Source organism: Actinoplanes sp. NPDC024001 (assembly GCF_040638955.1).
Taxonomy (GTDB): domain Bacteria; phylum Actinomycetota; class Actinomycetes; order Mycobacteriales; family Micromonosporaceae; genus Actinoplanes.
Window position 1 is genome coordinate 1 of record NZ_JBEZZB010000065.1, and the last position, 52,107, is coordinate 52,107.

The window sequence follows — 52,107 nt, forward strand, 5'->3', positions numbered from 1 at the left end:
GCCGTGTTCGCTCGCCGCCGGCCGCCTGCCGGCGACTGCCGGTGCGTCGGCGGGGGTGGGCGCACGGTGCTCGCTCGTCGCCGGGCGCTTGCCGGCGGTTGCCGGTGGGTCGGCGGGGGTGGGCGGGCCATGTTTGCCTGCTGCCGCGTGCCCGCCGGCGGCGGAGGTCGGGCGCCGGCTCACAGCGTGCGCAGGGAACCGCCGTCGACCGCCACCGCGGTTCCGGTCATGTAGCCCGCGGCCGGCGACAGCAGGAAGGCCGCCACCCGCCCGAACTCCGGCGGCTCACCGATGCGGCGCAGCGGGATCGCGGCGGCCGCCTCCGCCGCCGCGGTCGCCGGGTCGCCGGTGGCGGCGAACAGCTCGCGGTTGCGGTCGGTCATGAAACGGCCCGGGAGCACGCTCAGCACCCGCACGCCGCGCGGCGCGAACTCGTCCGCCATGTCCTTCGCGGCCATCGCCAGGCCCGGGCGCAGGCCGTTCGAGAGACCCAGGCCGGCCAGCGGCGTCTTCGCCGACGTGGAGAGGACCAGCGCGATCGCGCCGCCCTCGGGCAGCGCCGCCGCGACCGTGCGAACGGCCCGCATCGACCCCACGAAGATCGTGTCGAAGGCGTCGCGCCACTGGTCGTCGCTCATGCTCGCGGCCGTGCCCGGCGTGGGGCCGCCGACCGAGATCAGAGCCCCGTCCAGCCGGCCGAAATGTTCCTGCGCGGTGTCGACCAGCTCGCGCGGGGTCGCCGGATCGCTCAGGTCGGCCGTCACGCCGACCGCGTGGGCGGCGCCGCCGAGCTCCTCGACCGCCTCGCTGACATGGTCGGCGGAGCGGGAGGAGATCACCACGCGGGCGCCGTCCGCGACGAGCGCCTGTGCGGTGGCGAAACCGAGACCACGTGAGGCCCCGGTGAGGATGTAGACGCGATCAGCCAGCCCGAGATCCATGCACCGATCCTGCCACCTCCCGGCGCAGAGCGTCCGCGGTGGCCGGGTCGGCGGGCAGGAAAGCCTCGATCGCCAGTTCGGAGAGGGTCACGTCGCGCGGGGTGCCGAGCACCGAGGTGATGCTGAAGAAGCTGAGATCCTCGAAACGCAACGGCACCACGAGCCCGTCTGGTTCGGTGGACATCAGCCCGCCGGGATAACCGGCCAGCTCCGCCCGCAGTTCGCGCAGCACCGGGTCGCCGGTGGCGGCGGCCTGCCGGTCGAGGCGGTGCAGGATGTGTGTCCGCCACTCGGCCAGGTTCGCGATGCGTGGCGCCATGCCGTCCGGGTGCAGGGCGAGGCGCAGCACGTTCACCGGCGGTTCCAGCAGGTGGGGTGCGCAGCCGGCGGTGAACCGGGCCACCGCGCCGTTCGCGTCGACCATGGTCCAGTGCTGGTCGACCAGCACCGCCGGGCAGGGCTCGTGGCCGGTCAGCACGGTGCGCAGCGCGGCCAGGACCGTCGACAGCGGGGTGGCGTCCAGGTCGGACTCGGGATAGGCCGGCGCGTAGCCGCCGGCGAGCAGCAACTGGTTGCGGGCCCGCAGCGGGACGTCGAGCTCCTCGGCGAGGCGCAGGATCATCTCGCTGGTCGGCCGGGACCGGCCGGTCTCCACGAAGGACAGGTGCCGGGTGGAGACGCCGGCCCGCGCCGACAGGTCCAGCTGGCTCATCCGCCGGTCGTCGCGCCAGGTCCGCAGCAGTTGCCCCACGTCGCTCATGCCCGGACTGTAGGCAGCACGCCCGCCCCACCGCCATGACCCGCGAGGTAATCGACGCCGTTACCGGCGCCCGGCACGGTGGAGGCCATGAGCGACTTCGACAGCATGATCCAGCGGTACCTGACCATCTGGAACGAGACCGACGAGCAGGCCCGCCGAGCCGGGATCGGTGAGCTCTTCGCCGAGGAGGTGCGCTACTGCGACCCGATCGCCGCGGTCGAGGGCCGGGACGCGCTGCACGCGCTGATCGGCGAGGTGCACCAGCGGTTCCCCGGGCTGGTGTTCAGCGCCGGTGAGCTGCTGGACGCCCACCACGACCAGGCGCGGTTCACCTGGCACCTGGGCCGGCCCGGCGAGGACCCGATGGTGATCGGCTTCGACGTGGCCGAGCGCGACGCGGACGGCCGCATCAAGCTGGTCCTGGGCTTCCTCGACAAGGTCTAGCCGAGGGTGTGCCCGCCGTTGACGGTGATCCGTTCCCCGGTGACGAACCGGGCGTCGTCCGAGGCCAGGAAGGCGACCACGTCGGCGACCTCGGCGGGTGTGCCCATCCGGCCGAGCGGCACGTCCCGCCGGTAGGCGTCGACATGCTCGGCGGCGACCGCGGCGTGCCGCTCGACCGGGATCCAGCCGGGCGCCACCAGGTTCACCGTCACGCCGAGCGGGCCGAGTTCGCGGGCCCAGGTGCGGGTCAGCGACATCTGGGCGGCTTTCGCCGCCGCGTACGCCGACATGCCCGGCTCGGCCCGCTCCGGCATGTCGGATCCGATCTGGACGATGCGGCCGCCGCCGAGGCGGCGCATCGCCGGCATGACCGCGTGCATCAGCAGGGTCGGGCTCTTCACGAAGAACCGCAGCTGATCCAGGTGATCCGACCAGCTCACCTCGAGCGCGGGCTTGGACGGCTGCGGTCCGGTGGCGTTCGGCACGAGCACGCGGACCGGGCCCAGCCGGTCCTCGACGTGGGCGACGAGCGCGGCCACGGCGGTCTCGTCGGTGACGTCCGCGCGGAACGCCTCGGCGACGCCGCCTCCGGCGACGATCGCGGCGACCACCCGCTCGGCGTCCGCGCGATCGGGCAGGTAGTTGACGGCGACGGCCCAGCCGTCCCCGGCCAGGCGGCGCGCGATCTCAGCACCCAGCCCGCGCGATGCGCCGGTCACCAGAGCCACACCCATGACGTACGAGTCTCGCGCACGCCCGCCCCGCGGGTGGGGCATGGGTCCCCAATTGGCCCACCCCATCGTGTGATGGATGGGAAACCACGCGGTGGGTCAGTGGTGGCGGACGGCTTCTTCCACTACGTCCAGGACGCGGGTCAGCTCGCCGGGCGGGCGGCCGGTGGCCAGGTGGAGGACCAGGCCGTCGTAGGCCAGCTCCAGGAACTGCGTCAGCACCTCGACCGGGACGTCTTTGCGCAGGACGCCGGCGTCGTGCTGGCGCTGCAGGCGCTCGCGGGTGGCGTCGGCGATCGCGGCCGAGCGCTGCGCCCAGCGCTTGGCGAAGGCGGGATCGGTGCGCAGCCGGTGTGACACCTCCAGCTGGGTGCCGAGCCAGCCCGCCGTGTCACCCTCGCTGTTGCCGGCCCGTGCCAGCAGGTCGCGCATCACCTGGACGAGGCCGTTGCGGGTGACCGTCTCGACCATCGTGGCGGCGTCGTCCTCGGCCACGGCGAGGAACAGCGACTCCTTGTCGCGAAAATGGTGGAAAATCGCTCCACGGGACATGCCCGTCGCCTCCTCGAGGCGGCGGACCGTGGCGCCCTCGTAGCCGAACCGCGCGAAGCAGGCACGAGCGGCGCTGAGGATCTCGTGGCGGCGCGCGTCTAGCTGGTCCTGACTAACCCTGGGCACGCGCTGATCGTGTCACGAGGGCCGGTGCCGTTGCAATCCGTACGTACGGCTTTTTAAGGTGGGCCGTCCCCTGAACGGATGATGCGAATTTCGTCATCGTGTCCGCGTTTTGTTAACACTCCTGGACTGTTCGGTTCCGTCGCCGCTCACGTAAAGTGCCCGGGTGCCTCTCGTCTTCCTCGCCTTGGACGACACCCTGCTTGACCGCAGCGGTGCGTTCCGGCTGTGGGCGAAAGGTTTCCTCGACGAGATCGCCGCGCCGCAGGACGATCTCGAGTGGCTGGTCTCGGTGGACGCCGACGGCCTCACCTCCCGCTGGGACCTCGCGGACCTGATCCGCGAGCGCTACCAGCTGCGGGTTCCCTCGATCGACATGGTGGACGAGCTGAACGAGGGGCCGCTCGCCTTCGAGCGCCTGGACCCGATGGTAGGCTGCGCGCTGGAGATCGCCGGCGACGCGGGCCTGGTGCCGGTGGTGGTCACCAACGGGCCGGCCGAGCAGCAGGAGGCGCGGATCCGGCGGACCGGGCTGGATCGCTATGTCGCCGACTGGGTGATCTCGGAACAGTGCGGTGTGAGCAAGCCCAATCCGCGGATCTTCGCGCTCGCCGCGCAGCGGGTGCGGATGCGGCTGGCCGGCGCCTGGGTGGTCGGCGACAGCCCGGAGGCGGACATCGGCGGCGCGGCCGCGATGGGGCTGCCCAGCGTGTGGCTGCACCGTGGGCGGGAGTGGGTGGACAACCGGTTCGCGCCGACCCGCGTGGTGGGCAACGTGATCCAGGGCATCTCGGCGATCATGGCGACCCGCTGAGCGGGTCTCGAGGACCCGCCGAATTAAATCGGTTGCACGGATCCGGGTGATCCGCGAGAGTCGACCGCGCACGTAGGACCCGACGAGAGAGAAGGGGGTGGACCTCATGGCCGTCTTTGTGATGCCTGCTGTCCAGCCTTCCCTGTTTGCTTCTTTCTCTGAGGAGACCCTCCAGTGCGCGAGCACGATTCTTACCGCTCCACCACCATGCGCCGCGGCCGTCGCAAGTTCGATGACGACGACGCTGACTTTCTGAAGATCAGCCGGCTCGAGCCGGCTCTGCAGGAGGACCCGGATCTGCCCGACGAGGGCGACCGCTGGTCCACCTGGGACGGTGCGCTGCACGGTCCCGATCCCCGTCCCGAGTGGGTGCGCACCGAGCACGGTGCCGTCGACACCGAGCTGGGGATGCTCAAGACCGGCAAGGAAGCCGACGTCTTCCTCGTCCGCCGGGAGTTGCCGGCCACCGGCCAGGTCAGCATGCTGGCCGCGAAGCGGTACCGCGACGGCGAGCACCGCCTGTTCCACCGCGACGCCGGATATCTCGAAGGCCGCCGGGTGCGACGGTCCCGCGAGATGCGGGCGATGACCAACCGCACCTCGTTCGGCAAGGAGCTGATCGCCGGGCAGTGGGCGGCCGCCGAGTTCGGCGCGCTGGGCCGGCTGTGGGAGATCGGCCAGGAGAGCGGGCTGGTGCGCGTTCCCTACCCGGTGCAGCTGATCGGCACCGAGCTGATGATGGAGTTCATCGGCGACTGGGAGACCGGCGAGGCCGCGCCCCGGCTCGCGCAGGTGCGCGCCGACGCCGACGGTCTCGCCGACCTGTGGCAGCAGATGACCGACGCGCTGTCGGTGCTGGCGCGGGCGCAGGTGGCGCACGGTGACCTGTCGCCGTACAACACGATGGTGCACGACGGGCGGCTGGTCATGATCGACCTGCCGCAGATCATCGACGTGATCGCCAATCCGCGCGGGGGCGAGTTCATCGCGCGGGACGTGAACAACGTGGCGAACTGGTTCCGCTCGCGCGGGCTGCCGGTCGACGCGGAAGGCCTCATCGAGCGCCTGCACTTCGAGGCGGGGCTGCGCTGATCACCCGGCCCCGGCCCGGCCCGCGGCCGCCGCGTCCACGGCGGCCGCGACCGGGTCACTGCAGGTAGCTCTCCACCTCGCTGACGCCGTGGGCCTGCTCGGCGTCCGGGTCGTGCCCGGCCGAGCGGGCCGCGCGACGCCGGCGCAGCAGGTCCCAGCACTGGTCCAGCGACTCCTCGAGCTCCTTGAGCCGGGAGTGCTCCTCGTCCGAGGAGATCTTGCCCTGGCTCAGCTGCTGGCGCAGCTTGTGCTCTTCCTCGACCAAGCCGCTGATCCGGCTCAGCACAGTCTTGTCATCCATTCCCGAAGCCTATTCATCAAGGCGGGGTCGGTGGGCTCACGGCGCGGTGTGTCCACCGCGACACCTTTGCGGATGATGCGAGGATCGCTCGGTGACGCTTGAGGAGCAGCGGGAGCTCATTCTCTCCGGACGGATGTACAACGACCTCACCGGCGAGCTGGTGCAGGCCCGGCAGCAGACCGTGCTGCTGACCACGGAGTACAACGACAGCTTCGGGCAGGCGCCGGCGACCCGCGAGGCGATCCTGCGGCGTCTGCTGGGGTCGGTGGGGGAGGGCTGCTACTTCGAGCCGACGTTCCGGTGCGAGTTCGGCTTCAACATCCGCATCGGGAACCACTTCTACGCCAACTTCGACTGCGTGATGCTCGACGGCGGCGGCATCACCATCGGTGACCACGTGCTGTTCGGCCCGCGGGTGGGGATCTACACCTCCAACCACGCGATCGACGCGGCCGAGCGGGCGGCCGGCGCGTGTTACGCCAAGCCGGTCACCATCGGTGATCGCGTGTGGGTCGGCGGGGACGTGACCATCAATCAGGGCGTGAGCATCGGCGACGACACGATCATCGGGTCCGGGAGCGTGGTGACCCGCTCGGTGCCGGCCGGGGTGATCGCGGCGGGCAATCCGGCCCGGGTGCTGCGCGAGATCACCGACGCCGACAAGACGGGATGGCGGCCCTGATGCACGTCGACCTGGTGACCGTGATCGTCGAGGAGTACGACCCGGCGATCGCGTTCTTCACGAAAGTGCTCGGCTTCGAGCTGACCGAGGACTCGCCGTCGCTGACCAACGACGGGCGGCCGAAACGCTGGGTGGTGGTCCGGCCGCCGGGCGGCGGGACCGGGCTGCTGCTGGCCCGCGCGGACGGTCCGCGGCAGGAGCGGGCGGTCGGCGATCAGATGGCCGGGCGGGTCGGCTTCTTCCTGCGGGTGGACGACTTCGACGCGACCTACCGGCGGATGGTGGAGCACGAGGTGCGCTTCGTGCGGGAGCCGCGCACCGAGGCCTACGGCCGGATCGCCGTCTTCGTCGACATCGCCGGCAACAAGTGGGATCTGCTCGGCCCACCGTGACCCCCGTTTCCCGGGCGCGCGACAGGGGAAATCGAGAAGCGCGAATGGGGGCCGGATGAAGACCATCGGGGGCGCGGCTTTCTGCCTCGCCATGCTGCTGTTTCTGTTCGGTGTGCCGGTGACCGTCTACGCCGAGCCCGGGTTCCGGCTGTGGGGGCCGGCTGCGATCGTGCTCTCTCTGCTGCTGGTCGCGCTGAGCTGGCGGGTGCATCTGCGGCACGACGGCACCCAGGGCAGGATGAGCGCGCGGCGGCATCTGCTGTACACCTACGCGCTCTTCCTGAGCGTCACCAGCGTGCTCATCGGGATCGGGTGGCTCGCCGTGCCCGGATTCTGGCAGCCGGTGGGGCTGCTGTGGATAGCCGCCGGGTTGCTGCTCGGCCGGCTGTACTGGCGCCGGGTGGTGCCGGTGCTTCCCGACGACCCGCGGTGAAGCTGGAGTGATGCTCAAGCCCGGCGGTCGCGCTGGGGCGTCTCGTCCTGCCCGCTCGCGGGGATGTCACGGGCGCTTTCGTCGCCCGTACCACTGGCGGAAAGCGGAACGCCCCGCCTGCCGTGACCGGCAGGCGGGGCGCAACGGTGAGGATCAGCTGCGGAGCATCTTCCGGAGGACGTACTGGAGGATGCCGCCGTTGCGGTAGTAGTCGGCCTCGCCGGGCGTGTCGATGCGGACGACCGCGTCGAACTCGACGCCGGTGTCCGTGGTGACCTTGACCGTGCGCGGCGTGCGGCCCTCGTTGAGCTCGGTGACGCCGGCGAAGGAGAAGGTCTCGGTGCCGGTGAGGCCGAGCGACTCGGCGTTCTGGCCCTGCGGGAACTGCAGCGGCAGGACGCCCATGCCGATCAGGTTGGAGCGGTGGATGCGCTCGTAGCTCTCGGCGATGACGGCGCGGACGCCGAGGAGCATGGTGCCCTTGGCGGCCCAGTCCCGCGACGAGCCGGAGCCGTACTCCTTACCGGCCAGGATGACCAGCGGGATGCCGGCCTCCTGGTAGGCGACCGAGGCGTCGAAGATGGTGGTCTGCTCGCCGGTCAGGTGGTTGACCGTGAAGCCGCCCTCGACGTCGTTGAGCAGCTGGTTGCGCAGCCGGATGTTGGCGAAGGTGCCCCGGATCATGACCTCGTGGTTGCCGCGGCGCGAGCCGTAGCTGTTGAACTCGGCGCGCGGAACGCCGTGCTCGGCGAGGTACTTGCCGGCGGGGGAGTCCGGCTTGATCGAGCTGGCCGGGGAGATGTGGTCGGTGGTGACCGAGTCGCCCAGCTTGGCCAGCACGCGGGCACCGCTGATGTCGGTGACCGGCGCCGGCTCGGCGGCCATGCCCTCGAAGTACGGAGGCTTCCGCACGTAGGTGGAGTCGTCGGCCCAGGCGAACGTGTCACCGGTCGGCGTGGGCAGCGACTGCCACTGCTCGTCGCCGGCGAAGACGTCCTGGTACGCCGTGCTGAAGCCCTCGGCGCCGATCGCCTGCGCGATGGTGTCGTCGATCTCCTTGGCGGACGGCCAGATGTCGTTCAGGTAGACCGGCTTGCCGTCCGAACCCGTGCCGAGCGGCTCGGTGGTGATGTCGATGTCCATCGAGCCGGCCAGGGCGTAGGCCACCACCAGCGGCGGGGACGCCAGGTAGTTCATCTTGACGTCCGGGTTGATCCGGCCCTCGAAGTTCCGGTTGCCGGAGAGGACGCTGACCGCGGTCAGGTCGTTCTCGTTGATGGCGGCCGAGACCTCCTCGGGCAGCGGGCCCGAGTTGCCGATGCAGGTGGTGCAGCCGTAACCGACCAGGTTGAACCCGATCTTGTCCAGGTACGGCGTGAGGCCGGCCCGGTCGTAGTAGTCGGAGACGACCTTGGAGCCCGGGGCGAGGGTGGTCTTGACCCACGGCTTGCGGGTCAGGCCCTTCTCCACCGCCTTCTTGGCGAGCAGCGCGGCACCGATCATGACCTGCGGGTTCGAGGTGTTCGTGCAGGACGTGATGGCGGCGATGACGACCGCGCCGTGGTCCAGCTCGTACTCCACGCCGTCCTCGCCCTTGACCCGGGTCGGCTTGGAGGTCCGGCCGTTGGCGCCGGCCGCCGCGCTGAAGACGTGCGGCTTGTCGGCCGGGTCGTCGACCCCGTTGGCCGGGGAGTCGCTGGCCGGGAAGGACTCCTCGCTCGCCTCGTCGGCGTGGCCCTGCGGCTGCACGTAGTTCTTGAGCGCGTCGCGGAACATCGGCTTCGCGGCGTTCAGCGGAACCCGGTCCTGCGGGCGCTTCGGGCCGGCCAGCGACGGGACGATCGTCGACAGGTCGAGCTCGAGCTTCTCGGAGTAGTCCGGCTCGGCGTTCGGGTCGAGCCAGAGGCCCTGCCGCTTCGCGTACGCCTCGACGAGCGCGACCTGCTGCTCGGTGCGGCCGGTCAGCTTGAGGTACTCGATGGTCTGCTCGTCGATCGGGAAGATCGCGACGGTGGAGCCGTACTCCGGCGACATGTTGCCGATGGTGGCCCGGTTCGCCAGTGGCACCGCGCTCACGCCGGGGCCGTAGAACTCGACGAACTTGCTGACCACACCGTGCTTGCGCAGCATCTCGGTGATGGTGAGCACCAGGTCGGTGGCGGTGGTGCCGGCCGGCGCCTCGCCGGAGAGCTTGAAGCCGACGACCCGCGGGATCAGCATGCTGACCGGCTGGCCGAGCATGGCGGCCTCGGCCTCGATGCCGCCGACGCCCCAGCCCAGCACGCCCAGGCCGTTGACCATGGTGGTGTGCGAGTCGGTGCCGACCACGGTGTCCGGGTAGGCCTGGCCGTTGCGCTCCATGATCGTGCGGGCCAGGTACTCGATGTTGACCTGGTGCACGATGCCGGTGCCGGGCGGGACGACCTTGAACTCGTTGAACGCGGTCTGGCCCCAGCGCAGGAACTGGTAGCGCTCGCGGTTGCGCTGGTACTCCAGCTCCACGTTGCGCTGGAAGGCGTCCTCGCGGCCGAACAGGTCGGCGATGACCGAGTGGTCGATGACCAGCTCGGCCGGGGCGAGGGGGTTGACCTTGGTCGGGTCGCCGCCCAGGTCCTTCACGGCCTCACGCATCGTGGCCAGGTCGACCACGCAGGGAACGCCGGTGAAGTCCTGCATCAGCACCCGTGCCGGGGTGAACTGGATCTCGACGCTGGGGTCGGCGTTCTGGTCCCAGCTGCCGAGTGCGTTGATGTGGTCGGCGGTGATGTTCGCGCCGTCCTCAGTACGCAGCAGGTTCTCCAGGAGGATCTTCAAGGAGTAGGGCAGGCGCTCGTGCCCCTTCACCTTGTCGATCGTGAAAATCTCGTAGCTCGCGTCTCCGACGCGCAGCTCGCTCTTCGCACCAAAGGTGTCGAGGCTGGCCACCGTCATCTCCTTCACACCCAGCGACTGGAAGTCAAGTCTTTCGCACCGAAAGGGCGACCTTCGGGTTAGGTTTGCCTAACTCTCGGTTGTGCGTCTCCCGTAAACCGTACGTCCGTCTTGCTAGCTATCGCAAGGCGGGGTCCACCTGCCGATCCTCTCAGTCCGCGCAGGTCACGCGGGCCGAGGTTTGCGGGCGTCGATCCTTGGGAATCCGCGCGCCATGACTGCCCCGGCCGAACTCGACCAGCTCGCCGACTTCTTCGGGCGTTACGGCACCGCCCTCACCACGGGCGACGTCGCCGTCATCGCCGGCTGCCACACGCTGCCGGGAATCGTCGTCTCCGACACCTACAGCTTCACCTTCAGCTCGCCGGCGGCGGTGGCTCTCTCCTTCCTGGGGGCGGCGCCCGCGTACCGGGAGCAGCGGATCGTGGCCGCCCACGCCGAACTGGCCGAGGTGCTGCCGCTCCCCGCCTCGTTGTGCCTGGTCGCGGTCGAGTGGGAGTACCTCGACGACCGGGGCGAGTCGGTGCCCGGCGAGCGGTATCGCTACCTGGTGCGCACCGATGCCGACGGGCCGCACATCACTGCGGTCATCACTACCCGCTGATCCGGATCCCTAACTCCGCCTCTTTCCGGCTCTTTCCGGCACGCGCTGAAAACGTCACAGGCCGGTGCGACGATGGTCCGGTGACGATGATCGAGATCACTGCGACCGCCCCGCCGCATCATCGGCCCCGTCCGCAATGGCTCATCGTGCACTACCACCGCGCCGACGGTGACTACGCCGACTGGTCCCTGCACGCGTGGGGAGACGTCGCGGCCGGTTCCGAGACGGTCTATCCGGAGGGCACACCGTTCGCCGGTGAGGATTCCTACGGGCGTTTCGCCTGGGTGCGGCTCGCTCCCGAGGCGCGCGAGATCGGCTTCCTCGTGGTGCACCGTTACGGCGCGAAAGACGTCGACCTGGACCGCTGGGTCGATGTCGGGACGACCTCGGAGGTCTGGCTGCGCGCCAACGACCGCCGGGTCGCGCTCGAGCCACCGACGCCGGCCCCGGCGCCGGATCCCGGCTTCGCCGTGATCCATTACCGCCGGCCGGACGGCGACTACAGCGGCTGGGGCCTGCACTGCTGGGAGGGCGTCGAGCGCCACGACAAAACCCGGTGGGGTACGCCGCGGCAGCCCACCCGCTTCGACGCGTTCGGCGCGGTGTTCGAGGTGCCGGTCCGGGCCGACGCCGTGGGCCTGCGCTTCGTGGTGCACCGCGGCGACGACAAGGACCTCCCCGACGACCAGCGGCTCGACCTGACCACCTGCCGTGAGGTGTGGCTGCTCGCCGGCGTGGCCGCCCCGGTCCGGCCCGACCTGGGCACCCTCGGCCCCGAGCTGGACCCGGCCCGCTCGCTCGCGGTCTTCCTCGACCGGGGCACCATCGCGCTGCCCGAGTGGTTCGCCGCCCGCGCCGACACCTTCACCCTGGTCGCCTCGGCCGACGGTGAGCTGCGCCGCGACGGCACCGAGCTGACCGGTGAGGATGACGAGCTGGCTCTGGTGCCCCGCCCGGGCGGGTTGTTCCAGGCGCAGAGCCGGCGCTTCCCGCACCTGCGGGCCTACCGGGCCTTCGCCGTGCGCGAGCTGGGCGACGCCGCCCTCGGCGAGCTGCTGCGCGGCCAGCTGCTGGTGGCCGGCCGGGACGCGGCCGGCCGGGTGGCCGCGCTGACCGGCGTGCAGCCGGCCGGTGTCCTCGACGATCTGTATGCGGATGCCGCCGACGCCGAGCTGGGACCGGTGCTGCTCGACGACGAGCGCCCACAGCTCTCGGTCTGGGCGCCGACCGCCCGTGACGTGCAGCTGGAGTTGTTCCGCGAGCCCGGCGACGAGCCGCGCCTGACGCCGATGGAGCGCGACGCGGTGACCGGCGTCTGGTCGGTGATCGGCAAGCGCAAATGGCTGGGCCGCTACTACCGCTACCGCGTGCAGGTGTGGCATCCGGCCGCCCAGCGGGTGGTCACCACCAGCGTCACCGATCCGTACTCGGTGTCGCTGGCCACCGACTCCACGCACAGCCAGCTGGTCGACCTCGCCGATCCGGCGCTCCGCCCGCCCGGGTGGGACACCCTGGTCAAACCGCCGGCGGTGGCGCCCGCCCGGATGCAGATCGCCGAGGTGTCGGTCCGGGACTTCTCGATCTTCGACGGTTCGGTCCCGGCCCGCGACCGCGGGACCTACCTCGCCTTCACCCACCCCGGCTCGGACGGGATGCGGCACCTGCGCTCGCTCGCCGAGTCCGGGCTCACCCACGTGCACCTGCTGCCGGTCAACGACTTCGCCACCGTCCCGGACCGCCGGGCCGACCAGGCGCAGCCCGCCTGCGACCTCGCCTCCTTCCCGCCGGACTCGCCGGAGCAGCAGCGCGCCGTGATGGCGGTCGCCGACCGGGACGGTTACAACTGGGGCTACGACCCGTGGCACTGGACCACGCCGGAGGGCGGTTACGCCACCGACCCGGCCGGCTCCGCCCGGATCCTGGAGATGCGCTCGCTGGTCGCCGCGCTCAACAACGCCGGCCTGCGGGTGGTCCTCGACGTGGTCTACAACCACACCATGGGCGACGGCCTCGACCGGTTCAGCGTGCTCGACCGGATCGTGCCGGGCTACTACCACCGGCTGCTCGCCGACGGCAGCACCGCCGAGTCCACCTGCTGCCCGAACACGGCCACCGAGCACATGATGATGAGCAAGCTGGTGATCGACTCGCTGGTCACCTGGGCCCGGGAGTACCGGGTGGACGGCTTCCGGTTCGACCTGATGGGCCACCACCCGCGGGCCAACATCCTGGAGGCGCGGATCGCGCTGGACCGGCTCGGCGAGCACGGCCGGAGCATCTGCCTCTACGGCGAGGGGTGGAACTTCGGCGAGGTGGCGTACGACGCTCGGTTCGCCCAGGCCACCCAGGTCAACATGGCCGGCACCGGGATCGGCACGTTCAACGACCGGCTGCGCGACGCGGTGCGCGGTGGTGGCTCGTTCGGCGACGACCCGGGCGTGCGGGGGTTCGCCACCGGGCTGGGCTCGCACACCCCGCTGTGGCTGCACGACCAGATCAAGGTGGGGCTCTCCGGTGGCCTCGCCGGCTATCGGTTCGTCACCCACACCGGCGCCGAGCGCAGCGGCGCCCAGGTGGAGTACAACGGCTCCCCGAGCGGGTACGCGCACGACCCCGGCGAGACGGTCAACTACGTCGACGCCCACGACAACGAGATCCTCTATGACGCGATGGCGTTCAAGCTGCCGGTCGGCACCCCCGCGCTGGACCGGGCCCGGATGCAGGTGCTGGCTCTCGCGACGGTGGTGCTGAGCCAGGGCGCCGGCTTCGTCGCGCTCGGCAGCGAGCGGTTGCGCTCCAAGTCGCTGGACCGCAACTCGTTCAACTCCGGCGACTGGTTCAACCAGATCCGCTGGGACCCGGAGCTGGGCAACGGCTTCGGCCTGGGCCTGCCACCCGAGGAGGACAACGGCGACAAGTGGTCGTTCGCCCGGCCGCTGCTCGCCGATCCGTCGCTGGTCGCGCCGCCGGACGCGATCACCCTGACCGCCGAGCGCTACCGCGAGCTGCTGCGGATCCGGCGGTCCTCGCCGGTCTTCGGCCTGCCCACCGCCGAGGAGGTGCAGCGACGCCTGACGTTCCCGCTCGGCGGCCCGCAGGAGAGCCCCGGCGTCATCGTGATGTGCCTGGACGGGACCGGCCTGGATCCGCGGTGGCGCTCCATCGTGGTGGTCTTCAACGCCACCGAGGAGGAGACCCGGCAGCGCCTCACGGCCGACGTCGGGGAGCTGGGGCCGCACCCGGAGCTGGCCGAGTCGGCCGACCCGGTGCTGCGCGAGGCGACCGCCAAGATCGAGGAGGACGGTGTGACGCTGACCGTGCCGGCCCGCTCGGTGGCGGTCTTCGTCAGCGACGTCGACTGAGCAGGCGGGACGCTGCCGGGGTGCGGGGCTGCGCTAGATTGCGCCGGGTGGCCCCCGGTGCGCGGCGGCCCGAGAGCGGAGGTCGTGGTGCGGGTCGAGCGTGCCCTGTGCGCGTTGGTTCTGGTGGGTCTCGCCGGCGGGTGCAGCTCGCCGGAGGAGAAGAAGCCCGCGTTCACGGATCCGGCGCCGTCCAGCTCCTCGGCCGCGGCGCCGGCCGGCGCCGCCCCCGCGTGGAGCGAGCCCGCGGCGTACTCGTACACGATGGCCTTCGGCTGTGACGAGGGCGCGCCGTTCGGCCGCTACCAGGTGAGCGTGGCCGGCGGCGCGGTGACCAAGTCGGAGCGGATCGGCGGGCAGGCGGCGCCGTCGGCGAGCGCCGAGGTCGACCTCGGCCCGGTCACCGGCCAGGAGGGTGAGGAGATCGAGGTGCCCACGCTCGGCCAGCTGGTCGAGATGGCCGGCACCGCCACCGAGGACGGCGCCGAGGTGGCGACCACCTTCGACACCACCGACGGGCACCCGGTGAAGGTCACCATCAACGTCGGCGAGACGCCCGCCGAGGCGCAGTGCTGGACGGTCTCGGACTACCGGGCCGGCTCCTGACGAACCGGCCCGGCGGCCCTCGTCAGAGACACGTATCCGGCCGGCAGCGTCGATCACACCGGCCCTCCTGACGGCATTCGCCGCGCGGTCGCGCCGAGTAGGGTGAAGCCGATCGCCGGACCGGACCGGACAACCCGGCCGCCGCAGGGAAGGAAACGCTGTTGAGCATCGAGCAGGACGCCGCCAGGACGTGGGCCGAGTTCCCCGCGCGCTATGCGCGGACCAGGCGTTTCACCAACGGGGCACCCCGCCAGGTCACCGTGACCAGCGACGGCAGTGCGGTGTTCTTCCTGCGGTCGGCCAGCGCTGAGGAGTCCGCCGACCAGCTGTGGGTGTTCGACCCGGCGACCGGCGCCGAGTCGCTGCTGGCGGACCCGGCGAAACTGCCCCGCAGCGGCGGCGACGCCGACCTGCCGGCGGCCGAGCGGGCGATGCGGGAGCGGCTGCGGCTGGTCTCCGGCGGCATCGGCGCCTTCGCGGTCGACGCGGCGGGCGCGGTCGCCGTCTTCGCCTACGACGGTGAGCTGTTCCGGGCCGACCGGCGGACCGGCGAGATCGAGGCGCTGCCCACCGCCGGGCCGGTCTTCGACCCGCGCGTGGACGCCTCCGGCAAGCGGGTGGCCTATGTGTCGGACGGCACCCTGCACGTCCTGGACGCCGCCGGTGACACGGCCGTCAGCCCGGCCGAGCCGGAAGGCGTCAGCTGGGGCATGGCCGACTTCATCGCCGCCGAGGAGTTCCACCGCTTCCGTGGCTACTGGTGGTCGCCGGACGGCGGGCGGCTGCTGACGGCCCGGGTGGACGAGTCCGGCGTGCCGAAATGGCACCTGCACGACCCGGCCGAGCCGGGCCGCGCGGCCACCAGCGTGGCCTACCCGCCGGCCGGCGGGATCAACGCGATCGTCGAGTTCTACCTGGTCACGCCGGGCGAGTCGCCGATCGCGGTGCGCTGGGACAGCGACACCTATCCGTACGTGGTGACGGCCGAGTTCAGCGGCGACGAGCCGGTCCTGTCCGTGCTCGACCGCCGCCAGCAGCGCGGCCAGGTGCTGCGGGTCGCCGCCACCGGCGAGACCACCGTGCTCGCGGAGCTGACCGACAGCCGCTGGATCGAGATGGTCCCCGGTTCGCCGGCCGTGCTGCCCAGCGGTGAGCTGGCCGTCGTTCGCGACGGGCTGGACCAGGGCAAGGACGTGCGCGCGGTGCACGTCGGCGACCGGCAGATCACCTCGGACGAGCTCTACGTGCAGGCGATCCTCGGCGTCCTCGGCGAGGGCGACGCGGCCGAGCTGCTGGTCCTGGCCACCGACGACCCGGCCGAGCAGCACGTCTACGCGGTCGCCGCGGACGGCTCCGGCGCCCCGCGGCGGATCACCACCGAGCGTGGCGTGCACACCGCGGTCACCGGCGGCGGGGTGCTGGCCGTCGGGTCGGCCGCCGCCGAGGGCGACGGGACCGTGTGGACGGTGCGGCGCGGGGAGAGCACGCTGGGGACGTTGCGGTCGATGGCGGCGCCTTTCCCGTACGCTCCGCGCCCGCGGATCACCCGGGTGACCGAGCGGCGCCTGCCGGCCGGGGTGCTCTACCCGAGCTCGCACGTGCCCGGCACCCCGCTGCCGGTGCTGGTGAACGTCTACGGCGGTCCCGGCCACCAGATGGTCCGGGCGCAGCCCGCGGTCTGGCTGGAGCGGCAGTGGTGGGCGGAGAGCGGCTTCGCCGTCGTCTCCATCGACAACCGTGGCACCACCGGCGTCTCGCCCGGCTTCGAGAAGGCGATGTACCAGCAGGTCACCGACGTGGTGCTGCCCGACCAGGTGGACGCCCTGAAGGCGCTTGCCGCCGAGCACCCCGACCTGGACATGAGCCGGGTCGCGATCCGCGGCTGGTCGTTCGGCGGCTACATGTCCGCCCTCGCCGTCCTGGCCCGGCCCGACGTGTTCACCTGCGGCATCGCCGGCGCGCCGGTCACCGACTGGGCGCTGTACGACACCGCCTACACCGAGCGCTACCTGGGCCTGCCCGACGACCCGGGCGGTGTCTACGCCAAGCAGTCGCTGATCGAGCTGGCCAAGCGGGAAGCGCCCGGCGGGCGGCGCAACCCGCTGCTGCTGGTGCACGGCATGGCCGACGACAACGTGGTCGCCGCGCACACCCTGCGGCTCTCCGCCGAGCTGCTGCAGCAGGGCCACCCGCACTCGGTCCTGCCGCTGCCCGGCGCGACCCACATGGTCACCGGTGAACTGGCCCGCCACCTGGCCGAATTCGAGCTGGACTTCGTGCGTACCCACCTCGGATCATCGCGTCCGGCGGGCCGTTAGGCTGGCCCGATGAGCGACGATGACCTCTTCACGAGCGAGCGGCTGAGCGCCGCTCAGAGCGCGATGGCCGACGCCGGGCTGGACGCCCTGCTCGTCGTTCCCGGCCCCGACCTGCGATACCTGACCGGTTACCACGCCCTCCCGCTGGAGCGGCTGACCTGCCTGGTGCTGCCGGTGAGCGGGCCGGGCACGCTGATCGTGCCCCGGCTGGAGCGGCCCGCCGCCGAGGCCTCCCCGGCGGTGAACCTGGGGCTGCAGTTCGTCGACTACCCCGACGGGGTCGACCCGTTCCCGCTGGTCACCGACGCGCTGAAGGACTTCGCCGCGCCGTCGCTCGGCCTGTCCAACCAGATGTGGGCGGAGAAGGTGCTGGGCCTGCAGGCGGTCCTGCCGAAGGCCACCTTCGGCCTTGCCAACCAGGTGCTGACCCAGCTGCGGATCCGCAAGACGCCGGCCGAGATCGCCGCGCTGCGCCGGGCCGGCCAGGCCATCGACGAGGTGCACAAGCGGATGGGCGAGTGGCTGCGCCCCGGCCGTACCGAGGACGAGGTGGCCGCCGACATCGCCCAGGCGATCCGCGAGGTGGGCCACGCCACGGTGGAGTTCACCATCGTCGGCTCCGGGCCCAACGGCGCCAGCCCGCACCACGAGAGCTCCAGCCGGGTGATCAACGACGGTGACATCGTGGTGGTCGACATCGGCGGCGCCATGCCGGACGGTTACGGCTCCGACTGCACCCGGATGTATGTGCTGGGCCCGACCGTGCCGGACGAGTTCCGCGCCGGATACGAGGTGCTGCGCAAGGCGCACATGGCGGCCATCGAGGCGGTCCGGCCGGGCATCTCCGCGCAGGACCTCGACGCGGTCGCCCGCGACGTGCTCACCGAGGCGGGGTACGGCGAGCTGTTCCTGCACCGGACCGGGCACGGGATCGGGTTGCAGGGGCACGAGGATCCGTACATCGTGGCTGGCAACGAGCTGATCCTGGAGGCCGGCATGACCTTCTCGATCGAGCCGGGCGTCTACTGGAAGGACCGGTTCGGCGCGCGCATCGAGGACATCGTCGTGTGCACCGAGAACGGCGCCGAGCGGTTCAACACCCTGCCCACCGAGCTCGTCCACCTCTGATCTCACCCCCGTGGAGGCCGAACCCCGATGTCGCACGACCTCGCGCAGCGCTGCCTGACCTTCGTCTGGGAGAACCAGCCGGACGCCGCCGTCGAGGCCGGGCACCTTCCTCCGGTGCCATGGGAGGCGGTGAACCGTGAGCGGCGGGCCGCCGCCCTCGCCAAGGCCGACGAGCTGATCGCCGAGCTGCGCGCGGCGCCCGGCGACGATCCGGTCACGGCGGTGGCGCTCTACCACGTGACCTGCACGCGGTCGCTGGTGGCGCGGTGCGACATCGGGATCCTCAACCACATGACGGGGCCGGTCGGCCGGCTCGCCTGGGCGGCCGACATGTGGCCGATGGGGCTCGACCCCGCCGCGGAACGGTTCGCCGAGCGGCTCGCCGCGTTCCCGGCGTACTGCGACGAGGTCGCCGCCGAGGTGGCCGGGACCCAGGGCTCCCGGCCGGTTCTGGAGGCGTTCCTGGCCCAGGTGGACTCGCTCATCGGGGACCTGCGGGCCGGCAAGGAGCCGCTGTCGCGGCCGTTCACCGACGCCGGCCGCGAGGTGCCGGCCGGGCTCATGGACGGCGCCCTGGCCGGGCTCACCACCCTGCGGGAGGTCGCGGTCGCGGCCCTGCCGAGCGCGGCCGAGGCGTCCCCGATGCCCGGCCGCCCGGACGGCGCCGAGTGGTACGCGGAGGCCACCTACACCGGCGCCAGCCTGGCGCTGACCCCCGACGAGCTGGAGAAACTCGGCCGGCAGATCCTCGACCGTTCCCGGGCGAGGTTCATCCAGCTGCGCGACGAGGGGTACGCGGACGTGCCCGCCTTCGCCACCGGCAACGACTACCTGGAGCGGGTCCGTGTCGTGCACGCCCGCCTGGTGGAGGCGCTGCCCCGGATCATCGACACCGTCCCGGAGACGCCGTCCGAGGTGGTGGCGATGCCGGAGGCACACGCGCTGGTCGGCCCGCCGGCGTTCTACGGCCCGTCCTCCAAGGCCAACGGGCGCCCCGGCTATCTGTACGTGAACGGCAGCGAGCCGCACGCCCGCGAGTGGGAGGTCCTGCCGCTCGCCATGCACGAGGGCGTCCCGGGTCACCACCTGCAACTGGCGCTGCTCGACGAGAACGAGGCGCTGCCCGAGGTGCTGCGCCTGCTGATGGTGAACGCGTTCACCGAGGGCTGGGCCGTCTACTCCGAGCGGCTCACCGCCGAGATGGGCATCGAGGTGTCCCCGCTCGAGGAGTTCGGCCTGCTGGCCCACCAGCGCTGGCGGGCCGCCCGCCTGGTCATCGACGTCGGCCTGCACGTGCGCGGCTGGAGCATCGACGAGGCGGTGGCCTTCATGGTGGCCGAGGTGGGCATCGACCCCGAGGCGGTCCGCCGCGAGGTGGTCCGCTACGTGGCCTGGCCGGGCCAGGCGCTGGGCTACGCGGTCGGCGCCGAGATCATCGCCGACTGGGTGGCCGCCAGGGTCCGCGACGGCGTCCCGCTGGCCACCGCACACGCCGAACTGCTGCGGATGGGCTCCGTGCCGCTCAGCTCGCTGAAGGGTTCCTCGTAGCGGAGCGCGTCGATATGGTGACGCCATGACGGACACCAGCCTGCTCACCGTCCGCCGGGTCGCCGGTCGCATCGGCGCGGAGGTCGACGGCGTCGACCTCACCCGGGACCTGCCCGGTGAGGTGGTGGCCGAGCTGCGGGCGGCGCTGCTGACCCACCGGGTGCTGTTCTTCCGGAACCAGCGGCTCACCCACGCTGATCACGTCGGTTTCGCCCGCCGGTTCGGCGACCTGACATGCGCGCACCTCTACGAGGACGAGACCCCCGACGGCTTCCCCGAGGTGCTGACGCTCGACCCGCAGCTCTACGCCCGGCGTTACGGGATCGACAACCGGGAGCGGCGCCGCGGCATGAAGAGCCCGCTGGCGGGCTGGCACACGGATCTGACGCCGCTGGTCAACCCGCCGGCGGCGGCGATCCTGCGGGCCGAGGTGGTGCCGGAGTTCGGCGGGGACACCACCTGGAGCAACACGGTCGCGGCGTACGAGTCGTTGTCGCCGGTCATCCAGGAGATGGCCGACCAGCTGACCGCCGAGCACCGCTTCATGGCGGCCGAGGCCGCCCCCAACCCCAAGGACGGGTACGGCGAGATCGTCCGGGCCCGTCCGCACTCGGCGATCCACCCGGTGGTGCGGGTGCATCCGGAGACCGGTGAACGCGCGCTCTTCGTCAGCCCGATGTTCACCAGCCGGATCGTGGGTCTCGACGCGATGGAAAGCCGGCGCCTGCTCGACCTGTTCTTCGAGCGCATGTCGATGCCGGCGTTCACCGTGCGGTTCCGCTGGGCGCCGGGCAGCGTCGCGTTCTGGGACAACCGGGCCACCGCGCACCTGGCGCCGTCCGACCTCGACCACCTCGATCTGCCCCGCCGGCTGTACCGGGTGACCGTGGCCGGTGACGTGCCGGTGAGCCCGCGCGGGGTCCGCTCGCAGGTGGTGACCGGCGAGCCCTACCCGGTGGTCTCCACGATGGATCGCAGGTGATCGGTGCTGGTCAGCTTCGCGGCCAGCGCCTCGTCGACCGGACCGGCCGACTTCACCGGCGGGATGTAGAGCGTCGCGCCCAGGTGCAGCCGGGCACTGTGCTCGGGCAGTTCGCCGATCCGTAGCGCAAGCAGCTCCGGTGGCTCGTCCTCGGTCACCGCCGTGGAGACCGAGACGGCCTCGTGGTCGGGCGGGTAGAAGCGCAGCAGGTAATCCCGGAGCGGCATGAGCCTTTCCGGGCGGCTGTGCCCAACGGTGACGTGCAGCCTGGTGGCGAGCGAACCCACCTGCCACAGCACCGTCGCGCAGCCGGGCACGATCGGGCGCTGGTAGAGCAACAGGTCGGTGGCCTCGTGCATCTGCATGCCGGTGACCGTGGGGTCGATGCCGAGGTCGGCGAGCAGGCAGTCCAGGGCGGAGACCGCCGGCAGCGTGCGGACCCGCAGGCCCAGCGAGCTGCCGAGCCGGAGCACGAACATCGACGGCATGGCGAGGATCAGCGGGTGGCCGTAGACCACCAGGCCCACCGGGCCCTGTTCGATGGCGCTGTCCAGCACCGCGGTGGCCTGTGCCTTGTAGGTCTCCAGGCGGTCGGAACCGGACTCGTAGAGCGACCGCAGGTCCACCACGTCGTCGCAGTACTGCCGCAGCAGCTCGTCGGTGCCGGGAACGTAGCTGATGTGGTGGATGCGCCGGCACCTCGCCAGCGCCCGGCTGGTCTCCGGGGTGATGTGCGACGGCCGCAGGCCCAGGCCGGCCAGATAGACGTCGACGCCGGCGCCCTGCGGCGCCGGCGTCGTCTCCGTCTCAGAGCCGGAAGTCACCGGTGGCCTTGTCCACCAGGGAGCTCAGGCGCTGGCGCCGGACATCGGACGGGAGGGTGCGAAGCGTGGCGGCGGTGTCGGAAGCGGTCACCCGCGCGTCCTGCGGCTGGGCGAACCAGGCGGCCCCGCCGGCGACAGCGCCGGGCTCGGCGAACCAGGCCGCGCCACCGGCGACAGCGCCGGGCTCGGCGAACCATGCGGCCCCACCGGCGACAGCGCCGGGCTCGGCACGCATCGCGTGAACGTTGATCGGTGCGCTGTCGTTGAATGGTGCGCTGTGGGGCATGTCGGCTCCCTGTCTAGTCAACGCAGTCTATGAGCCGGAACCTAACAGCGGGCCGTCCAAGGTGTCCAGGGCCGATACTGTGGAGGCAGCCTGTTCCCCGAGGAGCCCCGTGCGCCGCGCCCCGTTGTTCCCCGAGCTTCTCTCCATCCTGCTGGTCGCGCTGCTGGGTGTGGCCACCAACTACGCGACCGACGACAACGGCCGGGTTCCGCGGGCGGTTCAGCTGATCCGGGCCTGGTCGGGCCCGCTGCTGCTGGCGACCATCCTCGCGCTCGTCATCATGCGGATCTGGCAGCACCGTCTGAATCGGCCCATCGCTCCCGGCCTGCAGTGGAAGGAGGACCGGTCGCCGTACCCGGGTCTGGACGCCTTCACCGAGGACGAGGCGGCGGTGTTCCGGGGCCGCAAGGCCGAGGTGCAGTTGCTGCTGGATCGGACACAGTTCGGCTCCGACTCGCCGGCCTCCCGGTTCATCGCGGTGGTCGGGCCGTCGGGCAGCGGCAAGTCCTCGCTCCTGCAGGCGGGCCTGGTGCCCAACCTGACCCAGCGGCGCGGCAAATGGGCCGTGGTGCCGCCGTTCGTGCCGGAACACAGCCCGATTCGCAGCCTCGCCGTCGCGCTGGCGTCCGCGGAACCGAGGGTGGAGGTCGCCTCCGTGGACGCCACCGACCCTCGTGCGCTGGACGACCGGCTCCGCCAGATCCGCACCCACCAGGGCGCCCGCGCCCACGTGCTGCTCGTCATCGACCAGGGCGAGGAACTTTTCACGCTCTCCGGCACCGAGCAGCGCAACGAGTTCATGACGCTGATCGAGCGCGCGTTGACCGATCATCGCTGGCTGTGGGTCGTCACCTCGCTGCGGTCCGAGTTCCTCACCTCGTTTCTGAACTCCCCGCACGCCGCGCTCTTCCAGCAGCCGGTCGCGGTCGGCTTCCTCGACCGCACCGCGCTCTTCGAGGTCGTCAACGAACCGGCCAAACAGGCCGGAATCACCTTCGACCCGCCCAGCCTGATCAACCGGATCGTCGACGACGCCCGCAGCGGCGAGGCGCTGCCGCTGCTGGCCTACACGTTGTACGAGCTGTGGCAGCGCGCGCACCGCGGCAAGGTCATCACCGACACCGACTACGAGGAGATCGGAAAGGTCGACGGCGCCCTCACGAAACAGGCCAACCGGGTCGTCGCCGACCTCGGCGCCCACGGGCTGACCGAGCGGGAAGTGCTGCAATGCCTGCTCAAACTGGTGCGGGTCGAGGGCGGCACGGCAACCCGCCAGCGGCTGCGGCGATCCGGGCTGAGCGAGTCCGAGGAGCGCATCGTGGACGCCTTCGTCGACGCCCGGCTGCTCACCAGCGACAAGGACGCCGAGGGACAGCGGACGGTGCACGTCGCGCACGAGTCGCTGATCGAGACCTGGCCGCCGCTGAAGGACGAGGTCGCCGTCCGGAACGCCGACCTGCAGCTGCGCGGCAAGATCGAGGACTGGGCCAAGGAGTGGCACGAGTCCGGCCGGCTCGCCGACTACCTGCTCACCGGCGAACGGCTGCGCATGGCGCGGAACTGGGCGAAGTCCGGCGACGGTGGTTCGCCGTTGACGCGCGACCTGATCGAGGCGTCCTCGATGACCGACCGGGCCATCGTGCACCGCACCGCCGACGTCGTGGCCGACCGGATACTGGAACACGTCGGCCGGGAACCCGAGCTGGCGATCATGGCGGCGCTCGCGGCGATCCGGGAGTACACGCTGACGCCGCTGTGCCGGCAGGTCCTGACGTCCGCGCTGGCGGTGAGCCGGCTCCGGGCCGTGCTGCACGGCGGCGGGCCGCTCCAGGCCGTCGCCTGGTCGCCGGACGGTCTGCGCATCGCCGCCGGCGCTGACCACCTCGTCCATCTCTGGAACGCCGCCGGCGGCGACGAGATCGCCGCGCTCGCCGGCCACAGCGGTCCGGTCACGGCCGTCGCCTGGGACCACGACGGGGTACGGCTGGCGAGCGGCTCCCAGGACGGTACGGTCCGCCTCTGGACCGTCGCCGCCTCCACCGCGCCGGTGGTGCTGCGCATCAGCGCGGACGCCGTGACCAGCGTCGCGTGGTCACCCGACGGCCACGCGCTGGTGGCCGGGCACGCCGACGGCACCGTGCACGTCTGGGACGTCCGCAAGCCGATGTCCCCGTCCCGGGTGCTGGCGGGCGGCGGCCGGGTCACCGCGGTCGCCTGGTCGGCGGACGGCACCGCGATCGCCAGCGGCTCGGCGGACCGGACCGTTCGGGTCTGGCGGGCGCCCTTCGACGGGCCTCCGCGGGAGCTGACCGGGCACCAGCGGCCGGTCACCAGCGTCGACTGGGAGCCGGCCGGCACCCGCCTGGCCAGCGGTTCGGAGGACTGGAGCCTGCGCATCTGGGACCCGGAGACCGGCGAGGAACTGGACCAGCTGCAGGGCCACGACGTCGCGCTGAAGGCGGTGGCCTGGGCGCCGGACGGCGGCCGGATCGTGACCAGCACGACCGACCGGATGACGATGATCTGGGACCCGGCCCGCCGTACCCCGCTCAGCGTCCTGCGCGGGCACGACGGCTCGGTGACCGACGTCAGCTGGTCGCCGGACGGCACCCAGGTCGCGACCTGCTCAGTGGACGGGACCGTGCGGATCTGGAGCGCCGCGCTGACCGTGCTGCGGCACGGCTGGCTGACCCGCGCGGTCACCTGGGCGCCGGACGACCGGTTCCTGGCGAGCTCCTCCGGCGACCGGGACATCCGGCTCTGGGACACCGCGGTGGGCCGGCCGATCGGCGACATCACCGGCCACGACGCCGAGGTCTACCACTCGGCCTGGTCACCGGATGGCACCATGATCGCCAGCTGTGGCCGGGACGCGGACGTGAAGATCTGGGACGCCCGGACCCACGACCTCCTGCACAACCTCACCGGGCAGGAGGGGTCGAAAGCCTGGGTGGCGTGGTCGACGGACAGCAAGACCCTCGCCAGCGCGTCGCAGGGCGGATCGGTGTACCTCTGGGACAGCTCCAACGGGCGGGTCCGGCGGGAGCTGTCCTTCCCCGGCGGCACCACCTGGGCGGGATGGTCGCCGGACGGCACCCGGCTCGCGGTGGTGCTGTGGGACGGCGGCGTGCACATCGAGGACCAGGACGGTCAGGACGCCGTGGTGATGACCGGCCACACCGACGACGTCTGGTCGGCGTCGTGGTCGCCGGACGGGCGCCGGATCGCCACCGGCTCGTTCGACCGCACGATCCGGATCTGGGACACCACGACCGGGGAGGAGCTGCACCGGGTCGAGGCGCACGACGAGCCGGTCTACGCGGTCGCCTGGTCGCCGGGGGACGGCACGTGGCTGGCCAGTGTGGCGCGGGACCGGACCGTACGGCTGTGGGACGTGCAGGACCTGCACGAGGTCGCCGTGCTGCGCGGCCATGACGAGCCGATCTGGGGCCTCAACTGGTCGCACGACGGATCGCGGCTGGCGACCAGCTCGGACGACGGGGTGATCCGGATCTGGGACATGACCCTCGCCGCAGAGACGGCGCTCTCCCAGGCCGAAGGGCTCGGGCTGCGCCGCCTCACCGTCGAGGAGCGGGTCCGCTTCGCGCTGCCGCCGGAACCGGTGGGCGGCGCCGGCGGCAACGCGGAGGAGGCGGCCTAGCTCGCCCGGTTCCGCATCATGTCGAACAGCCGGGCCAGCACCCGGTCGCTGTGGCTGGTCAGGCCGTCGTGCAGGAACTCGTTGGTGATCCACGGCTGGACGCTGGGGATCAGCCGTGCGGTCTCCTCGGAGAAGGTGCGATCCACATACATGTCGTCGACGTAGATGGCGGCGGCGGTCGGCACCGTGCACGATTTCAGCGCGTCGAAGTCGTAGAGCGGCGGCCACTCCGTGCGCTGCGCGAGGATCTCGGCCGCGTCGCGGAACGGGACCAGTTCCGGGTCGTGGTGGAACAGGCCCGGCGTCATCGTCTCGCCGGTGAACAGCGGCGCCGGATGGTCCGGGGAGAGCGCGGGGAACTCCTCCAGGGCGCGGGCCGCCGCCCAGCGGCTGGGCCGGTTGCCGTCGGCGTAGATCGACTCGTGCAGCACCGCGTACAACGGATGACCGATGTACGACAGAATCGAATAGACGTCGAACAGGAATTTGTCGCTCAACTCGTCACCGCCGGCAAAGGCGTGTTCGACAGCGTAGTGGACCTGGTCGATGCCGTAGGAATAGCCGAAAATGATGCCGACGTGCTGGAACCGCTCGACCGTGAGCCGTGACCGGTCCGGCAGGAGAATCTCGCTGTTCCGCAGCAACGTGCAGATCCGGCCGATCGTTTCGCGATCCTCCGGGTATCGGGAGAAATACACGTCGTTGCGTTCCAGAACGCGTTGACAGGTGGCCCGGTAGACCTCGTCGGCGCTGCGGCCCAGCGGCGGTAGGCCGCCGGCGAGGAAGGCCTCGCGCACCCCGGCCGGCGCGAACGACAGATAGGAGACCGCGCAGAAACCGCCGTAGCTCTGGCCGAGCAGCGACCACGGCTCGCCGCCGGTGAGCTGCGGGCGGACCGTCTCCAGATCCCGCACGATCGAGTCGGCTCGGTAGTGGGCCAGGTGATCGGCGATCTGCTGCGCGTCGCGGCCCCGGGTGGTGTGCCGGCCGACCGGGCTGGAGAGCCCGGTCCCGCGATAGTCCGGCAGGAGCACCCGGTAACGCTCCAGGGCGGGACCGAGCCATCCGACAGGATCGGTCGAGCGCGGGCTGGGATAGCCCGGCCCGCCGGGGAGGAACACGAGGTAGGGCAGCGTTTCGTCACGCTTGTCGTTCGCCACCGCCTCACGCACGAAGAAAGTGATCGGGGCACTGTCCGGATCGGCGTGGTCCAGCGGGACCTCGAACGAATGATTTCGCAGGGTGATGCGATCAAGAGTGACGGTCATGATTCCCCTCTGCGTATTCCTCCCGAGTGGATTCAGCGTAACGAATGCTTGCCATCATCGGTCCTGACAATTTTTTGCACGGTATGGAGCTAGCCGCGTCCCGGGGCGTTCTCGTAGGCGGGCAGGGCGGTGCGGGTCAGGCAGGCCACCCGGGCGCCGGCCATGCCCGCCTCGCCGGGCTTGGTGTGGGTGCGCTCGGAGTGCAGGACCAGCGACCACGCCGGCCGGGACTCGCTGAACTGCCAGCGCAGCACGCTGGCGGCGTAGCCGTTCCCGGCGGAGTTGGCGGTGAAGTCCAGCCAGACCTCGTTGCGCGGGTTGGCGTAGTCGGGGTCGACGGAGGGATGCTGCGGGTCGGCGGCCGGGTCGATCCGGTGCTGGTAGTGCGGGCCGGCCTCGGCGGGCTTGTCGGTGCAGGGGTTGACGTGCACGTGGGCGCCGTACGTGCGGCCCGGCACCAGGCCGGTGGCCTGCAGCCGGACGCGCATCGCGCTGCCGGTGTTCTGGACGGTCAGCTTGGCGGTGGCGCCTTGCGGGACCACAGCGGTGTCGTACGTGACGGCCGGGGTGGCCTCGCTCCAGGTGCGGAAGGTGCCCTCCGAGATCGGGGCGGGCTGATCCGCGGGTTTGGCCGCGGCCGGCGTGCCGATGGTCAGGGCGAGGGGGACGGCGACGAGAAGCAAGCGCTTTTTCATCCTCAAATTCTGACAAATCTGTTGATATCGGGTGTCCTTTTGAACGAGCCTGGCCGTCCCGGGCCACGGCCGCCGGCGGATCGCAGCGCCGCGCCGTCCGGCGCCACGAGCCCACCCTGTCCGGGATGGGAGGCTGTGATCGGGCGCGGCGGGTGGGACGCTGAGGCCGGACGAGACAGGGAGGGGCCGGGCATGGGTTACGCGATGGTGTTGGGCGAGGCACTGATCGACCTGCTCGAAGCGGATCTCGACGGCGAGCTGATCTACCGGCAGGCGATCGGTGGCGCCCCGCTCAACGTGGCCGTCGGGGTTTCCCGGCTCGGTGGCGAGGTCCAGTACGGCGGGACGCTCAGCGATGACGTGCTCGGTGACCGGATCGCCGCCTTCCTGCGGGACGCCGGGGTGGGCCGAGCCTCGGTGCGGCGGGTGCCGGTGTCCACGACGCTCGCGGTCACCACCTTCGAGGGTGCCGAGCCGACGTTCACGTTCTATGGGGAGCCGCCGTCGTATGCCCTGCTCGGGCCCGGTGACCTGGACCTCGCCGCGGTGGGCGGGGCCGCGGTTCTCTACACCGGCTCGATCTGCCTGCTCCGCGAGCCTTTCCGGGCGGCCGCCCGATCGGCCTGGGCGACTGCCGGGCCGCTGCGGGTGTTCGACCCCAACGTGCGGCCTACCCTGCTCCCCGACGCCGCCGCGATCGATGCGCTCCGTGATCTGGTGGAGGAGTTCTTCGCCACCGCCGACCTGGTCAAGCTCAGCGCCGCCGACGCCGTGGTCCTCTACGGCGAGAACGACCCGGCCGCGGCCGCCCAGCGGATCCGCGCCCTGGGCGCCGGCGCCGTCGTGGTGACCTGCGGCTCCGCGGGCGCCCACGTGGCCACCGCCGACGGCGCGGAAACCCTGCCCGCTCCCGCGGTGGCCGCGATCGACGCCACCGGCGCGGGCGACTCGGTGATGGCCGCCCTGATCCGCCGCCTGCTGGACGAGGGCCTGCCCACCGACCTGGCCGGCTGGCAGCGCCACGTCCGTTTCGCTCTGGCCGTGGCCGGCCTGGTCTGTGAACGCAAGGGCGGCGCCACGGCAATGCCCACCCCAGCCGAACTGACCAGCCGCTGGGGCGCCCTCCTCTGAGCCACCCACAGCCCAGCCCACCTGCAGCCCAGCCCTCCCGCAGCCCAGTCAGCCCGCTGCCCGCGATAGACCTTGACCGTGGCCGGGACAGCCATGGCCGCCGGGGTCAGTCGCCGAGGGCGCGGGCGATGAACTGTTGGCGGTCGAGCAGGACCCGCTCGACCCGGATGTCGGCGACCAGGGTCTCGCCCTCGTGGACGACGACCTCGAAGACGAGTTTCCGCCCGTCCACCTTGGTCAGGGTGGCCTGGGCGGTGACGCGGCGGCCGACCAGGGTGGGTGCGCGGTGTTCGACCTCCACACGGCTGCTGACCGTGGTGACGCCGCCGGGCATCTGGCGGGCGGTTGCGGCGACGGTGGCGGCCTCGGCCAGGCCGAGCAACCGGGGCGTGCCCAGGACCGGCACGTCGCCGGAGCCGAGGGACTGGGCAGTGTCGGCGTCGGTGACCGTCAACTCGACCCGGGCGTTGAGACCGGGCGCGAACTCCGGAAGCTCCATCAGCAAAGCTTAAAACTGCGAGGGCCGCTGCCAGTACGCCTCATCGTCCGGCGTGGCCGGACCGGAGGGCGGGTACCACCCCGCCGGCGGCGCAGTCCCGGGCGCGCTGCCAGGCGGCGCAGCCCCGGGCACGCTGCCAGGCGGCGCGGCGCCGGGCGGCACAGCACCGGGCACGCTGCCGAAAGGCACGGCGCCAGGTGGCACAGCACCGGGCGGCAGATTCCCGGGGTATGCGGCGCCCCGCTGGTCATGGCCGGGTTGTTGGTAGCCCGGCTGCCACTGCCCGGTCTGGCCGTAATCCGGCTGTCCCAGGCCCGGCTGTCCCAGGCCCGGCTGTCCCAGGCCCGGCTGGGCCGGACCCGGCTGTCCCAGGCCCGGCTGGGCAGGAGCCGGGTAACCCAGGCCCGGTTGGGCCGGACCCGGGGAGAGCGGCCCCGGGGAAACCTGGCCCGGCGCGGGATGCGCGGGCCCGCCCGGCGCGGACATCAGGCTGCGAGCCTGCCGCGCGCGGATTGCCAGCTGCTCGGCCAGCGCCCAGGCCTCCGCCAGGTCACGATCGCGCGCGATGCCGGCCCGGCCGCCCGCCGTGTCGGCGTAGACCGTTGCCAGGCGCAGCCGCCGCTGGAGCGGGCCCTGCACCACCCGCACGCTCTGCAACCGCGCGTAGGGCACCAGGCTCATCTCGCGGGTGAGCCGGCCCCACCGGCTGACGAAGACGTCCGGCGTCAGGCCGACCCCGTGGAACCGCAGCGCCAGCGGATGCAGCCAGCGGGCTCGCGCCGGTGGCGGAGACGTTGCCAGGGACAGCAGGTCGACGCCGGGGAAGACCTCGGCGACCAGGCGGCGGGCGGTGGTGATGTCGCCGACCGGCATCAGGCGGTCGGAGCTCTTGTCGTCGCCGGGCTCCGGGCCGGAATAGCCGGCGATGTCCAGGCGCAGGTGCAGCCAGCGTTTGGCGCGCCACAGCAGCGGCCAGGTGACGGCCACCGTCTGCACCCGGTGCAGCGGCACCACCTGGCTGCGAGTCTCGACCAGGCCGTAGTGCAGCACCAGCCGATGGTCCGGGTCGCGGGCGGCGCGGAAGTCCCAGTCGCGCAGGACGCGGCGGATCGGCTGGAGCAGCACACCGGCCATCGCCGTCACCGTGCTGGCGATGCCGATGAAGGTCCACGAGCCTTCCATCACGAACTGGGTCATCACCCAGGCGATACCGACCGGCAGGAAGATCGCCTGCGGGGTGAGCAGCTGGCTGACCAGCAGATCCTGGTTGCGCACGCGATAGAGCGGGGCTTCCAGCGGGGGCGCGGCGGCGTTCGCCGCCGGGTCCGCCGTGGTCGCTGCGGCAGAGCCGTTCGGGGTACGACCGGAGAGCGCCAGCAGGCGCTCGCGAAGGGCAGACGCGTCCCGCACCGTCAGGTAGGCCAGCGGCGCCTCGGTCTTGCCGCCACCGACCACCTCGAGGCGAAGCTCGGCCAGGCCGGTGAGCTGGGCGAGCAGTGGGCGGCGCAGCTCGACGGCCTGCAGGCGGTCGAGCGGGATGGCCCGGTTGCGCCGCCAGACCAGGCCCTCGGCGATCCGCAGCTCGCGGCCGACGACCTGATACCCGGTGTTCCACCAGCCGACGACCGAGAAGATCACCACGGCGACCGCGAGGACCGCGACGACCATGGCGAAGTGGGCCGCGCCGAGCTGGTTGAAGGTCTGCCAGGAGAGCGCGGCGACGATCACCACGATGCTCTTGGCGCCGTTCAGCAGCGGGCTGAGCGGGTGCAGCCGCTGGCGGCCCTCGGGCGGGGTGGGCGGCTCGCCGGGCAGCGGGAACGGCCCGCCGGGCAGCGGCCCGGTGGGGAAGTGACCCGGCGGCGGGGCGGGCGGGAGGCCGGGGCTGCTCACAGGCCCTCGGCCCGGTCCTCGCCGAGGGCGGTCAGCCGGTCACGCAGGCGCGACGCCTCGTCCGGTGGCAGCCCGGGGATGCGGGCGTCGCTCGCCGCGGCTGCGGTGTGCAACTGGACGGTGGCGAGCCCGAACGCGCGCTCCAGCGGGCCGGCGGTGACGTCGACGTACTGCATCCGCGCGTACGGCACGATGGACAGGTGGCGGACCAGCAGGCCGTGGCGGACCAGCAGGTCCTTGTCACGTTCCGCATAGCCCCAGGCGGTGACGGCACGGGCCTCGATCACCGCGCGCCAGATGCCCAGCAGGATCACCGCGCCGATCCCGATCGGCCACCACCGCTGGCCGCCGATCACCCAGCCGACGCTGAGGCCGGCGACCAGCACGGCGATCCAGGCGGCGAGCCCGATCAGTTCGACGACGATCAGCTTGGGGGAGACGGGACGCCAGGCGACCGTGTCCGGCCACGGCTCCAGGGCATCGACGGTGACGCTCATCCGGTCCGGCGTGCCGCCTAGCGGCGCGGAGGCCGAATATTCATTGCGGGACGGCTCGCTCACATCTGAAGCCTAGGAGATGACCGCATCTCCCGCCGCTGTGAAAGGTGTGACCTCGCGCAGGAAACCGCGTGCGTCGAGGAACGAGCCCAGCGTTTCGCGGTGATCGGCGCAGGCCAGCCAGGTCTTGCGGTAATCCGGGGTGTGCAGTTTCGGATTGTTCCAGCGCAACTGCCAGACGGCTTCGGCACGGCAACCCTTGGCCGAACACTGCGGTTGAAGCTCCATGTCGCCAAGCCTAGGGCGGGCGGGGGAGGAAGTTTGAGCGCCGGGCGGCCACGGGGGAAGCCGCCCGGCGACGAGTCGAATGCTACACGCTTACCGGGCTTCCGTATCCACCCGGTGACCATGCCCGATCCAGCGGATCGCGCAGAAAGATCAACACGACCGGACTATGGCCGGCCGAATCCGTGATGACCTCGGATTGCGGCGATGCTGACGGCCGGGTGACGGCTCCGGCTCCTAGGCTGGCCAGGACGGTTCCTAGGAACCTCTCAGCCGTGTGCTGTTGTGTGTCGTGTAAGTCTTGGAACGTCGGCATTCGCGCCGGCGCATGACGACCGTTGTGGAGGACCGGTGTCGCAGCCGAGCACGCCCGAGACCGAGGCTAGTCCCGACGCCGGTGCGCCGGTGCCGCCCGCGCACGACGCGTCGCAGTTGGAACGCGCGATGTTCGAGGTCAAGCGGGTCATCGTCGGGCAGGACCGGATGGTCGAGCGGATGTTCGTGGCGCTGCTCGCCCGCGGCCACTGCCTGCTGGAGGGTGTGCCGGGCGTGGCCAAGACCCTCGCCGTCGAGACGATGGCCAAGGTGGTCGGCGGCACGTTCTCCCGGGTGCAGTTCACCCCCGACCTGGTCCCGGCGGACATCGTCGGCACCCGGATCTACCGGCAGTCCAGCGAGAACTTCGACGTCGAGCTCGGCCCGGTCTTCGTCAACTTCCTGCTCGCCGACGAGATCAACCGGGCGCCGGCGAAGGTGCAGTCGGCGCTGCTCGAGGTGATGGCCGAGCACCAGGTGTCGATCGGCGGCAAGAGCTACGAGGTGCCCGACCCGTTCCTGGTGATGGCCACGCAGAACCCGATCGAGCAGGAGGGTGTCTACCCGCTGCCCGAGGCGCAGCGCGACCGTTTCCTGATGAAGATCCTGGTCGGCTATCCGACCGACAGCGAGGAGCGGGAGATCGTCTACCGGATGGGGGTGAGCGCGCCGGAGCCGAAGCAGGTCTTCACCCCGGCCGACCTGCTCGCCCTGCAGCGCCGGGCGGACCAGGTCTTCGTGCACAACGCGCTGGTCGACTACACGGTGCGACTGGTGCTGGCCACCCGGGCGCCGGCCCAGCACGGCATGCCCGACGTGGCCCAGCTGATCCAGTACGGTGCCAGCCCGCGCGCCTCGCTCGGCATCGTCCGGGCCACCCGGGCGCTCGCCCTGCTCCGCGGCCGTGACTACGCCCTGCCGCAGGACCTCACCGACGTGGCGCCGGACATCCTGCGGCACCGCCTGGTGCTCAGCTACGACGCGCTCGCCGACGACATCCCGGCCGACCACATCGTCGCCCGGATCATGCAGACCGTCCCGATGCCGTCGGTCGCGGCCCGCCAGGGCGCTTCACCGAACGGGCAGGCCAACGGCGCGGCGGTGGTCCCGGGTGGCCCGCCGCCCGGTGGGGTGCAGCCGACCAGCGGTGTTCCGGCCGGCACGTTCGACGCCCGCCAGAGCTATCCGCCGGCCGGCGGCTGGCACGGCCAACCATGACCGCGCCGGGCGCGCCGTCGCCTCTGGCCCCGGACGAGTCGGCCCGGGCCGAGGCGGTTCTCGGCCGCCTGCAGCTGCTGGTCACCCGCAAGCTGGACGGTCTGCTGCAGGGCGACTACGCGGGTCTGCTGCCCGGCCCCGGCAGCGAGGCCGGCGAGTCGCGGGAGTACCGGCCGGGCGACGACGTGCGCCGGATGGACTGGCCGGTCACCGCCCGCACCACACTGCCGCACGTGCGCCGGACGGTGGCCGACCGCGAGCTGGAGACGTGGATGGCCATCGACCTGTCGGCCAGCCTGGACTTCGGCACGGCCCGCTGGCTCAAACGCGATCTGGTGATCGCCGCCGCCACCGCGATCGCGCACCTCACCGTCCGGGGCGGCAACCGGATCGGAGCCGTCGTGGGCACCGGCTCCGGCGTACCGGACAGGGGTTTGAGCGGGAGTTGGTGGCGCCGCAAGGCGGCGACGGCGCCGGACCCGGTGGTGGCCCCCGTGGTGCGCCTGCCGGCGCGGCCGGGCCGCAAGGAGGCGCAGGGGTTGCTGCGGGCGATAGCCCGCACCCGGATCCAGCCGGGCCGCACCGACCTGGGCGCCCTGATCGACATGCTGAACCGGCCGCCGCGCCGGCGCGGCGTGGCCGTGGTGATCTCCGACTTCCTGGCGCCGGTGGAGGGCTGGGCCCGGCCGGTGCGCAAGCTCGGGGTCCGCCACGACGTGCTCGCGATCGAGGTCGTGGACCCGCGTGAGCTGGAACTTCCCGACGTCGGCGTGCTGACGCTGGCCGACCCGGAGAGCGGCGCGCTGCACGAGGTGCAGACGTCCGATCCGAGGCTGCGCCAGCGGTACGCGGAGGCGGCCGGCGAGCAGCGGACCGCGATCGCCCGCGCGCTGCGTGCCGCCGGCGCCGCCCATCTGCGGCTGCGCACCGACACCGACTGGCTGCTGGACATGGTCCGCTTCGTGGCGGCTCAACGTCACGCCCGTACCCGAGGGACCACACGATGATCCGTTTCCTGGAACCGTGGTGGCTGCTGACGATCCTGCCGGTCCTGGCGATGGCCGGGGTCTACGTCTGGCGGCAGTTCCGCAAGCGTCAGTACGCGATGCGGTTCACCAACGTCGACCTGCTGCGCACGCTCGCCCCGAAGGGCCTGGGCTGGCGCCGGCACGTCTCCGCCGCCGCTTTCCTGCTGATGCTGGGCGCGCTGGCGGCCGCGACGGCACGCCCGTCGGTCGACACCGAGCAGCCGCTGGAACGCGCCACCGTGATGCTGGCCATCGACGTGTCGCTGTCGATGCAGGCCGACGACGTGGCGCCGAGCCGGATCGAGGCGGCGCAGGAGGCGGCGAAGGCGTTCGTCAACGAGTTGCCGCCGACCTACAACCTGGGCCTGGTCTCGTTCGCGAAGGCGGCGAACGTGCTCGTCGCGCCGACCAAGGACCGGTCCTCGGTGGTCAGCGCGATCGACGGGCTGACGCTGGCCGAGGCGACCGCGACCGGTGAGGCGGTCTTCACCTCACTGGACGCGATCCGCGCGGTGCCGTCGGACGGCGCGGAGGGCGCGCCGCCGGCCCGGATCGTGCTGCTCTCCGACGGTTATCGCACGTCGGGGCGGTCGATCGAGGACGCGGCGGCCGCGGCGTCGGCGGCCAACGTGCCGGTGTCGACGATCGCGTTCGGCACCGACACCGGTGTGGTGGACATCCGCGGCTCGGTGCAGCGGGTGCCGGTGGACCGGCAGTCGTTGCAGGAGCTGGCGGAGAACACCAAGGGCTTCTTCTACGAGGCGGCCTCGGTCAGCGAGCTGAAGCAGGTCTACGAGGACATGGGCAGCTCGATCGGGCACCGGACCGAGCCGCGTGAGGTGACACAGTGGTACGCCGCCGCCGGCCTGCTGCTGGGCCTGGTCGGTGCGGCGATGAGCCTGCTGTGGACCTCGCGGCTGCCCTAGGGGGTGTTGTGGGCGAGCACGAACAGCACGACGACCCACGCCGAGAGCAGGGTGAAACCGAGGGGCGCGACGAAGTTCTTCATGATGGAACCGACTTCCGCTGGTGACTGGGCTGAACGAGGTCAGGGTCACGTCGCGGCCGGAAACCCGCGCAGGGCTGGGCCTGGGATCTGCGCGGGGAAGAGAACTGGTCAGCGAGGCTGACGAGTGTCCCGGCCGCGACTAGGAGGATCGCTATCTCGCACAGCGATCACCTCCACCAGTCGTCGGGCCTGAGAACCGTCTGGGAGCGTACTCCTTAAGCGCGACTTAAGAAAATCGGGTCACTCTCCAGCGGCAACCAACCCGGTCTCGTAGGAGAAGACCACAGCCTGAGCGCGGTCCCGCAGGTTGAGCTTGGCCAGGATCCGGCCGACGTGGGTCTTCACGGTCTGCTCGGCGACCACCAGGTCGGCGGCGATCTCGGTGTTGGACCGGCCGCGGGCGATCAGCCGCAGCACGTCGGTCTCGCGCGGGGTGAGCGCGTTCAGCGCCACCGGCCGGGGCCGGTCGCGGTGCGGCCGGGCGGCGAACTCGGCGATCAGGCGACGGGTCACCGACGGCGCCAGCAGCGCCTCACCGGCCGCCACCACCCGGACCGCCTGCACCAGGTCGGCGGCCGGGGCGTCCTTGAGCAGGAAACCGCTGGCGCCGGCGCGCAGCGCCTCGTAGACGTAGTCGTCCAGGTCGAAGGTGGTCAGGATCAGCACCTTCGGCCCGATGATCCGCCGGGTCGCCTCCAGGCCGTCCATCACCGGCATGCGCACGTCCATCAGCACGACGTCCGGCCGCAGCTCACGCGCGGCCTCGACGGCCGCCGCCCCGTTCGCCGCGTCGCCGACGACCAGCAGGTCGGGCTGGGCGCCGAGCAGCGCGCCGAAGCCCTGCCGCACCATCGCCTGGTCGTCCGCGATCAGGATCTTGATCATTGCACCTCCGGTTGCCGGGGAATCCGGGCGAGCACTCGGTAGCCGCCGTCGCTGTCGGGGCCGGCGGTCAGCTCACCACCGAGCAGTGTGATCCGCTCGCGCATCCCGACCAGTCCGTGCCCGTGGCGGGACGGCCGGACCGGGCCGGTCAGCTCGTTGCGGACGTCCAGCTCCAGATGGTCGGGGTCGGCGCGAGCGACCAGCCACACCGGGCCGCCCGGCGCGTGCCGCGCCGCGTTGGCGAGCGCTTCCTGCACTATCCGGTACGCGGTGAGCCCTACCGCCTCGGGCAGGTCGGTCAGCTCGGGCAGGTCAGCGGTCACCGGCAGGCCGGCCCGGTGCGCCGTGGTCACGAGGGCGGTGATCTCGTCGTACCCCGGCTGTGGCTCCTTGTCGGCCTCGGTGTGCTCGGCCCGCAGCACGCCCAGCAGGCGCCGCATGTCGGTGAGCGCGGCCCTGGCGGCGGTCGCGATCGCGGCCAGCTCGTGCTGGGCCGGCTCGGACAGCCCCTCGACCCGGTACGGCGCGGTCTCCGCCTGCACGGCGATCATCGACATGTGGTGGGCCACCACGTCGTGCATCTCCCGGGCGATCCGGGCCCGCTCCTCCAGCACCGCCCGCCGGGCCCGCTCCAGTTCGGTGAGCTCGGACTGCTCGGCGATCAGTTCCCGGGTGCGGCGGCGGCGGGAGACGGTGTCGCCGAGGGCGGCGACCGCGATCGTCAGGACGGCGGCGCCCCAGGCGTTGGCGTCCGGCGCGTAGAGGAAGATCGGGATCAGGCTGAGGGTCGTGGCCCAGACGGTGATCAGCGACTGCTGGGTCGCCGCGAGCCGGCCGATGACGAAGAGCGAGCCGAGGATCTGCACGGTGTTCCAGGGCCACGGCTCGCTGGGACCGACGTTCACCGAACCGACGAAGAGCATGATGAAGGTCAGGCGCCAGGCCAGGACCGGGCGGCGGTAGGCGATCACCACGGGCAGCACCGAGCCGACCGCGATGACCGCGATCAGGGACTTGTCGATCTCGCGGCTCGATGCGAGGTAGGCGCCGGCCATGGCGGCCAGGCCGGCCAGGGCCAGCAGGATCAACGGCATCGCCAGCACGAGGCGCCGGTTGCTGGCCGGTGGCCTCGGCGTTTCCCTTTTGAACGTTAGGTAAGTCAGCGGCCCCATCACTCCGCCACGCGACTCAGGGCCGATAGTCTCCATTCCCAGCAGGTTACGGCGCGTGTGTGCGGCTGTCGTGACCCTGCGGTGCCACCCGGCACCCCCTACCTGGGTACGACGTGACGAAGGAGTGCGCTGTGGCTCGCACCGTTCTGGTGACCGGCGGAAACCGCGGAATCGGCCTGGCCATCGCCCAGGCGTTCGTGAAGCAGGGTGACCGGGTCGCGGTGACCCACCGCGGCAGCGGCGTTCCCGAGGGCATGTTCGGCGTGCAGTGCGACATCACCGACGCGTCCGCCGTCGACGCCGCCTTCACCTTCGTGGAGAACGAGCTGGGCCCGGTCGAGGTGCTGGTCGCCAACGCCGGCATCACCGACGACACGCTGCTGATGCGGATGTCCGAGGAGCAGTTCGAACGGGTCCTCGACACCAACCTGACCGGCGCCTTCCGGTGCGCGAAGCGGGCCAGCGCCAAGATGCTCCGCGCCCGCTGGGGCCGGATGATCTTCATCTCCTCGGTCGTCGGCCTGTACGGCGGCCCCGGCCAGGTGAACTACGCGGCGAGCAAGGCCGGCCTGGTCGGCATGGCCCGTAGCATCACCCGTGAGCTGGGCACCCGCAACATCACCGCGAACGTGGTGGCGCCCGGCTTCATCGAGACCGAGATGACCGCCGTCTTGCCCGACTCGCGCAAGGCCGAGATCATCAAGGCGGTTCCGGCGGGTCGCCTCGCCTCCGCCGACGAGGTCGCGGCGGCGGTGACCTTCCTGGCGAGCGACAGCGCGGCGTACATCTCGGGCGCCGTGCTTCCCGTCGACGGTGGCCTGGGCATGGGCCACTGACGTTCCGAGATAACTTTTTCAGGAGAGAGACCTTGTCTGGATTGCTGGCCGGTAAACGGCTGCTCGTCACCGGGGTGATCACCGACGCCTCGATCGCGTTCTCGGTGGCGAAACTGGCGCAGGAGAACGGCGCCAAGGTGGTGCTCACCGGGTTCGGCCGGCTCTCGCTGGTCGAGCGGATCGCCAAGCGGCTGCCGGAGCCGGCGCCCGTCATCGAACTGGACGTGACCAACCAGGAGCACCTGGACAGCCTCGCCGACCGGGTTCGCGAGCACGTCGACGGACTGGACGGCGTGGTCCACTCCATCGGCTTCGCCCCGCAGAACGCCCTCGGCGGCGCCTTCCTCGAGACGACCTGGGAGGAGGTGGCCCAGGCGTTCCAGGTGTCGACGTACTCGTACAAGTCGCTCGCCACCGCGTGCCTGCCGCTGATGCAGGCGGGCGGCTCGATCGTCGGGATGACCTTCGACGCCACCAAGGCGTACCCGCTCTACGACTGGATGGGCGTGGCCAAGGCCGGGCTCGAGTCGGCGTCCCGCTACCTCGCCATGCACCTCGGCAAGCAGGGCATCCGCAGCAACATGGTGTCGGCCGGCCCGCTGCGCACCATGGCGGCGAAGTCGATCCCGGGCTTCAGCGACTTCGAGGACGCCTGGACCCAGCGGGCGCCGCTCGGCTGGAACCTGACCGACCCGGAGCCGACCGCTCGCGCGGTCTGTGCCCTGCTGTCCGACTGGTTCCCGGCCACCACGGGTGAGATGGTGCACGTCGACGGGGGTTACCACGCGCTTGCCGCGTGACGCGGTGGCAGGATGGGCGGGTGGTTTACGACGCGTTCGTCCTGCTCTCCTTCGGTGGACCCGAGAAACCCGATGACGTGATGCCGTTCCTGCGCAATGTGGTGCGCGGGCGCGGTGTTCCGGACGAGCGCCTCGCCGAAGTGGCTGAGCACTACATGCACTTCGGCGGGGTCTCCCCGATCAACCAACAGAACCGAGACCTGCTGGCGGCTCTGAAGGTCGAGTTCGCCGAGCACGGCATCGACCTGCCCGCGTACTGGGGCAACCGCAACTGGCAACCGATGCTCGCCGACACCGTCGCGCAGATGCGCGACGACGGCGTCGAGCATGCGCTCGGCTTCGCCACCAGCGCGTACGGCGGGTACTCCTCGTGCAAGCAGTACTGGGAGGACATCGCCGCGGCCCGGGCTCACGTCGGCCCGCGCGCCCCCAAGATTGCCAAGTTGCGGCAGTTCCACGACCACCCGGGCTTCATCGAGCCGCACGCCGCCGCTGTCTCGTCGGCGCTCAGCACGCTCGACCCGGCCCGCCGGGCCACCACCCGGCTGGTCTTCACCGCGCACTCCATCCCGGTCAGCATGGCGAACACCGCCGGGCCCACCGGTGGCCGCTACAACGCCCAGCTGGAGGAGACCGCCCGGCTGGTGCACGCCGCCGCCGCGATGGACCTCGGCTACGACCTGGTCTGGCAGAGCCGCTCCGGTCCGCCGCAGGTCCCGTGGCTGGAGCCGGACATCAACGACCACCTGGAAACGCTGGCCGAGAAGGGTGTCACCGACGTGGTGGTCAGCCCGATCGGCTTCGTCTCCGACCACCTCGAGGTGATCTGGGACCTCGACAACGAGGCGAAGGACACCGCCGCCCGCCTCGGCCTGGGGTACGCCCGTGCGGGCACCCCCGGCGTTCACCCGAAGTTCGTCGCAATGGTGCGGGAACTCGTACAGGAGCGGACCGATGATCAAGCACGTGCCACGCTCGGTACGCTGCCGATCTGGGACGTCTGCCCCGCCGACTGTTGCCCCCCACCCGCGCGACGAAAGGCATCCTGATGAAGGAGCGCAAGGCGATCGAGAGCTGGCTCACCGACATGGACGGAGTCCTCGTCCACGAGGGTGAGCCGGTGCCGGGCGCCCCCGAGTTCGTCAACCGGATGAAGGCGTCCGGCAAGCCGTTTCTGATCCTCACCAACAACTCCATCTACACGCCGCGGGACCTGCAGGCCCGGCTCTACCGGATGGGCTTCGAGGTCGACGAGCAGTCGATCTGGACGGCGGCGCTGGCCACCGCCCAGTTCCTCGCCGACCAGCGGCCCGGCGGCACGGCGTACGTGATCGGCGAGGCCGGCCTGACCACCGCGATGCACGCGGCGGGCTACGTGCTGACCGAGTTCGACCCGGACTACGTGGTGCTCGGCGAGACCCGCACCTACAGCTTCGAGGCGATCACCAAGGCGATCCGGCTGATCAGCGCCGGGTCCCGGTTCATCTGCACCAACCCGGACGCCACCGGCCCGTCCAACGAGGGCCTGCTCCCGGCGGCCGGCTCGGTCGCCGCGATGATCTCGAAGGCGACCGGGGTGAAGCCGTACTTCGTGGGCAAGCCGAACCCGATGATGATGCGCTCGGCGCTCAACGCGATCGGCGCGCACAGCGAGACCACCGCGATGATCGGCGACCGGATGGACACCGACGTGCTGTGCGGGCTGGAGGCCGGGCTGGAGACGATCCTGGTGCTCACCGGCATCAGCAGCCGGATGGAGAGCGAGACCTATCCGTACCGGCCGTCGCGGATCATCAACTCGGTCGCCGACCTGATCGACGAGATTTGAGTCTCCCGGAGGTCGTCGCCGCGGCCTGGGTGTGCGTGCGGGACCGGCGGGTGCTGGTGGTCCGGGCCGACGGCTCGGACGCCTTCTACCTGCCGGGCGGCAAGCCGGAGGCGGGGGAGAGTCACGCCGAGGCCGCGGCCCGGGAGGTGCGCGAGGAGGTCGGCATCCCGGTCGACCCGGCGGCGCTGCGCCTGTTCACCACGATCGAGGCGCCGGCGCACAACCGCCCGCCGGGCACCCGGGTGCGGCTGGTCTGCTTCCTCGGCCCGGCCGACGGCGAGCCGGCGGCGGCCAACGAGATCGCCGAGCTGGCCTGGTTCTCCTCGGCCGAGGCCGGCCGCTGTGCGCCCGCCATCCAGCGGCTGCTGGCCGAACTCGTCGACGCCGGTCTGATCGACTGATCCCGGGCAGTCACCGGGAAGCTGGTGATCCCCGGGCGTCAGACGTACCGCTGGGTCTGGGTTTGGGCGAAGTAACGCGTGGCGATCGCCGTGTGGATGCTGAAGCCCAGCTCGGTCGGGCCGTAGAGGATCTCGCGGCCCAGGGCCTCCTGGGTCGCCGGGGCCGGCGGCAGGGCCGCCGCGCCGGGCAGCGCCGGCAGCAGGCCGAAGATCAGCAGGGTGCCGTCGGGGGCGCTGATCGTGTCGTACAGCCGGACCTTCTCCGGGTCGGCGACCAGGCCGGTCTCCTCGAACAGCTCGCGGACCGCCGCGGCCTGCCAGGTCTCGCCGACGTCGATGAAGCCGCCCGGCAGGGCGAGCCGGCCGATGGCCGGCGGGATGCCGCGGCGCACCGCGAGCAGGCCGCCGCCGACCGGCTGGACGGCGACCGCGACCGGGCTCGGATTGAGGTAGCTGGTCTCGCCGCACGCCGCGCAGCGGCGCGGCCACGGCTGGCCGGTGGTGAAGCGGGCGCCGCAGTACGTGCAGTGGGCGTGGCGGTCCGGCATCACGGGTGCAGGGGCGAGTTGCACGCCGCGACCAGCGCCTGGCGGCAGGCGGCGGTCAGCGGGCGCAGGGCCGCGTCGCGGGCCTGCGCCTCGTAGCCGTTGACGGCGCCGCCCGGCGCGCTGGTGCCGGCGAGCGCCAGGACCTGGTCGAGCACGGTCGCCCGGGCGAAGAGCCGGCGCGATCGGGGGTCGAAGCCGGGTGGCAGGGTGGCCGTGCTCTCCGGGCGCCGCAGCGCCTGCAGCGCGCCGGCCAGCTCCGGTTTCCACTGGGCGACGTCCAGCTTGGTCAGTTGGGTGGTGGCCTCGGCGAGGGCGGTGGTCAGCTCGGCCTCCGCCTCGGCGGCGCCCATCTGGAACACCGGCCGGTGCTCGGGGGCGGGGATGACCCGCCAGAGCACGGTCTCGAACTCCACCCCGGAACCGGACGTGTGCCGGCGCACCTCGGGCACGACGCCGAACTCGGGCGTCATCACCGCCTCGCCGGCCAGCAGCGCGGCGCCGGTCAGCTCGCCGGGGCCGGGCAGGCCGCGCGGGTCGCCGGGGGCGGGCAGGACCAGCCGGATCTCGTCGGGGTGCAGCTTCGCGAAGACCGGCAGGCCCTGGGCGAGGGGGACGTCGGTCCAGGTGCCCGGGGCGTCGGCGACGAGGTGCTCCTCGTCGGCGGCGATCTCGTCGGCCAGCTCGTCGAAAGGCACGAGCCCGGCACGCCAGGCACGCACCCAGGCCACGAACCGGGTGGACCGGCGGGCGGTCCGGGTGGCCGCCTCAGCTGCGGGTGACATGCGAGCAAGGGTACGTGGCGGCGCGGAGACTTGTCTCGGCCCGGAGCGTCACCGGCCGCGTGTCCGTGATCGCGGGTTACCGTGCGATCCATGTATGGGGAGGATGTGCTCGCGGGGAACTGGCGCCGCCGCAAGGTGATACCGGAGGTGGACGCCGAACCGGATCTGGTGGTCGAGGACGTCGACTCGGGCTTCTGCGGCGCGGTCGTCGGGTTCGAGCTGGGCGCCGTGGTGCTGGAGGACCGGCACGGGAAACGCCGCAACTTCCCGCTCGCCCCGGCCGCGTTCCTGCTCGACGGGTCGCCGGTGACGCTGCGCAAGCCGGTCGTGCACAGGCAGCGCGAGCGCCGGATCACCGCCTCCGGCTCGGTCGCGGTCGACAATGCGCCGGCGCAGGTCGCCAAGGCCAGCCGGATCTGGGTGGAGGGCGTCCACGACGCCGCCCTGATCGAACGGATCTGGGGCGACGACCTGCGTGTCGAGGGTGTCGTGGTGGAGCCGCTGAACGGCATCGACGACCTGGCCGGCGCGGTCGCCGAGTTCCGGCCCGGTCCGCGGCGGCGTCTCGGCGTCCTCGTCGACCATCTGGTGCCGGGCTCCAAGGAGAGCCGCATCGTGGTCGCGGTGACCGATCCGAACGTGCTGGTCACCGGTCATCCCTACGTGGATGTCTGGCAGGCGGTGAAGCCGGAGCGGGTGGGCCTGCGGGCGTGGCCGGTCATCCCGCCGGGGCAGCCGTGGAAGGAGGGCGTCTGCGCGGCGGTCGGCGTCCGCGAGCCGGCCGACATGTGGCGCCGGATCCTCGGATCGGTGCGCAGCTACAAGGACGTCGAGACGCCCCTCATCAACTCGATGGAGCGGCTGATCGACTTCGTCACGGTCCTGGAGGACTGAGGGCGCGGCCGATGCGCTCGGCGGCCTCGGCGAGGCGGTCCGGCGCCTGCGCGGCATATCCCAGGACCAGGCCCGGCGGTCCCGGTCGCTGGCGGTGCCAGCTGAGCGGATGCACCTGTACGCCGCAGGCGGCCACCCGCTCCGCGAGGAGTGTGTCGTCGTCGTGCCCGGGCAGCATGACGAGCAGGTGCAGCCCGGCGGCCACCCCGGTCACCCGCGCCTGCGGCAGGTGGGTGCGCAGCCCGTCCAGCAGGGCGTCCCGGCGCCGCCGCTGCCGGGTGCGCACCGCCCGCAGGTGCCGCTCGTAGTCGCCGGAGGCGATCAGCTCGGCCAGCACCAGCTGCGGCAGCGCCGGGTTGCCCAGGTCGCTGGCGTGTTTCGCGGCGAGCAGCTCGGCCTGCATCCGGCGCGGCGCGATCAGCCAGCCCACCCGCATGCCGGGCGCCAGCGACTTGGAGACGCTGCCGACGTACGCCACCCGCTCCGGCGCCGAACCCTGCAGCGCGGCGACGGGCGCCCGGTCGTAGCGGTGCTCCGCGTCGTAGTCGTCCTCGATCACCAGCCGGTTCTCCGCCCAGGCGAGCAGGTCGCGGCGCCGTCGCGGGCTGAGCACGACACCGGTCGGGAACTGGTGTGCCGGCGTCAGCACGGCCACGTCCAGCCCGGACGCGGCCAGCTCGTCCACCCGCAGGCCCTCCTCGTCGACCGGCACCCCGACCGGCCGGCACCCCCAGAACGCCATCTGGTCCCAGGTGCCGCGCGAGCCCGGGTCCTCGACCGCGACCGCGTCCGTGCCGTGGCCACGCAGGACGTGCGCGAGCAGGGCGAGACCTTGCGCCACGCCGCCGCAGACGACGACGTCGTCCGCTTCGGCCCGCACCCCACGCGTACGGGCCAGCCAGCCCACCAGCTCGGCGCGCAGTCGTGGGGTGCCGCCCGGGTCGCCGTATCCGAGGTCGCCGCCGGTGACCCGGTCCAGCACCGCGCGTTCGGCCCGCAACCAGGCGGTCCGCGGGAACGCCGACAGGTCGGGCACGCCCGGCGACAGGTCCAGGTCGATGCCCTCCGCCCGGGACAGCGGCAGCCGCAGCTCGGCCAGGGTGCGGCGGCGGTCGCCGGCCGGCCGGTGCCCGGCGGGGGTGCCGTGCCCGGTGACGACCGTCCCGGAGCCGGTGCGGGCCCCGGCCAGTCCCTCGTCGACCAGCCGCTGGTAGGCCTGCACCACGACACCCCGGGAGATGCCCAGCTCCCCGGCGAGCAGCCGGGTGGCGGGCAACCGGTCTCCCGGTGTCAGCCGCCCGGTGACGATCGCGTCGCGCAGCCCGTCGGCGAGCCAGTCGGTCAGCCCTTTCGCGGGCGCGTCCTCCGGGCGCAGCTGCAGAAAGTCCGAGCCGGAAATTGGTCCACCTCATCCCGCCTTGATTGGTCCTCGAAACGGACCATACTCGGGACGAGCATCAAGGGCGTGAAAGCACTCCCGATCCTCGCCGGAGCCGTCGGCATGGCCTTCGTGGGCGGCAGCGCAGCCGTCTCGGGCCGTCTCGCCGACGCGCCGTACCTGACCGTCCAGAGTCTCCGGTACGCCCTGGCGTGCCTGCTCCTGCTCGCGTGGGCCCGCTGGACCCGCACGAGCCTGCACCGGCCGCGCGGCACCGAATGGCTGTGGCTGCTCGGGGTCACCGCCACCGGACTGCTCTTCTTCAACGTCGCCCTGGTGCAGGGCAGCAAGCACGCCGAACCCGCCGTACTCGGGGTGGCCGTCGCCTGCGTACCCATCCTGCTCGCCGTGGGCGGCCCTCTCCTGGAGGGCCGGGGCCCGGCGCCGCGCGTCCTGGCCGCCGCGATCGTGGTCACCCTCGGCGCCGGCCTGGTGCAGGGCCTCGGCCGCACCGACGGCGTGGGCCTGTTCTGGGCCGCCGTGACCTTCGCCTGCGAGGCCGCGTTCACGCTGCTGGCGATTCCTCTGCTCGGCCGGCACGGTCCGCTCGGCGTGTCCGTGCACACCACCGCCCTGGCCACCGTCCTGTTCGGCGCGGTGGGCGTGCTCGCCGAAGGCCCCGGCGCGGTCACCCGCCTGCGAGCCGACGACCTGCTGGCCGGCGCCTACCTGGCGGTCCTGCTGACGGCCGTGGCGTTCCTGCTCTGGTACACCTGCGTGGCCCGCCTCGGCGCCGGCCGGGCCGGTCTGCTGACCGGCGTCGCCCCGATCTCCGCCGCGCTCACCGGCATGGCCCTCGGCGGGCCGTCGCCGCAACCGCTGGTCTGGCTCGGCATCGCCACCGTGTCCGCCGGCCTCGCCCTCGGCCTGACCGGCCGCGCCCAGCCGTCCCCGGCCGCGGCGCCGCCGCCGGTCCCCGCGCCACCGCCCAGCCCGGCTTCGGCCCTGGCCTAGACCTGGCCGTGGTCAGGCGAGGTGGGTCGGGGTGCGGGCGTAGACGAAGGTGGCGATGTCGAGGCGCTCGACGGCGCCGTCGGGGTTGCGCAGCGGGGTGAGGATCTCGCCCTCGTTGTTGCCGGCGACGCCGCGCCAGCGGTCGGGGGCCTCGCGGACGAAGCGGGTGCGGTGGTGCGGGCCGGTCATCAGCAGGGCGTCGCCGTCGGGGGTGACCTCGTACTCGCGGCCCATCCACCACCAGCGGCCGCACACCTCGGCGGCCTCGCCCCGCGGCGGGGCCGGCGGGCGCCAGGCCGGGACCGGCTCCGGTTCGCTGTCCAGGGCGGTGGTCAGCGTCTCCAGGCTGACGTCCTTGATGCCGGTGCCGGTCAGGCCGTAGGCGTTCGCGAAGACGATGACGCCGAGGCGGCTGCGGCGGTGGACGGCCAGGTGCGAGACGTAACCGGGCATGGAGCCGCCGTGGCCGACGTAGACGCGCTCGCCGACCCGGTAGAGCTGCGGGCCCAGGCCGTGCCCGCCGGTCCACGACTCCAGGTCGCTGATCACCACGGGGGCGCACATCTCGTCGACGGTCTCCCGGGCCAGCACGGTCGGGGCGGGGTCGGCCAGGAAACCGGCCCACTTCGCCATGTCGGTGACGGTGGACCAGAGCTGCCCGGCGGGGGCCATGGCGCCGGTGTCGGGGCGGGGTTCCTCGTGCAGCGCGCCGCCGAGGGCGTGCACGACGTAGCCGCGGGCGAACGGCTCGACCGGAGCGTAGGTGGTGCGTTTCATGCCGAGCGGGTCGAGCACGCGCTTGCCGACGAGCTCCGCCCAGCTCTGCCCGGTGACCCGCTCCAGCACCGCGCCGAGCAGCCCGTATGCCAGATTCGAGTAGCGGTAGCGGCGGTACGGCGGGCCGGCCAGCTTCTCGTACGTCAGGTCGGCCAGCAGTTTGTCCACGTCACCGCCGGGGTTGCGTTCCCACCACGGGCCGTCCGGCTCGCGCTGCAGGCCGGAGACGTGCCCGAGGAGCTGGCGCAGCGTCACCCCACCGATCGGGGTACCCGGCAGGTGCCGGTAGAGCAGGTCGTCGAGGGCGAAGAAGCCCTCGTCGCGCAGTTGCATGACCAGCGTCGCGGTGATCGTCTTGGTGATCGAGCCGAGCCGGTACTGAGTCTTCGGGTCCGGCCGGGGCTGCTCCCCGGCGCCGGCGAAGTGCAGCACCGCCCGGTCGCGGACGACCGCGCAGGCGAGCGAAGGCACCCGGCCGGTGGACTGTGCCCGGGCGACGATCTCATCGATCCGGCGGCCGGTCTCCGGAAGCAGCGACACGGTGGGTCCCTCCTGTGGCGAACTCATGGTCTAACTGTTCGACGTCGATTCGGGTACGCCGTCCCGGATCGTCGCTGAACGTGCGCGGACGTGTAACGATCGTTGATGTGGAAGCCGTACTCTGGGTCATCCTTGCCATTGCCCTGGTGATCGCTGAGGCCTTCACCGCGACGATCCTTGTGGTCTTCTTCGCCGCGGGTGCCGCAGCGGCCGCCGTGGCGGCCGGCCTGGGCGCGCCGGTGCTCGTCCAGGTCATCGTCTTCGCGCTGGTCTCCGGCGTCTCGGTCGCCGCCGTCCGGCCGATTGTCATGCGGCACGCGCGGCCCGCCCTGGAGTCCGGCGAGACCCCGTTCGGGATCGAGGCCATCGAGGGTTCGCGCGGCACGGTCATCGATGAGGTCGGCGCCGACCACGGCATGATCAAGATTGACGGTGAGCTGTGGCAGGCCCGGGCGTACGACGGCAGCGAGACGTTCCTCCCCGGTGATCATGTAAGGGTCGTCAAGGTCCGTGGCGCCACGGTCCTGGTCTGGCACGACGACCTTCCCGACGTCTAGGCAACACCCCTTCACGCACAATTGAGAGGCGTCATGGAAGTCATCATCCTGGTCCTCGTCATAGCCATCGCGGTCTTCGCGGTGACCACGCTGGTCCGGTCTGTTCGGATCGTCCCGCAGCAGCGGATGGACGTCGTCGAACGGCTGGGGAAGTACAAGCGCACCCTCTCGCCCGGGCTGAACCTGCTGGTGCCGTTCGTCGACGCGGTGCGCACCAAGGTGGACATGCGCGAGCAGGTGGTCTCGTTCCCGCCGCAGCCCGTGATCACCTCGGACAACCTGGTCGTCTCGATCGACACGGTGCTCTACTTCAAGGTCGTCGACCCGGTCCGCGCGACGTACGAGATCTCGCACTTCCTGCAGGCGATCGAGCAGCTCACCGTCACCACGCTGCGGAACGTGATCGGCTCGCTGGACCTGGAGCGCGCGCTGACCAGCCGCGACCAGATCAACAAGCATCTGTCCAGCGTGCTGGACGAGACCACCGGCCGCTGGGGCATCAAGGTGACCCGGGTGGAGATCAAGGCGATCGAGCCGCCGCCGAGCATCCGCGACTCGATGGAGAAGCAGATGCGCGCCGAGCGTGAGCGCCGTGCCACGATCCTCAACGCCGAGGGCCACAAGCAGGCCGCCATCCTCACCGCCGAGGGTGAGAAGCAGGCCGCCGTGCTGCGTGCCGACGGTGACCGGCAGTCCCGCATCCTGCAGGCCGAGGGCCAGGCCAAGGCGATCCGGACCGTGTTCGACGCGATCCACACCGCCAACCCGTCCCAGAAGGTGCTGGCGTACCAGTACCTGCAGGCCCTGCCGCAGATCGCCAACGGCTCGGCGAACAAGGTGTGGATCGTGCCGACCGAGCTGACCAAGGCCCTGGAGGGTCTCGGCGGCGCCCTCGGCGGCCTGGCGAACATGGCCGGCGACCTGCCCTCCTCGCAGGTCGATTCGGGTGCGGTGGAACGCGAGGCCGCAGCGGCCGCGGAGGCCGCGGCGGCGGAGGCGCAGAAGGTGGACGCCGAGGTACGGGCGGCGGAGGCTGAAGTGAGCGGCAAGGACGACACCGCGGCTCTGCCGGCGTCCGGGCTGATTCCGCCGGCGTCCGCGCTGGGCAGTGCCGATTACCACGAGAACCAGAACGAGCGCGCCTGACGCTCATGGCGAGGCCGGTCCCGGTGGTCGGGGCCGGCCTTGCCGTTTTGTGGTATCGGCCACATTAGTACCGAAATTTTGGCATGCTTCCCAGCAGGATCCGACCGGTGCCCCCGGCCGCTCGGCTTGTCGCCCTGTGATCGAGGAGCCATGAGCATCAGCCAGCGTCAGACGGCGAGCGGCCGCCCGCTGCGGGTCGCTCCGGCCTGGGTCGGCGCCGCGACGCCGACCGGCGGGCTGGACAACTTTCCGGTACGCGACGCGGTCTGGATCTGGTCGGTCCGCCGATACGCGCGCCTGGCCCTCTGGGGTCTCCCGGCCGCTGCCGTCCTGTACGGCTGGCTCACCCTGGGCGTGGACAGCCCACCCGGCCCGCTCGCCGTCGGCCTGCTCGCCGGCTGGCTCGCCACCGTCTCCCTGATCGCCCTGGCCGGACTGCTCGCCGGGTCCCGTACCCGGGGGTGTGCTCTTGCCGGGTTGCTGGTCGCCCTGGCGGGCGCGACCGTGCTGCTGCCGCTCGCCGCCCTGCCCGCGGACGCCGTGGTGGCGAGCGCGCCGCTGATCGCCGGCCACGTGCCCGGCATGGTCACCGCGGCCGGGATGATCACCGGAACCGGGCTGCTGCTGCTGGGCTGGGCGGTGTTCCGCTCGAAGCTGGTCAACCCGGCGGACGGGATCCTGCTGATGCTCGCGGCGCTGGCGATGGGGGCCGGCGCGCACGTCGCCCCGCCGGTGCCCACGGTCGGGGCGTTGCTGCTGCTCGCCGCCGGGATGGGACTGGCCTGGACCGGTGGGCGGCTGCTGCCCCCTGCCTGAGCGCGGCGCCGGACGGCGGATAATGCGTTCATGGCTAGGGTGATCGCGGACATCTCGATCTCGCTGGACGGGTTCGTCACCGGACCCGATCCCGGCCCGGAGCAGGGTCTCGGGCTCGGCGGCGAGGCACTGCACACCTGGGCGCTGCACCCGGACCCGGTCGACGCCGACGTGCTCGACGAGGCGGTCGCCGCCACCGGTGCGGTGATCATGGGCCGGCGGCTGTTCGACGTGGTCGACGGCCCGCACGGGTGGAACGACGAGCGGGGCTACGGCGCCGCTCACAACGCCGCGCCGCCGGTGCTGGTGGTCACCCGGACCCCGCCGGAGCGGGTGCGGCTGGCCGACCGCTTCACCTTCGTCATCGACGGGCTGGCGAGCGCGGTCGCGAAAGGCGTCTCGCTGGCCGGCGACCGCGACGTGGTCATCATGGGTGGGGCCGAGACGGTCCGCGCCGCGATCGCGTCCGGCCTGGCTCACGAGGTGCGGCTGCACCTCGCGCCGCTGCTGCTCGGCGCCGGCACCCCGCTGTTCACCGGCCTGCCGGCCCGCCGGCTGCGCCAGATCCACGCCCGCCCGTCCGGGCAGGCCACCCACCTCACGTATCGGATCGACTGACCCCTGTGCCCGACGTTCACCTGATCACCGACCCCGACGACGAACGGCTCGGCGACTACCGAGCCCTCACCGACCTCGAACTGCGCACCAGGTGGGAGCCGCCCAACGGGCTCTTCATCGCCGAGGGGGAGCTGGTGCTGCGCCGCGCGCTGCGGGCCGGTTACCGCCCCCGGTCGTACCTGATCGACGCCAAGCGGGTGGATCAGATCGCCGACCTCGACGGCGCCCCGATCTACGCGGCCACCCCGGACGTGCTGGAGCGCGCCACCGGCTTCCACGTGCACCGCGGGGTGCTCGGCTCGTTCCACCGCTCGCCCCTGCTCAGCGCCGACGAGGTGATCGCCGGCGCCCGGCGGGTGGCGATCCTGGAGGACGTCAACAACCACACCAACATCGGCGCTGTCTTCCGGGGTGCGGCGGCGCTCGGCATCGACGCGGTGCTGCTCTCGCCCACCTGCGCGGACCCGCTCTACCGGCGCAGCGTCCGGGTCAGCATGGGCGAGGTGTTCGCGGTGCCGTACGCGCGACTCGAACCCTGGCCGGACGGGCTGCAGCGGGTCCGGGATGCCGGATTCACCGTGCTCGCCATGACCCCGGCGCCGGAGGCGGTCGCCATGCAGCGGCTGGCCCCGCAACAGCGGGCCCGGGCGGCGCTGCTGCTCGGCGCCGAGGGGCCGGGCCTGTCGAAACACGCGCTGGCGGCCAGCGACGTGCCGGTGCGGCTGCCGATGCGCCGCAACGTCGACTCGCTGAACGTGGCCGCCGCGGCGGCGGTGGCGTTCTGGGAACTCGGCCGCGACGACGAGGAGATCTAGGGTCTCAGCACCAGGCGTCGCCGTCGTGGGAGGCGGTGACGTTCAGGCCGTACTCGTCCTCCGGTGCGTCGCCGAGGCCGGGCGTGTCGTTGAAGTCGCTGGGGTACCAGATCGACAGGTAGGCGGTGGTGCCGTCGATCTCCCTGGTGAAGCAGCTCGTGGCCGCGTCGGTCCGCTCACCGCCCGCAGCCCAGCCGTCCTTCTCGGCGGCCGCGCGGTAGAAGTCCTGGATCGCCGCCCGGTCGAGGTCCGAGCGGTAGTTGCGGCCGGCGTGCGCGAACCCGTCGTCGTCGTCACAACCGGAGCCCGCACCGACCTCGGTCGCGCCGTCCGGGTGGGCCGCCAGAACGGGCAGGCCGGCCAGGGTGCCGGCGAACTCGCGGTCCCGGTCGCTGCATCCGTACGTGATCAGCTCGGTCAGACCGCATCCGGACAGCGCGGCGACGGTCAGGACGGCCAGGGCCGCGGGCCGGATATCGATCATCGGCGCAGCATAGTGGTCGCGGTTGCGGGAAGATGGAACTCAGGGCGGCCGCGGGTCCGCCACAGCAGTACGGTTGTACTGTTCGTCTGAGTTCACGGGGGTGGCAGTGTCGTCTGGCTCGGGACCGGCATCGGACCCGCATCTGCTCGCTCTGCTGCGTGCCATCCGGTTGCGGCAGAACGCGCCGGATGCAGCCGCGGCCGGGGCGGCCGACACCGCGGCGGCGCTCTCCGACCTCAGCGGCGCCAAACCCGCGCCCGGCGACGAGGAGACCGGCGAGCACGGGACCGGGTCGCCTCCGGGCCCCGGCACGAGTCTGGTTCACGGGGGTGGCGGCTCCGGCCGGTCGTCCTCCGTCGAGCCGGTCCGCCGCCCGCCCGCCCCGGCCCGGCCGCAGCCCGCCGAGCGCGGCACCTCCGACCTGCTGTGGCGCGGTGACCCCGGCGCCACCCTGGGCAGAGCCGGG

At 72.0% G+C, this 52,107-nt stretch carries 50 protein-coding genes and 3 pseudogenes; 32 read left to right on the top strand and 21 right to left on the bottom strand.

Annotated features, from left to right (window positions below):
- Positions 1-179: 179 nt before the first annotated feature.
- Both AB0F81_RS24710 and AB0F81_RS24715 read right to left on the bottom strand, forming a co-directional pair.
- Positions 180-941, bottom strand: coding sequence for an SDR family oxidoreductase (locus AB0F81_RS24710; RefSeq protein ID WP_360200864.1), 762 nt, complete (start codon positions 939-941; stop codon positions 180-182).
- Positions 922-1,701, bottom strand: a complete 780-nt coding sequence (locus AB0F81_RS24715; protein WP_360200865.1) for a helix-turn-helix transcriptional regulator — start codon at positions 1,699-1,701, stop codon at positions 922-924. Before AB0F81_RS24715 ends, AB0F81_RS24710 begins: the two co-directional genes overlap by 20 nt.
- An 87-nt stretch (positions 1,702-1,788) precedes the next feature.
- On the opposite strand from AB0F81_RS24715, the gene AB0F81_RS24720 reads away from it, so the two are divergent.
- Positions 1,789-2,145: a nuclear transport factor 2 family protein gene (locus AB0F81_RS24720; protein WP_360200867.1), complete on the top strand. Its 357-nt coding sequence runs from the start codon at positions 1,789-1,791 to the stop codon at positions 2,143-2,145.
- Here the strand turns inward: AB0F81_RS24720 and AB0F81_RS24725 are convergent.
- Together AB0F81_RS24725 and AB0F81_RS24730 are read right to left on the bottom strand one after the other, a co-directional pair.
- On the bottom strand, positions 2,142-2,879 hold the full coding sequence (locus AB0F81_RS24725) for an SDR family oxidoreductase (RefSeq protein WP_360200868.1): 738 nt from the start codon (positions 2,877-2,879) through the stop codon (positions 2,142-2,144). The two genes, AB0F81_RS24720 and AB0F81_RS24725, sit on opposite strands and share 4 nt — an antisense overlap.
- 96 nt (positions 2,880-2,975) lie before the next feature.
- Complete coding sequence (locus AB0F81_RS24730; RefSeq protein WP_360200870.1) at positions 2,976-3,554, bottom strand: helix-turn-helix domain-containing protein; 579 nt, start codon at positions 3,552-3,554, stop codon at positions 2,976-2,978.
- A 163-nt stretch (positions 3,555-3,717) separates the two neighbouring features.
- Between AB0F81_RS24730 and AB0F81_RS24735 the strand changes: the two genes are divergently transcribed.
- Both AB0F81_RS24735 and AB0F81_RS24740 read left to right on the top strand, forming a co-directional pair.
- Complete coding sequence (locus tag AB0F81_RS24735; RefSeq protein WP_360200871.1) at positions 3,718-4,365, top strand: HAD family hydrolase; 648 nt, start codon at positions 3,718-3,720, stop codon at positions 4,363-4,365.
- A gap of 207 nt (positions 4,366-4,572) precedes the next feature.
- Positions 4,573-5,457, top strand: a complete 885-nt coding sequence (locus AB0F81_RS24740; protein ID WP_360200931.1) for an RIO1 family regulatory kinase/ATPase — start codon at positions 4,573-4,575, stop codon at positions 5,455-5,457.
- 55 nt (positions 5,458-5,512) lie between these two features.
- On the opposite strand, the gene AB0F81_RS24745 is transcribed toward AB0F81_RS24740, so the two are convergent.
- Positions 5,513-5,758, bottom strand: coding sequence for a DUF2630 family protein (locus AB0F81_RS24745; protein ID WP_360200872.1), 246 nt, complete (start codon positions 5,756-5,758; stop codon positions 5,513-5,515).
- Between the two features lie 91 nt (positions 5,759-5,849).
- Between AB0F81_RS24745 and AB0F81_RS24750 the strand changes: the two genes are divergently transcribed.
- From AB0F81_RS24750 to AB0F81_RS24760, 3 genes are read left to right on the top strand one after another with little or no spacing between them, the layout of a single operon-like run.
- Positions 5,850-6,440, top strand: a complete 591-nt coding sequence (locus AB0F81_RS24750; protein ID WP_360200874.1) for a sugar O-acetyltransferase — start codon at positions 5,850-5,852, stop codon at positions 6,438-6,440.
- Positions 6,440-6,832, top strand: a complete 393-nt coding sequence (locus tag AB0F81_RS24755; protein ID WP_360200932.1) for a VOC family protein — start codon at positions 6,440-6,442, stop codon at positions 6,830-6,832. Before AB0F81_RS24750 ends, AB0F81_RS24755 begins: the two co-directional genes overlap by 1 nt.
- A gap of 55 nt (positions 6,833-6,887) precedes the next feature.
- Complete coding sequence (locus AB0F81_RS24760) at positions 6,888-7,265, top strand: hypothetical protein (RefSeq protein ID WP_360200876.1); 378 nt, start codon at positions 6,888-6,890, stop codon at positions 7,263-7,265.
- Between the two features lie 153 nt (positions 7,266-7,418).
- Here the strand turns inward: AB0F81_RS24760 and acnA are convergent, their stop codons facing one another.
- Positions 7,419-10,205 (bottom strand): aconitate hydratase AcnA, encoded by a 2,787-nt coding sequence (gene acnA, locus AB0F81_RS24765; RefSeq protein WP_360200878.1) that lies wholly within the window; start codon positions 10,203-10,205, stop codon positions 7,419-7,421.
- A 205-nt stretch (positions 10,206-10,410) separates the two neighbouring features.
- On the opposite strand from acnA, the gene AB0F81_RS24770 reads away from it, so the two are divergent.
- From AB0F81_RS24770 to AB0F81_RS24800, 7 genes are all read left to right on the top strand, one after another.
- Positions 10,411-10,800 carry a hypothetical protein gene (locus AB0F81_RS24770; RefSeq protein ID WP_360200879.1) on the top strand — a complete coding sequence of 130 codons (390 nt, stop codon included), beginning with the start codon at positions 10,411-10,413 and terminating at the stop codon, positions 10,798-10,800.
- Positions 10,801-10,880: 80 nt separating this feature from the next.
- Entirely contained in the window at positions 10,881-14,162 is a 3,282-nt protein-coding gene (gene pulA / locus AB0F81_RS24775) for a pullulanase-type alpha-1,6-glucosidase (protein WP_360200880.1), read from the top strand.
- A gap of 87 nt (positions 14,163-14,249) precedes the next feature.
- A complete protein-coding gene (locus AB0F81_RS24780) occupies positions 14,250-14,765 on the top strand; it encodes a hypothetical protein (protein ID WP_360200882.1) in 516 nt (171 codons plus the stop codon).
- Positions 14,766-14,926: 161 nt separating this feature from the next.
- Positions 14,927-17,083, top strand: a complete 2,157-nt coding sequence (locus AB0F81_RS24785) for a prolyl oligopeptidase family serine peptidase (protein ID WP_360200883.1) — start codon at positions 14,927-14,929, stop codon at positions 17,081-17,083.
- Between the two features lie 9 nt (positions 17,084-17,092).
- Entirely contained in the window at positions 17,093-18,211 is a 1,119-nt protein-coding gene (locus tag AB0F81_RS24790) for a Xaa-Pro peptidase family protein (RefSeq protein WP_360200884.1), read from the top strand.
- Between the two features lie 27 nt (positions 18,212-18,238).
- Complete coding sequence (locus AB0F81_RS24795; RefSeq protein WP_360200885.1) at positions 18,239-19,759, top strand: DUF885 domain-containing protein; 1,521 nt, start codon at positions 18,239-18,241, stop codon at positions 19,757-19,759.
- Between the two features lie 25 nt (positions 19,760-19,784).
- Positions 19,785-20,741, top strand: a complete 957-nt coding sequence (locus AB0F81_RS24800) for a TauD/TfdA family dioxygenase (RefSeq protein ID WP_360200887.1) — start codon at positions 19,785-19,787, stop codon at positions 20,739-20,741.
- On the opposite strand, the gene AB0F81_RS24805 is transcribed toward AB0F81_RS24800, so the two are convergent.
- Both AB0F81_RS24805 and AB0F81_RS24810 read right to left on the bottom strand, forming a co-directional pair.
- Positions 20,708-21,565 (bottom strand): SAM-dependent methyltransferase, encoded by an 858-nt coding sequence (locus AB0F81_RS24805; protein ID WP_360200888.1) that lies wholly within the window; start codon positions 21,563-21,565, stop codon positions 20,708-20,710. The two genes, AB0F81_RS24800 and AB0F81_RS24805, sit on opposite strands and share 34 nt — an antisense overlap.
- Positions 21,549-21,800, bottom strand: a complete 252-nt coding sequence (locus AB0F81_RS24810; protein ID WP_360200890.1) for a hypothetical protein — start codon at positions 21,798-21,800, stop codon at positions 21,549-21,551. Before AB0F81_RS24810 ends, AB0F81_RS24805 begins: the two co-directional genes overlap by 17 nt.
- A 160-nt stretch (positions 21,801-21,960) precedes the next feature.
- On the opposite strand from AB0F81_RS24810, the gene AB0F81_RS24815 reads away from it, so the two are divergent.
- A complete protein-coding gene (locus AB0F81_RS24815) occupies positions 21,961-25,512 on the top strand; it encodes a hypothetical protein (RefSeq protein WP_360200892.1) in 3,552 nt (1,183 codons plus the stop codon).
- Here AB0F81_RS24815 and AB0F81_RS24820 read toward each other — a convergent pair.
- Together AB0F81_RS24820 and AB0F81_RS24825 are read right to left on the bottom strand one after the other, a co-directional pair.
- Positions 25,509-26,780, bottom strand: a complete 1,272-nt coding sequence (locus AB0F81_RS24820; RefSeq protein WP_360200894.1) for an alpha/beta fold hydrolase — start codon at positions 26,778-26,780, stop codon at positions 25,509-25,511. The genes AB0F81_RS24815 and AB0F81_RS24820 overlap by 4 nt on opposite strands.
- A gap of 89 nt (positions 26,781-26,869) precedes the next feature.
- Complete coding sequence (locus tag AB0F81_RS24825; RefSeq protein WP_360200896.1) at positions 26,870-27,475, bottom strand: superoxide dismutase family protein; 606 nt, start codon at positions 27,473-27,475, stop codon at positions 26,870-26,872.
- Between the two features lie 192 nt (positions 27,476-27,667).
- Here AB0F81_RS24825 and AB0F81_RS24830 point away from each other — a divergent pair, with 192 nt between their 5' ends.
- A complete protein-coding gene (locus tag AB0F81_RS24830) occupies positions 27,668-28,606 on the top strand; it encodes a carbohydrate kinase (protein ID WP_360200897.1) in 939 nt (312 codons plus the stop codon).
- A gap of 106 nt (positions 28,607-28,712) precedes the next feature.
- Here the strand turns inward: AB0F81_RS24830 and AB0F81_RS24835 are convergent, their stop codons facing one another.
- The gene (locus tag AB0F81_RS24835) at positions 28,713-29,105 is read right to left on the bottom strand and encodes a hotdog domain-containing protein (protein ID WP_360200899.1); all 393 of its coding nucleotides are present in this window, start codon (positions 29,103-29,105) and stop codon (positions 28,713-28,715) included.
- A 249-nt stretch (positions 29,106-29,354) separates the two neighbouring features.
- Here AB0F81_RS24835 and AB0F81_RS24840 point away from each other — a divergent pair.
- A pseudogene (locus tag AB0F81_RS24840) lies at positions 29,355-29,465 on the top strand (hypothetical protein); the annotation flags it as partial.
- Between the two features lie 132 nt (positions 29,466-29,597).
- On the opposite strand, the pseudogene AB0F81_RS24845 reads toward AB0F81_RS24840, so the two are convergent.
- The 3 genes and pseudogenes from AB0F81_RS24845 to AB0F81_RS24855 all read right to left on the bottom strand — a co-directional run.
- Positions 29,598-30,941, bottom strand: a pseudogene (locus tag AB0F81_RS24845) (PH domain-containing protein); the annotation flags it as partial.
- A 53-nt stretch (positions 30,942-30,994) separates the two neighbouring features.
- Complete coding sequence (locus AB0F81_RS24850; protein WP_360200934.1) at positions 30,995-31,495, bottom strand: PH domain-containing protein; 501 nt, start codon at positions 31,493-31,495, stop codon at positions 30,995-30,997.
- A 72-nt stretch (positions 31,496-31,567) separates the two neighbouring features.
- The gene (locus AB0F81_RS24855; RefSeq protein ID WP_360200900.1) at positions 31,568-31,783 is read right to left on the bottom strand and encodes a hypothetical protein; all 216 of its coding nucleotides are present in this window, start codon (positions 31,781-31,783) and stop codon (positions 31,568-31,570) included.
- 348 nt (positions 31,784-32,131) lie between these two features.
- On the opposite strand from AB0F81_RS24855, the gene AB0F81_RS24860 reads away from it, so the two are divergent.
- Genes AB0F81_RS24860 through AB0F81_RS24870 form a run of 3 tightly spaced genes read left to right on the top strand, consistent with a single transcriptional unit; the run spans position 32,132 to position 35,267 of the window.
- On the top strand, positions 32,132-33,313 hold the full coding sequence (locus AB0F81_RS24860) for a MoxR family ATPase (protein WP_360200901.1): 1,182 nt from the start codon (positions 32,132-32,134) through the stop codon (positions 33,311-33,313).
- Positions 33,310-34,320 (top strand): DUF58 domain-containing protein, encoded by a 1,011-nt coding sequence (locus AB0F81_RS24865; RefSeq protein WP_360200902.1) that lies wholly within the window; start codon positions 33,310-33,312, stop codon positions 34,318-34,320. Before AB0F81_RS24860 ends, AB0F81_RS24865 begins: the two co-directional genes overlap by 4 nt.
- On the top strand, positions 34,317-35,267 hold the full coding sequence (locus AB0F81_RS24870; protein WP_360200904.1) for a VWA domain-containing protein: 951 nt from the start codon (positions 34,317-34,319) through the stop codon (positions 35,265-35,267). The genes AB0F81_RS24865 and AB0F81_RS24870 overlap by 4 nt, the downstream gene beginning before the upstream one ends.
- A gap of 323 nt (positions 35,268-35,590) precedes the next feature.
- Here AB0F81_RS24870 and AB0F81_RS24875 read toward each other — a convergent pair whose 3' ends face one another.
- Entirely contained in the window at positions 35,591-36,235 is a 645-nt protein-coding gene (locus AB0F81_RS24875; RefSeq protein ID WP_360200905.1) for a response regulator transcription factor, read from the bottom strand.
- On the bottom strand, positions 36,232-37,329 hold the full coding sequence (locus tag AB0F81_RS24880; protein ID WP_360200907.1) for a histidine kinase: 1,098 nt from the start codon (positions 37,327-37,329) through the stop codon (positions 36,232-36,234). The genes AB0F81_RS24875 and AB0F81_RS24880 overlap by 4 nt, the downstream gene beginning before the upstream one ends.
- A gap of 209 nt (positions 37,330-37,538) precedes the next feature.
- Here AB0F81_RS24880 and AB0F81_RS24885 point away from each other — a divergent pair, with 209 nt between their 5' ends.
- Genes AB0F81_RS24885 through AB0F81_RS24905 form a run of 5 tightly spaced genes read left to right on the top strand, consistent with a single transcriptional unit; the run spans position 37,539 to position 41,272 of the window.
- Positions 37,539-38,243 (top strand): beta-ketoacyl-ACP reductase, encoded by a 705-nt coding sequence (locus AB0F81_RS24885; RefSeq protein WP_360200909.1) that lies wholly within the window; start codon positions 37,539-37,541, stop codon positions 38,241-38,243.
- A gap of 32 nt (positions 38,244-38,275) precedes the next feature.
- Positions 38,276-39,043 (top strand): enoyl-ACP reductase FabI, encoded by a 768-nt coding sequence (fabI, locus tag AB0F81_RS24890; protein WP_328467420.1) that lies wholly within the window; start codon positions 38,276-38,278, stop codon positions 39,041-39,043.
- A 20-nt stretch (positions 39,044-39,063) separates the two neighbouring features.
- Positions 39,064-40,092, top strand: a complete 1,029-nt coding sequence (locus AB0F81_RS24895; RefSeq protein ID WP_360200911.1) for a ferrochelatase — start codon at positions 39,064-39,066, stop codon at positions 40,090-40,092.
- Positions 40,092-40,871, top strand: a complete 780-nt coding sequence (locus tag AB0F81_RS24900) for an HAD-IIA family hydrolase (RefSeq protein WP_360200913.1) — start codon at positions 40,092-40,094, stop codon at positions 40,869-40,871. The genes AB0F81_RS24895 and AB0F81_RS24900 overlap by 1 nt, the downstream gene beginning before the upstream one ends.
- Entirely contained in the window at positions 40,868-41,272 is a 405-nt protein-coding gene (locus AB0F81_RS24905) for an NUDIX domain-containing protein (protein WP_360200915.1), read from the top strand. Before AB0F81_RS24900 ends, AB0F81_RS24905 begins: the two co-directional genes overlap by 4 nt.
- A gap of 38 nt (positions 41,273-41,310) precedes the next feature.
- On the opposite strand, the gene AB0F81_RS24910 is transcribed toward AB0F81_RS24905, so the two are convergent.
- Together AB0F81_RS24910 and AB0F81_RS24915 are read right to left on the bottom strand one after the other, a co-directional pair.
- Positions 41,311-41,820, bottom strand: a complete 510-nt coding sequence (locus tag AB0F81_RS24910; protein ID WP_360200935.1) for an NUDIX domain-containing protein — start codon at positions 41,818-41,820, stop codon at positions 41,311-41,313.
- A complete protein-coding gene (locus tag AB0F81_RS24915; RefSeq protein ID WP_360200916.1) occupies positions 41,820-42,602 on the bottom strand; it encodes a hypothetical protein in 783 nt (260 codons plus the stop codon). The genes AB0F81_RS24910 and AB0F81_RS24915 overlap by 1 nt, the downstream gene beginning before the upstream one ends.
- 90 nt (positions 42,603-42,692) lie before the next feature.
- On the opposite strand from AB0F81_RS24915, the gene AB0F81_RS24920 reads away from it, so the two are divergent.
- Positions 42,693-43,496, top strand: coding sequence for a DUF3097 domain-containing protein (locus tag AB0F81_RS24920; protein WP_360200918.1), 804 nt, complete (start codon positions 42,693-42,695; stop codon positions 43,494-43,496).
- On the opposite strand, the gene AB0F81_RS24925 is transcribed toward AB0F81_RS24920, so the two are convergent.
- A complete protein-coding gene (locus AB0F81_RS24925) occupies positions 43,477-44,895 on the bottom strand; it encodes a PLP-dependent aminotransferase family protein (protein WP_360200936.1) in 1,419 nt (472 codons plus the stop codon). The two genes, AB0F81_RS24920 and AB0F81_RS24925, sit on opposite strands and share 20 nt — an antisense overlap.
- Before the next feature lie 66 nt (positions 44,896-44,961).
- Here AB0F81_RS24925 and AB0F81_RS24930 point away from each other — a divergent pair, with 66 nt between their 5' ends.
- On the top strand, positions 44,962-45,888 hold the full coding sequence (locus AB0F81_RS24930; protein WP_360200920.1) for a DMT family transporter: 927 nt from the start codon (positions 44,962-44,964) through the stop codon (positions 45,886-45,888).
- A gap of 12 nt (positions 45,889-45,900) precedes the next feature.
- Here the strand turns inward: AB0F81_RS24930 and AB0F81_RS24935 are convergent, their stop codons facing one another.
- Positions 45,901-47,205, bottom strand: a complete 1,305-nt coding sequence (locus AB0F81_RS24935) for a serine hydrolase domain-containing protein (RefSeq protein ID WP_360200938.1) — start codon at positions 47,203-47,205, stop codon at positions 45,901-45,903.
- A gap of 107 nt (positions 47,206-47,312) precedes the next feature.
- On the opposite strand from AB0F81_RS24935, the gene AB0F81_RS24940 reads away from it, so the two are divergent.
- From AB0F81_RS24940 to AB0F81_RS24960, 5 genes are all read left to right on the top strand, one after another.
- Positions 47,313-47,762 (top strand): NfeD family protein, encoded by a 450-nt coding sequence (locus tag AB0F81_RS24940; RefSeq protein ID WP_360200922.1) that lies wholly within the window; start codon positions 47,313-47,315, stop codon positions 47,760-47,762.
- Between the two features lie 33 nt (positions 47,763-47,795).
- Positions 47,796-48,908, top strand: coding sequence for an SPFH domain-containing protein (locus AB0F81_RS24945; protein WP_360200924.1), 1,113 nt, complete (start codon positions 47,796-47,798; stop codon positions 48,906-48,908).
- Positions 48,909-49,058: 150 nt separating this feature from the next.
- The gene (locus AB0F81_RS24950) at positions 49,059-49,724 is read left to right on the top strand and encodes a hypothetical protein (RefSeq protein ID WP_360200925.1); all 666 of its coding nucleotides are present in this window, start codon (positions 49,059-49,061) and stop codon (positions 49,722-49,724) included.
- 30 nt (positions 49,725-49,754) lie between these two features.
- Complete coding sequence (locus tag AB0F81_RS24955) at positions 49,755-50,342, top strand: dihydrofolate reductase family protein (RefSeq protein ID WP_360200927.1); 588 nt, start codon at positions 49,755-49,757, stop codon at positions 50,340-50,342.
- Positions 50,339-51,157: an RNA methyltransferase gene (locus tag AB0F81_RS24960; RefSeq protein ID WP_360200939.1), complete on the top strand. Its 819-nt coding sequence runs from the start codon at positions 50,339-50,341 to the stop codon at positions 51,155-51,157. Before AB0F81_RS24955 ends, AB0F81_RS24960 begins: the two co-directional genes overlap by 4 nt.
- Before the next feature lie 4 nt (positions 51,158-51,161).
- Here the strand turns inward: AB0F81_RS24960 and AB0F81_RS24965 are convergent, their stop codons facing one another.
- Positions 51,162-51,641: a hypothetical protein gene (locus AB0F81_RS24965; protein ID WP_360200929.1), complete on the bottom strand. Its 480-nt coding sequence runs from the start codon at positions 51,639-51,641 to the stop codon at positions 51,162-51,164.
- 106 nt (positions 51,642-51,747) lie between these two features.
- On the opposite strand from AB0F81_RS24965, the pseudogene AB0F81_RS24970 reads away from it, so the two are divergent.
- Positions 51,748-52,107: pseudogene (locus tag AB0F81_RS24970) on the top strand (flavohemoprotein); the annotation flags it as partial.

Excerpts from the sequence above, each read along its gene's own strand:
- AB0F81_RS24710 (WP_360200864.1), bottom strand. The coding sequence starts at position 941 with ATGGATCTCGGGCTGGCTGATCGCGTCTACATCCTCACCGGGGCCTCA.
- AB0F81_RS24715 (WP_360200865.1), bottom strand. The coding sequence starts at position 1,701 with ATGAGCGACGTGGGGCAACTGCTGCGGACCTGGCGCGACGACCGGCGG.
- AB0F81_RS24720 (WP_360200867.1), top strand. The coding sequence starts at position 1,789 with ATGAGCGACTTCGACAGCATGATCCAGCGGTACCTGACCATCTGGAAC.
- AB0F81_RS24725 (WP_360200868.1), bottom strand. The coding sequence starts at position 2,879 with ATGGGTGTGGCTCTGGTGACCGGCGCATCGCGCGGGCTGGGTGCTGAG.
- AB0F81_RS24740 (WP_360200931.1), top strand. The coding sequence starts at position 4,573 with ATGCGCCGCGGCCGTCGCAAGTTCGATGACGACGACGCTGACTTTCTG.
- AB0F81_RS24745 (WP_360200872.1), bottom strand. The coding sequence starts at position 5,758 with ATGGATGACAAGACTGTGCTGAGCCGGATCAGCGGCTTGGTCGAGGAA.
- AB0F81_RS24755 (WP_360200932.1), top strand. The coding sequence starts at position 6,440 with ATGCACGTCGACCTGGTGACCGTGATCGTCGAGGAGTACGACCCGGCG.
- AB0F81_RS24760 (WP_360200876.1), top strand. The coding sequence starts at position 6,888 with ATGAAGACCATCGGGGGCGCGGCTTTCTGCCTCGCCATGCTGCTGTTT.
- AB0F81_RS24770 (WP_360200879.1), top strand. The coding sequence starts at position 10,411 with ATGACTGCCCCGGCCGAACTCGACCAGCTCGCCGACTTCTTCGGGCGT.
- AB0F81_RS24790 (WP_360200884.1), top strand. The coding sequence starts at position 17,093 with ATGAGCGACGATGACCTCTTCACGAGCGAGCGGCTGAGCGCCGCTCAG.
- AB0F81_RS24795 (WP_360200885.1), top strand. The coding sequence starts at position 18,239 with ATGTCGCACGACCTCGCGCAGCGCTGCCTGACCTTCGTCTGGGAGAAC.
- AB0F81_RS24800 (WP_360200887.1), top strand. The coding sequence starts at position 19,785 with ATGACGGACACCAGCCTGCTCACCGTCCGCCGGGTCGCCGGTCGCATC.
- AB0F81_RS24810 (WP_360200890.1), bottom strand. The coding sequence starts at position 21,800 with ATGCGTGCCGAGCCCGGCGCTGTCGCCGGTGGGGCCGCATGGTTCGCC.
- AB0F81_RS24820 (WP_360200894.1), bottom strand. The coding sequence starts at position 26,780 with ATGACCGTCACTCTTGATCGCATCACCCTGCGAAATCATTCGTTCGAG.
- AB0F81_RS24825 (WP_360200896.1), bottom strand. The coding sequence starts at position 27,475 with ATGAAAAAGCGCTTGCTTCTCGTCGCCGTCCCCCTCGCCCTGACCATC.
- AB0F81_RS24830 (WP_360200897.1), top strand. The coding sequence starts at position 27,668 with ATGGGTTACGCGATGGTGTTGGGCGAGGCACTGATCGACCTGCTCGAA.
- AB0F81_RS24835 (WP_360200899.1), bottom strand. The coding sequence starts at position 29,105 with ATGGAGCTTCCGGAGTTCGCGCCCGGTCTCAACGCCCGGGTCGAGTTG.
- AB0F81_RS24850 (WP_360200934.1), bottom strand. The coding sequence starts at position 31,495 with ATGAGCGTCACCGTCGATGCCCTGGAGCCGTGGCCGGACACGGTCGCC.
- AB0F81_RS24855 (WP_360200900.1), bottom strand. The coding sequence starts at position 31,783 with ATGGAGCTTCAACCGCAGTGTTCGGCCAAGGGTTGCCGTGCCGAAGCC.
- AB0F81_RS24865 (WP_360200902.1), top strand. The coding sequence starts at position 33,310 with ATGACCGCGCCGGGCGCGCCGTCGCCTCTGGCCCCGGACGAGTCGGCC.
- AB0F81_RS24870 (WP_360200904.1), top strand. The coding sequence starts at position 34,317 with ATGATCCGTTTCCTGGAACCGTGGTGGCTGCTGACGATCCTGCCGGTC.
- AB0F81_RS24875 (WP_360200905.1), bottom strand. The coding sequence starts at position 36,235 with ATGATCAAGATCCTGATCGCGGACGACCAGGCGATGGTGCGGCAGGGC.
- AB0F81_RS24880 (WP_360200907.1), bottom strand. The coding sequence starts at position 37,329 with ATGCCGTTGATCCTGCTGGCCCTGGCCGGCCTGGCCGCCATGGCCGGC.
- AB0F81_RS24900 (WP_360200913.1), top strand. The coding sequence starts at position 40,092 with ATGAAGGAGCGCAAGGCGATCGAGAGCTGGCTCACCGACATGGACGGA.
- AB0F81_RS24910 (WP_360200935.1), bottom strand. The coding sequence starts at position 41,820 with ATGCCGGACCGCCACGCCCACTGCACGTACTGCGGCGCCCGCTTCACC.
- AB0F81_RS24915 (WP_360200916.1), bottom strand. The coding sequence starts at position 42,602 with ATGTCACCCGCAGCTGAGGCGGCCACCCGGACCGCCCGCCGGTCCACC.
- AB0F81_RS24920 (WP_360200918.1), top strand. The coding sequence starts at position 42,693 with ATGTATGGGGAGGATGTGCTCGCGGGGAACTGGCGCCGCCGCAAGGTG.
- AB0F81_RS24945 (WP_360200924.1), top strand. The coding sequence starts at position 47,796 with ATGGAAGTCATCATCCTGGTCCTCGTCATAGCCATCGCGGTCTTCGCG.
- AB0F81_RS24950 (WP_360200925.1), top strand. The coding sequence starts at position 49,059 with ATGAGCATCAGCCAGCGTCAGACGGCGAGCGGCCGCCCGCTGCGGGTC.
- AB0F81_RS24955 (WP_360200927.1), top strand. The coding sequence starts at position 49,755 with ATGGCTAGGGTGATCGCGGACATCTCGATCTCGCTGGACGGGTTCGTC.
- AB0F81_RS24965 (WP_360200929.1), bottom strand. The coding sequence starts at position 51,641 with ATGATCGATATCCGGCCCGCGGCCCTGGCCGTCCTGACCGTCGCCGCG.